The organism is Haloarcula sp. HT12 (assembly GCF_055271655.1).
Genome location: NZ_JBUXKW010000004.1, coordinates 228476 through 285621, shown reverse-complemented (window position 1 = coordinate 285621; position 57146 = coordinate 228476). Strand labels below are relative to the sequence as shown.

51 protein-coding genes (1 of these 51 cut by a window edge) are annotated in these 57146 nt (G+C 61.1%); 30 read left to right on the top strand and 21 right to left on the bottom strand.

Annotated features, from left to right (window positions below; all coding sequences use genetic code 11):
- The 4 genes in view from ptsP to ACY9XZ_RS14445 are tightly spaced (at most 14 nt apart) and all read right to left on the bottom strand, a layout consistent with a single transcriptional unit that may run on beyond the window.
- Positions 1-213: the beginning of a phosphoenolpyruvate--protein phosphotransferase gene (gene ptsP / locus ACY9XZ_RS14460; protein ID WP_463457725.1), read on the bottom strand. The gene continues 1473 nt to the left of window position 1, outside the view; 213 of the gene's 1686 nt are visible here — the first part of the coding sequence; it begins with the start codon at positions 211-213; its stop codon lies beyond the left edge, outside the window.
- Positions 206-493, bottom strand: coding sequence for an HPr family phosphocarrier protein (locus tag ACY9XZ_RS14455; RefSeq protein WP_463457724.1), 288 nt, complete (start codon positions 491-493; stop codon positions 206-208). The genes ptsP and ACY9XZ_RS14455 overlap by 8 nt, the downstream gene beginning before the upstream one ends.
- Complete coding sequence (locus tag ACY9XZ_RS14450) at positions 490-966, bottom strand: PTS sugar transporter subunit IIA (RefSeq protein WP_463457723.1); 477 nt, start codon at positions 964-966, stop codon at positions 490-492. Before ACY9XZ_RS14450 ends, ACY9XZ_RS14455 begins: the two co-directional genes overlap by 4 nt.
- 14 nt (positions 967-980) lie before the next feature.
- Entirely contained in the window at positions 981-2120 is a 1140-nt protein-coding gene (locus ACY9XZ_RS14445; protein ID WP_463457722.1) for a PTS fructose transporter subunit IIC, read from the bottom strand.
- Between the two features lie 244 nt (positions 2121-2364).
- On the opposite strand from ACY9XZ_RS14445, the gene ACY9XZ_RS14440 reads away from it, so the two are divergent.
- On the top strand, positions 2365-4323 hold the full coding sequence (locus tag ACY9XZ_RS14440; protein WP_463457721.1) for an archaea-specific SMC-related protein: 1959 nt from the start codon (positions 2365-2367) through the stop codon (positions 4321-4323).
- Positions 4324-4372: 49 nt separating this feature from the next.
- On the opposite strand, the gene rdfA is transcribed toward ACY9XZ_RS14440, so the two are convergent.
- Positions 4373-4969, bottom strand: coding sequence for a rod-determining factor RdfA (gene rdfA / locus ACY9XZ_RS14435; protein ID WP_463457720.1), 597 nt, complete (start codon positions 4967-4969; stop codon positions 4373-4375).
- 308 nt (positions 4970-5277) lie between these two features.
- Between rdfA and ACY9XZ_RS14430 the strand changes: the two genes are divergently transcribed.
- The 6 genes from ACY9XZ_RS14430 (at position 5278) to ACY9XZ_RS14405 (ending at position 13074) form a co-directional block, all read left to right on the top strand.
- The gene (locus tag ACY9XZ_RS14430) at positions 5278-5970 is read left to right on the top strand and encodes a hypothetical protein (RefSeq protein WP_463457719.1); all 693 of its coding nucleotides are present in this window, start codon (positions 5278-5280) and stop codon (positions 5968-5970) included.
- The gene (locus ACY9XZ_RS14425) at positions 5967-7277 is read left to right on the top strand and encodes a hypothetical protein (RefSeq protein ID WP_463457718.1); all 1311 of its coding nucleotides are present in this window, start codon (positions 5967-5969) and stop codon (positions 7275-7277) included. Before ACY9XZ_RS14430 ends, ACY9XZ_RS14425 begins: the two co-directional genes overlap by 4 nt.
- Positions 7278-7734: 457 nt before the next feature.
- The gene (gene folE, locus ACY9XZ_RS14420; RefSeq protein WP_463457717.1) at positions 7735-8367 is read left to right on the top strand and encodes a GTP cyclohydrolase I; all 633 of its coding nucleotides are present in this window, start codon (positions 7735-7737) and stop codon (positions 8365-8367) included.
- Between the two features lie 384 nt (positions 8368-8751).
- Positions 8752-11286 (top strand): GcvT family protein, encoded by a 2535-nt coding sequence (locus tag ACY9XZ_RS14415; RefSeq protein WP_463457716.1) that lies wholly within the window; start codon positions 8752-8754, stop codon positions 11284-11286.
- Positions 11287-11329: 43 nt separating this feature from the next.
- A complete protein-coding gene (locus ACY9XZ_RS14410) occupies positions 11330-12103 on the top strand; it encodes an electron transfer flavoprotein subunit beta/FixA family protein (RefSeq protein WP_463457715.1) in 774 nt (257 codons plus the stop codon).
- Positions 12104-12105: 2 nt separating this feature from the next.
- Entirely contained in the window at positions 12106-13074 is a 969-nt protein-coding gene (locus tag ACY9XZ_RS14405; RefSeq protein ID WP_463457714.1) for an electron transfer flavoprotein subunit alpha/FixB family protein, read from the top strand.
- 52 nt (positions 13075-13126) lie between these two features.
- Here ACY9XZ_RS14405 and ACY9XZ_RS14400 read toward each other — a convergent pair whose 3' ends face one another.
- Complete coding sequence (locus ACY9XZ_RS14400; protein ID WP_463457713.1) at positions 13127-13507, bottom strand: cupin domain-containing protein; 381 nt, start codon at positions 13505-13507, stop codon at positions 13127-13129.
- Between the two features lie 150 nt (positions 13508-13657).
- On the opposite strand from ACY9XZ_RS14400, the gene ACY9XZ_RS14395 reads away from it, so the two are divergent.
- On the top strand, positions 13658-14242 hold the full coding sequence (locus tag ACY9XZ_RS14395) for a cyclodeaminase/cyclohydrolase family protein (RefSeq protein WP_463457712.1): 585 nt from the start codon (positions 13658-13660) through the stop codon (positions 14240-14242).
- An 85-nt stretch (positions 14243-14327) separates the two neighbouring features.
- Here ACY9XZ_RS14395 and ACY9XZ_RS14390 read toward each other — a convergent pair whose 3' ends face one another.
- A complete protein-coding gene (locus ACY9XZ_RS14390) occupies positions 14328-16073 on the bottom strand; it encodes a formate--tetrahydrofolate ligase (protein WP_463457711.1) in 1746 nt (581 codons plus the stop codon).
- Between the two features lie 273 nt (positions 16074-16346).
- On the opposite strand from ACY9XZ_RS14390, the gene folP reads away from it, so the two are divergent.
- The gene (gene folP / locus ACY9XZ_RS14385; RefSeq protein ID WP_463457710.1) at positions 16347-18746 is read left to right on the top strand and encodes a dihydropteroate synthase; all 2400 of its coding nucleotides are present in this window, start codon (positions 16347-16349) and stop codon (positions 18744-18746) included.
- A gap of 25 nt (positions 18747-18771) precedes the next feature.
- A complete protein-coding gene (locus tag ACY9XZ_RS14380; RefSeq protein WP_463457709.1) occupies positions 18772-19005 on the top strand; it encodes a hypothetical protein in 234 nt (77 codons plus the stop codon).
- A 10-nt stretch (positions 19006-19015) separates the two neighbouring features.
- Here ACY9XZ_RS14380 and ACY9XZ_RS14375 read toward each other — a convergent pair whose 3' ends face one another.
- Complete coding sequence (locus tag ACY9XZ_RS14375; protein ID WP_463457708.1) at positions 19016-19447, bottom strand: hypothetical protein; 432 nt, start codon at positions 19445-19447, stop codon at positions 19016-19018.
- A 106-nt stretch (positions 19448-19553) separates the two neighbouring features.
- On the opposite strand from ACY9XZ_RS14375, the gene ACY9XZ_RS14370 reads away from it, so the two are divergent.
- Entirely contained in the window at positions 19554-20162 is a 609-nt protein-coding gene (locus ACY9XZ_RS14370; protein ID WP_463457707.1) for a hypothetical protein, read from the top strand.
- Positions 20163-20230: 68 nt separating this feature from the next.
- Here the strand turns inward: ACY9XZ_RS14370 and ACY9XZ_RS14365 are convergent, their stop codons facing one another.
- Positions 20231-21991, bottom strand: coding sequence for a BCCT family transporter (locus tag ACY9XZ_RS14365; protein WP_463457706.1), 1761 nt, complete (start codon positions 21989-21991; stop codon positions 20231-20233).
- A gap of 413 nt (positions 21992-22404) precedes the next feature.
- Here ACY9XZ_RS14365 and ACY9XZ_RS14360 point away from each other — a divergent pair, with 413 nt between their 5' ends.
- Positions 22405-22566: a hypothetical protein gene (locus tag ACY9XZ_RS14360; protein WP_463457705.1), complete on the top strand. Its 162-nt coding sequence runs from the start codon at positions 22405-22407 to the stop codon at positions 22564-22566.
- Positions 22567-22570: 4 nt separating this feature from the next.
- Here ACY9XZ_RS14360 and ACY9XZ_RS14355 read toward each other — a convergent pair whose 3' ends face one another.
- The 4 genes from ACY9XZ_RS14355 to ACY9XZ_RS14340 form a co-directional block, all read right to left on the bottom strand.
- Entirely contained in the window at positions 22571-23014 is a 444-nt protein-coding gene (locus tag ACY9XZ_RS14355; RefSeq protein ID WP_463457704.1) for a universal stress protein, read from the bottom strand.
- A 107-nt stretch (positions 23015-23121) separates the two neighbouring features.
- Positions 23122-24369, bottom strand: a complete 1248-nt coding sequence (ilvA, locus tag ACY9XZ_RS14350; RefSeq protein ID WP_463457703.1) for a threonine ammonia-lyase — start codon at positions 24367-24369, stop codon at positions 23122-23124.
- Between the two features lie 56 nt (positions 24370-24425).
- Entirely contained in the window at positions 24426-26978 is a 2553-nt protein-coding gene (locus ACY9XZ_RS14345) for a GcvT family protein (RefSeq protein WP_463457702.1), read from the bottom strand.
- A 216-nt stretch (positions 26979-27194) separates the two neighbouring features.
- On the bottom strand, positions 27195-29765 hold the full coding sequence (locus tag ACY9XZ_RS14340) for a GcvT family protein (RefSeq protein ID WP_463457701.1): 2571 nt from the start codon (positions 29763-29765) through the stop codon (positions 27195-27197).
- Between the two features lie 369 nt (positions 29766-30134).
- Here ACY9XZ_RS14340 and ACY9XZ_RS14335 point away from each other — a divergent pair, with 369 nt between their 5' ends.
- From ACY9XZ_RS14335 to ACY9XZ_RS14325, 3 genes are all read left to right on the top strand, one after another.
- Complete coding sequence (locus ACY9XZ_RS14335; RefSeq protein WP_463457700.1) at positions 30135-31091, top strand: succinylglutamate desuccinylase/aspartoacylase family protein; 957 nt, start codon at positions 30135-30137, stop codon at positions 31089-31091.
- A gap of 137 nt (positions 31092-31228) precedes the next feature.
- Positions 31229-32383 (top strand): hypothetical protein, encoded by a 1155-nt coding sequence (locus tag ACY9XZ_RS14330; RefSeq protein ID WP_463457699.1) that lies wholly within the window; start codon positions 31229-31231, stop codon positions 32381-32383.
- A gap of 77 nt (positions 32384-32460) precedes the next feature.
- Complete coding sequence (locus ACY9XZ_RS14325) at positions 32461-33321, top strand: methylenetetrahydrofolate reductase (RefSeq protein ID WP_463457698.1); 861 nt, start codon at positions 32461-32463, stop codon at positions 33319-33321.
- A 306-nt stretch (positions 33322-33627) separates the two neighbouring features.
- Here ACY9XZ_RS14325 and ACY9XZ_RS14320 read toward each other — a convergent pair whose 3' ends face one another.
- Positions 33628-35004 carry an aminomethyltransferase family protein gene (locus tag ACY9XZ_RS14320; protein WP_463457697.1) on the bottom strand — a complete coding sequence of 459 codons (1377 nt, stop codon included), beginning with the start codon at positions 35002-35004 and terminating at the stop codon, positions 33628-33630.
- A 237-nt stretch (positions 35005-35241) separates the two neighbouring features.
- Entirely contained in the window at positions 35242-35739 is a 498-nt protein-coding gene (locus ACY9XZ_RS14315; protein ID WP_463457696.1) for a dihydrofolate reductase, read from the bottom strand.
- 222 nt (positions 35740-35961) lie between these two features.
- Here ACY9XZ_RS14315 and ACY9XZ_RS14310 point away from each other — a divergent pair, with 222 nt between their 5' ends.
- Positions 35962-36237, top strand: coding sequence for a hypothetical protein (locus ACY9XZ_RS14310; RefSeq protein ID WP_463457695.1), 276 nt, complete (start codon positions 35962-35964; stop codon positions 36235-36237).
- A gap of 170 nt (positions 36238-36407) precedes the next feature.
- Here ACY9XZ_RS14310 and ACY9XZ_RS14305 read toward each other — a convergent pair whose 3' ends face one another.
- A complete protein-coding gene (locus tag ACY9XZ_RS14305) occupies positions 36408-37061 on the bottom strand; it encodes a helix-turn-helix domain-containing protein (protein ID WP_463457694.1) in 654 nt (217 codons plus the stop codon).
- Positions 37062-37467: 406 nt separating this feature from the next.
- Here ACY9XZ_RS14305 and ACY9XZ_RS14300 point away from each other — a divergent pair, with 406 nt between their 5' ends.
- Positions 37468-37635: a hypothetical protein gene (locus ACY9XZ_RS14300; protein ID WP_463457693.1), complete on the top strand. Its 168-nt coding sequence runs from the start codon at positions 37468-37470 to the stop codon at positions 37633-37635.
- Positions 37636-37685: 50 nt separating this feature from the next.
- Here ACY9XZ_RS14300 and ACY9XZ_RS14295 read toward each other — a convergent pair whose 3' ends face one another.
- From ACY9XZ_RS14295 to ACY9XZ_RS14285, 3 genes are all read right to left on the bottom strand, one after another.
- Entirely contained in the window at positions 37686-38786 is a 1101-nt protein-coding gene (locus ACY9XZ_RS14295; protein ID WP_463457692.1) for a carbon-nitrogen hydrolase family protein, read from the bottom strand.
- Positions 38787-38888: 102 nt separating this feature from the next.
- A complete protein-coding gene (locus tag ACY9XZ_RS14290; RefSeq protein ID WP_463457691.1) occupies positions 38889-40127 on the bottom strand; it encodes an MFS transporter in 1239 nt (412 codons plus the stop codon).
- Between the two features lie 591 nt (positions 40128-40718).
- A complete protein-coding gene (locus ACY9XZ_RS14285; RefSeq protein ID WP_463457690.1) occupies positions 40719-41501 on the bottom strand; it encodes an IclR family transcriptional regulator in 783 nt (260 codons plus the stop codon).
- Positions 41502-42029: 528 nt separating this feature from the next.
- On the opposite strand from ACY9XZ_RS14285, the gene ACY9XZ_RS14280 reads away from it, so the two are divergent.
- The 12 genes from ACY9XZ_RS14280 (at position 42030) to ACY9XZ_RS14225 (ending at position 54424) form a co-directional block, all read left to right on the top strand.
- The gene (locus ACY9XZ_RS14280) at positions 42030-43127 is read left to right on the top strand and encodes an ABC transporter ATP-binding protein (protein WP_463457689.1); all 1098 of its coding nucleotides are present in this window, start codon (positions 42030-42032) and stop codon (positions 43125-43127) included.
- A gap of 1 nt (position 43128) precedes the next feature.
- Entirely contained in the window at positions 43129-43929 is an 801-nt protein-coding gene (locus ACY9XZ_RS14275) for a creatininase family protein (RefSeq protein WP_463457688.1), read from the top strand.
- A gap of 55 nt (positions 43930-43984) precedes the next feature.
- A complete protein-coding gene (locus ACY9XZ_RS14270; RefSeq protein ID WP_463457687.1) occupies positions 43985-45343 on the top strand; it encodes an ABC transporter substrate-binding protein in 1359 nt (452 codons plus the stop codon).
- Between the two features lie 9 nt (positions 45344-45352).
- Entirely contained in the window at positions 45353-46291 is a 939-nt protein-coding gene (locus ACY9XZ_RS14265) for a carbohydrate ABC transporter permease (RefSeq protein WP_463457686.1), read from the top strand.
- Positions 46288-47133: a carbohydrate ABC transporter permease gene (locus ACY9XZ_RS14260; protein WP_463457685.1), complete on the top strand. Its 846-nt coding sequence runs from the start codon at positions 46288-46290 to the stop codon at positions 47131-47133. The genes ACY9XZ_RS14265 and ACY9XZ_RS14260 overlap by 4 nt, the downstream gene beginning before the upstream one ends.
- Before the next feature lie 40 nt (positions 47134-47173).
- Complete coding sequence (locus tag ACY9XZ_RS14255) at positions 47174-48322, top strand: hypothetical protein (protein ID WP_463457684.1); 1149 nt, start codon at positions 47174-47176, stop codon at positions 48320-48322.
- Positions 48323-48369: 47 nt separating this feature from the next.
- On the top strand, positions 48370-49539 hold the full coding sequence (locus tag ACY9XZ_RS14250; protein ID WP_463457683.1) for a mandelate racemase/muconate lactonizing enzyme family protein: 1170 nt from the start codon (positions 48370-48372) through the stop codon (positions 49537-49539).
- 49 nt (positions 49540-49588) lie between these two features.
- Entirely contained in the window at positions 49589-50431 is an 843-nt protein-coding gene (locus ACY9XZ_RS14245) for an SDR family NAD(P)-dependent oxidoreductase (protein WP_463457682.1), read from the top strand.
- Positions 50432-50441: 10 nt separating this feature from the next.
- A complete protein-coding gene (locus ACY9XZ_RS14240; RefSeq protein ID WP_463457681.1) occupies positions 50442-50816 on the top strand; it encodes a Rid family detoxifying hydrolase in 375 nt (124 codons plus the stop codon).
- A gap of 1 nt (position 50817) precedes the next feature.
- Positions 50818-51456 (top strand): HAD family hydrolase, encoded by a 639-nt coding sequence (locus tag ACY9XZ_RS14235; RefSeq protein WP_463457680.1) that lies wholly within the window; start codon positions 50818-50820, stop codon positions 51454-51456.
- Positions 51457-51881: 425 nt separating this feature from the next.
- Positions 51882-52814, top strand: coding sequence for a DMT family transporter (locus ACY9XZ_RS14230; protein WP_463457679.1), 933 nt, complete (start codon positions 51882-51884; stop codon positions 52812-52814).
- A 305-nt stretch (positions 52815-53119) separates the two neighbouring features.
- Positions 53120-54424 carry a dicarboxylate/amino acid:cation symporter gene (locus ACY9XZ_RS14225; protein ID WP_463457678.1) on the top strand — a complete coding sequence of 435 codons (1305 nt, stop codon included), beginning with the start codon at positions 53120-53122 and terminating at the stop codon, positions 54422-54424.
- Between the two features lie 319 nt (positions 54425-54743).
- Here ACY9XZ_RS14225 and epsC read toward each other — a convergent pair whose 3' ends face one another.
- The gene (gene epsC / locus ACY9XZ_RS14220) at positions 54744-55607 is read right to left on the bottom strand and encodes a serine O-acetyltransferase EpsC (protein WP_463457677.1); all 864 of its coding nucleotides are present in this window, start codon (positions 55605-55607) and stop codon (positions 54744-54746) included.
- A 151-nt stretch (positions 55608-55758) separates the two neighbouring features.
- Between epsC and ACY9XZ_RS14215 the strand changes: the two genes are divergently transcribed.
- Positions 55759-55959, top strand: a complete 201-nt coding sequence (locus tag ACY9XZ_RS14215) for a hypothetical protein (protein WP_463457676.1) — start codon at positions 55759-55761, stop codon at positions 55957-55959.
- 39 nt (positions 55960-55998) lie between these two features.
- Here the strand turns inward: ACY9XZ_RS14215 and ACY9XZ_RS14210 are convergent, their stop codons facing one another.
- Complete coding sequence (locus tag ACY9XZ_RS14210) at positions 55999-56892, bottom strand: bifunctional methylenetetrahydrofolate dehydrogenase/methenyltetrahydrofolate cyclohydrolase (protein ID WP_463457675.1); 894 nt, start codon at positions 56890-56892, stop codon at positions 55999-56001.
- Positions 56893-57146: the final 254 nt, after the last annotated feature.

Genomic DNA, 57146 nt, shown 5'->3' with positions numbered 1-57146 from the left:
GTCCTCCCCGACGCGTTTGGCGGTCGCCTCGCGTTCGGACTCCAATTCGGCGCGGGCGGTGTCGACGGCGTCGGCGAACCGCTCAACCTCCGTCTCCGGATCGACGTCCGTATCCTCCGGATCCGGGAGCGCGATATCCTGACCGTACCAGACGATCGAGCCGACACCGGAACGGGGCGTCGCGCCGGTCCCGTGGAGCGTGCGTTCAGCCATCGTCGCTGTCTAGTTCGTCTTCCGGTGTTGTCAGTATTCGCTCCAGTTGGTCGAGCACTGCCTCCGCATCCGGGCCATCGGCGACCAGTTTGATGTCGTCACCCTGGCCGACACCGAGGCTGGTGACGGCGATCATACTCGCCGCCTGTACGAGATCACCGTCCGGTCGACCGGCCGAGACCTCGGCGTCGTGGTCGTTGACGGCCTGGACGAACGCCGACGCCGGCCGGGCGTGCAGGCCCGCTTCCGGGACAATCGTCACCGTGCGTTCGACCGTCATGCGATAGCCTCCCGGAGCGCCTCCTGGACGGTCGCTTCGTCCTCCGCTTCGTGGAGGCGGTCCCGAACGTCATCATGCATCAGGGCCCGAGAGAGGGAGCTGAGGATGTTGAGATGTTCCTCCCCGCCTGCTTCCGGGACGAGGATCATGAATATCAGCGTCGCCGGCTCGCCGTCCATCGAGCCGAAGTCGACGCCCTCATCGGAACGCACGAAGGCGAGCGACGGGCCGTTCACGGCGGCAGTCTTCGCGTGTGGGATGCCGATCCCCATGCCGACGCCGGTCGTGGTCTCCGATTCGCGTTCAAGCAGCGCTTCGAGCGCTTTCTCGCGGTCCTCGACCCTGTCGCCCTCGACCAGCAAGTCGAGCAGATACTCGATACACGCTTCCTTCTCGGCGGGTGGTTCGGACAGCGAGATGTGGCTGGCCGGAATGAGCTCGTCGATGTCGTCCACTGGGATTGCGTCTGTCATTGTAGTCACCGTGGTTAATCGTCCGTCGGTTGCGCACTGTTCGTCTCCGCCCCGGCATCGACACGGTCTTCGAAGTCCGGCTTGATAACCGTCGCGACGACGGCCGTCACAAGCGAGCCAAGCAGGATGCTACCGAGGAACGCGAGCGGCTGGTTCGACAGCAGGACAACGAAGATGCCACCGTGGGGAGCAGGCATCGTGACGCCCAGAGCCATCGAGGTCGCACCGCCGACGGCGCTGCCGGCCACGATAGCCGGGATGACGCGGAGCGGGTCCGCGGCCGCGTACGGAATCGCCCCCTCGGTGATGAACGACAGGCCGAGCACGATGCCGCTTTTCCCGTTCTCGTACATCTCCGCCGCGTACTTGTGCGGGGCGATGAAGTTCGAGAGGGCGAGGCCGATCGGCGGGATCATCCCGCCGATCATCACCGCGGCCATCGGCGCGTAGATCTCTTCAGTGATGAGCCCTGTCGCGAACACGTAGGCGACCTTGTTGACCGGACCACCCATGTCGAAGGCCATCATCCCGCCGAGGATGAGCCCGACGACGATAGCCTGGCCGCCCTGCATCGACTGCAGGAAGGCAGTCAGGCCCTCGTTGGCGAGTGCAACGGGGACGCCCAGAACGAACAGCATGATGGGCGTCAGGACGGCCATCGTCGCGACGGGGATGAGCAACACCGGCATCATCGGCTGGATGAAATCGGGGACGTCGAGGTTCTTGAAGAAGCGGGCGACGTACCCGGCCAGCAGGCCAGCGACGATGGCTCCGAGGTAGCCGGCACCGGCCTCACCGCCAGAGATGCCGATTACTGTCGCCGCTTCGGCGACGACGTTCCCTTGCTGGAGAATGTATGCCAACAGGAACCCCGGAGCCAGCCCCGGGCGGTCGGCGATGGCGTACGCGATGTATCCGCCCAGGATCGGCACCATGATCGTCAGCCCGGCCACGCCGATCTGTGCGAGGAACCAGCCGGCCGATCCGGTGTTCTCGAACACTGCCTGTGTGTCCCCTATCGCGTACGCGACGGCGAGGAAGATACCCCCGATGGTCACGAAGGGGATCATGAACGATACGCCCGTCATCAGGTCCTCCTTGACGGAGGTTACGTGAGAGCGAAGGACGCTCTCGGCCCGGTTTTGATCTGTCATGGTCAACGACGTCCACAGCTACGCCTATTGGGTGATATAAAGGTACACGTTTGAGCGTGTTATTTATCGATATTGACCGATATATGGATTTGGACGATTGTTTCTGCATGGAACTAGAACCACAAGCTCAGTTGAATAACAGACATATGGCTGTTAGCCGGTTGCAACTATTGGGGTGAAAATCCGTCTGTTCGATGCCACGCGCGCCATAGTGTTTATACTCGTGACTCGCCCACGTCGAGACATGGGTTCACTCTCGGTGTCCGGGGAGGTGGCTACAGTCACCGTCGAGAAGATCGGGGGGATCGACGAGACGACAGTCGAGGTCCCGCCAGGGGTGACTGTGCTGCAGGGCCGGAACGCGACCAATCGGACGTCGTTTCTCCAGGCGGTGATGGCCGCCCACGGGAGCGAGTGGGCGAGCGTGAAAGGCGACGCCGACCAGGGACACGTCGAACTCTCGCTTGGGGGAGAGACGTACACCAGAACACTGACCAGAACCGCCGAAGGGGTCACCGGGTCGGGCCTCGGCCTTCTCACTGACCCCACAGTTGCGGACCTCTTCGCCTTCTTGCTGGAAGACAACGAGGCCAGGCGAGCCGTCGAGCGGGGTGGCGACCTCCGGGAGGTCATCATGCGGCCAGTCGACGTGGCGTCTATCCACCGACAGATACGTACAGCCGAGCGGCGCAAGGAAGAGATCGATGCTGAACTCGACCACATTGCGTCGCTCAAACGTGACCTCCCCGACCTCGAACGGCAACAGGCAGACCTCCGCGAGGAGATTACCGAGACCAGAGATGACCTACAACGCGTCGAGGAACGGATCGACGAACGGAACGTAGATTTCCAGACGACCCAGGAAAACAGGGACGAACTCGAGACCGCGCTCGATGAACTCCAGGCGACTCGGTCCGAACTGAAACGCGTCCGCGACGATATTCAGTCGGAACAGGAGAGTATCGCGGCGTTGCGCGACGAACGTGGTCGCCTGGCGGTCGAACGATCTAGCCTTCCGGAATCACCTGACGAACGACTCGAAGCGCTCGAATCGGACATCGAACGGCTCCGGGAGCGAAAGCGAGAGCTTTCAGAGTACACGACTCGGCTGCAGAACGTCATCGGATTCAACGAGGAACTACTGTCCGGCGAACACCGGGAGATAACTGATGCTATCGATGCGAAGCCCGAGAGTGTGGGCGACATCACGGACCAGCTCTATCAGGGGTCAAAGACGACCTGCTGGACCTGTGGCTCGCGAGTGAAACCGGCGCGTATCGAGTCGACGCTCCAGAGTATGCGTGACCACCTGGAGGAGTCGGTTTCGGAGATCGATGATATCGAAGCCGAACTCGATGAACTGACCGATCAACGTGACGATATTGCGGAGACACGCACGCGAGCGCAGGACCTCACAGCGACAATTGAGGAGGTCGACGCCGAAATCGAGCGCCGACAGACGGCTGTTAACGACCTCCGGGAACGACGCAACAACCTCTCCGCCCGCGTCGAAGACCTTGAGGAGCGGGTCACGGCGCTTCGGACGGAGGAATTCGACGAAGTGCTCGACCTCCATACGAAAGCGAACGAACTAGAGCTGAAGCTGGATCGCCTCGAATCAGAGCGAGACGAGGTAAGCGAGGAGATCGCCGAGATAGAGTCGGAGATCCGCCGGAACGACGAACTGGCCGCCCAGCGGGAAGACGTGGTTGAGGAACTGATCGATCTCCGGTCACGTATCGACCGCCTCGAAGCCGATGCGACCGACCAGTTCAACGAGAAGATGGACGACCTGCTCGGTATTCTCGGCTACGGCAACGTCGAACGGATCTGGCTCGAACGGACCGACACGCCCGATGACCCGGTCCGCGACAGCGACGACAGCGTCACGGGATCGACGTTCACGCTCCACGTCGTCAGGAGCACCGAGGGCGGCACTGTCTACGAGGACACGGTCGGCCATCTAAGCGAGAGCGAACGCGAAGTGACCGGGCTCGTGTTCGCACTCGCCGGCTACCTCGTCCACGAGGTGTATGAAGAAGTCCCGTTCATGCTGCTTGACTCGCTGGAAGCGATCGACTCCGAGCGCATCGCCTCGCTCGTCGACTACTTTGCGGAGTATCCCGCCTATCTCGTCGTTGCATTGCTCCCCGAGGACGCGCAGGCGCTCCCGGATAGCTACAACCGGATTACCGACATCTGACGGGGTTCGGCCTCCGCGCAGGAACCGGATGTCTCAATTCGAGACACTCTCATTGACAGTTACAGCCGCCGCGGTCGAGCAGGTCGCTGATGCTGAACCGCGCCCCGCAGTCCTGGCAGCGAATATCGATGCTCACGAACACTCGGTACTCCCCGACGCTGAGTTTGTCAGCGGTGTGCAGTCGGTCGACCGTATCCCGGACGATCGTCTCGACGCGACTGCGGAGGCGGTCGATAGTCCCCCGTTCGCGTTCGACCTGCTCGGCCCCCGTGTCAGGGTCGTAGCTCACGTCGCGCACGTTCCTCAGATAGTAGCGAATCGCCTGGTACGTGACGAACTCGCGTTCCAGCCTGTCGACGTCGATGCCGGCCCGTTCGAGCCGGTTCCGCGCTTCGATCCGTTTCCCCGCACTGACATCGTCGGCGGTCAAGAGTCGATAGAAGTTCGCCGGTTCCCCATCGATGACGTCCATCCCCGCGTCGCGGATCGCAGCCACGAGCAGGGCCTGATTGAATCGGTCGGCGAGGTCACGGAGACTCTGTCGCTCCTGGTTGTCCCCGAGCCACGCCTGTTCCAGCTCCGCGCCCATCGACTCCAGTCCGTACGTGTCGATCAGCTGTGCGACTTTCGACTGCTCTGACCCCATTATCGCCGGAACGTGTTGGCCCGGTTTAGCCGTTATGTTGCTGTGTCTCGGCTGCGATCCGCAGTCAGCAGCTAAATCAGTTCGTTGAACCAGGTGCCGCTATTGAAGTCCGATTTGTTTCTAGATATCCCTTTACTCAACTATTTTAACCGTATTTGTCTATACACAAACACCATACACAGAGATACTTGATCTGATTACGATTTAAACAGCATAGAAACCGTGTTTCGGGACAGAGAAGACGCTCCGAACATCGCTCATCTACCACGAGGATTTTATACCTAACAATACAAGCGGGAACCTGCACGATGGTCCCCTCCACCCGACGTGCCCTCCTCCACAGCGCTTGCGGGCTAGCGACGATGCTGGCCGGCTGTAGCGGGATGTTCGAGGGCAGCGACGTATCGACACGTACTGTATCCGAAAACGACGATTCAGCCGCGCCAGGGGCTGGTACGGTTTCCGACCCAGAAGCGGTCGTATCCCGCGTGGACACCGACCGACGACCGGTCTGGCTCGACGATGGTGACGGGCGGCCAACCGAGAGCCGACATTCCCGTCGATTGGTGTCCGAGATTATCGATACAGCATCTAAAGCCGACCAGATTACTCTCGCCGAAGAAATGGACCGCTCGACAATCGACTCCTTTCTGGATGAGACTGACTTCGAAACGGAGACCGTCTATCTCCAGAGTGCGATTGTCGAAGAGTGTTTTCGGCTGACGCTCTGCCAGATTAGCTGGACGACGGATAAAATCTCGACCGACTACGGCCGAGTGAGCCGTCCCTACGACGAACCCTGCACAGCAGGCAACGAGGTGTACTCGGTGTGGTTCATCCGGATCCCCGACACACTCAACGCCGACGATGTCTCCAGTTACTCCTCTTCTATCGGCGGCAGCGGCTGCGAGGGCCAGCGGGCGAGTGCCGAAGGCGAAGGTGGTGGCGGCTCAGCACCGAATAGTGACCGCCGGACCTGGACTGGTGGTGAGCAGGCATGATCGACCACACGTCCGAGACAGACGAGGAATGGACCCGGATGACCCGTCGTGGTGTGCTTGCGGTAGCTGGGGCCAGTGCCATCGCCGGCTGTAGCAGTATCGACAGCGTGGGCGGTGGGAGCGAAGCAACGATCGATGCTCACAATCTGCCCGATATCCAGCGCGACGAAGAGCAAGAGGTCCCAGTACCCCCGTCGGTCCCCGTCAACATCGCAAGGAGCCATTTCGACACCGCCCGAGAGCGGGTTCGCTCGCTTCTGGCGACGCTTCCGACCCCGCTCGGTTCCGACGAGATACCGAACGGCCACATCCGCAAACACCTGACGGATGCCGCCAGCGATGCCTCGGACGGACTCGACGATGCCCGGACGGCCCGAACCGGGTTGATGGCGCTCCGGTCGCTGCGGTCGGCCCGCGAACACGCCCGCTACGCCGCTACGGGATGGAGCGTGGCCGAGAGCGGCCGTACCGCTGCTCCGCTCCGAGAGGAACACAGCCAGACCGTATCAGCGGCCCGCAAAACCCGACAGGAACACGAATACGTCGGCACGGACCCAGTGCGGGCGGCGCTGGTCCACGCCCGCATCGAAGCGGGACTGGAGCGGGCCAGTGAAACGGATGTCATGCCAAGAGCGGAGTCGGAGTTGCTGTCGGTCGCCGAATGGGGCGAGACGGCCGAGTCTGCACAGGCGTATCTCAGTGACGCTCGCCACATGCAAGCGCAGTTCACTGCCTCGCTCCCGTCCGACGCCGGGACGGTCAGGCCGACGCTGACCGACGCGGCGGAGACATTGCTGGCGGACGTCCGCGACAGGCAGGCGGACCTGCCGCCGGAAACGGCCGCCGACGACCGCTCTCCGGGGCAGATGGTTCTGGACGAACTCCGCTGGAGGGCCGAAAGCGGTATCAGCCGCCTCACGGATGGCGTCGGGCCCGCCAGCGCCGTCGTGGATGCAAACGGCCGCCTCGCCCGGTTCCGAGCGCTCGAACGCATTCAGGACCGTCGGGAAGCTGAAGAACTCGCTCGGCCGTCGGACGGGACAGCGGTTCGCGACATCAGGGAAACCGCCTACGATGCACTCACCGCGGCCCTCGAAACGAGTTCACAGCCGGAACTGGTCCGGACGGTTCTCGTCGACGCCGGCCACAAGGTCATGGCCGCTGACCGTGGATTGACCCATTATCAGGGCGAGATCACGGCGTCCACGCTCGACAGAAGCGTCGCGGACTACTGGCACGCGACGGCGCTCGCCCGTTCGGCGTCAGCAGCGACCCAACAGACCGTTTCGGCGCTGCAGCCAGACTGAAACGACATTGGGGCAATAACGCCACAGTTGGTTCGGCGGTCAGCGGCTACATGCCGCCCCGACTGTTATTTGGCTCCTTCTGCAAATTAGGTCGTTAATACTGGCAAGAACTGCGGAGCTAATGTTGGTACGATTGTTATTCTTGGGGCTATGAACGCCTGCCCGACATCGAATGGTTTGTCGCTATTCCTGAGGGACACCGCCCTACAGAGATCAGGGCCCCAGCAGCATTCACCACTCTCATCGTCAGTGGTATCGGTAGACTGGTGATAGAGCGGACCTACTGGATTCAGTCAATACCTACGACCTACGCTCAGGGTTTTGCCAAGCGGCACCAGTACACGACAGTCATAGTAATCAACATGTTGTGGTGGAAATCACACTGTCACCGTTGTCATTCGAGTCTGAAGTAATGGGGACAGAGGCTTTGTACGTCGAGTCCTCGTTTTTAGCTGTAATGGATTCCCGGGAACAGGAGCCAACACACCAGCACGATACTGCGACCCAACCGACGGATGGCTTCGACGAAGAGAAGGCGCGACGCGGCGCTCGCCTCCTGCTCGAAGCCGCTGGCCGCGATCCCGATTCGGCGGGGCTATCGGACACGTGGAGCCGGCGTGTCCCGGAAATGTTCGAGACGCTGACGGAGGGCTCCCGGTCGGAGTCCGGACCGGTGATGCGGACGTTCGATGCGGAGACCGACGGTCTCGTCGTCAAGAACGGAATCCCGCTCCACAGCATGTGCGAACATCATATGCTCCCCTTTCATGGTGTTGCCCACGTGGCGTACAGGCCCGGGGAGGAGATGGTTGGGCTGTCGAAGCTCATCCGGTACGTCCGGTGGCAGTCGCGCCAGTTGACGACACAGGAGACGCTCACGCGAGACATCGCGGTCGGGCTGGCCGAGGAACTCGACGCGCACGGTGTCGTCGTCGAGGTTACTGCAACGCACATGTGCGAAGTGATGCGAGGTATCGAGACCGAGACCGAGACGACAACCAGAGAGCACGTCGGAACTATCAGCGATGCCGACCGCACGCAGTTCAGGGAGTCGATTCGTCGACACGCCGCCGGGCATGGCGGCCGCTGATAGTCAGCGACAGCGTCCCGGTTGACGGGATTCCGGCTTCTGGGGGTCCAGTCGGGACAGTCGTTCGTCGTCAGCGGGAGTACGAAGCTTATCGTGTTATGATATTGAACGGATGAGTTCCCAATCTGTCTTCACCGGTCCCGGAACACAATCGCGAGCCCGTCACCGGGTACATCGAGCAAAACAGGATGCTTGCAGATGGTAACAGCCTGAATATGTGCCACTTTCCGGAAGTCAGCACCCCGGTAGTATTTAAATCGCCACAGAACTGTGGTTCTTTCTTCATTCCCGAAAGGGGCCACCCTCAAAACGGACGATGTTGAGACCTGTCACCACGAGAGGCGAGCGTACAGTTCGGTCCGCCAGCATGCGGGTGAGACCGCGATGAGTTCGAACTCGCTGCCGTCAGCGGCGAAGACAGTAATCATCGGTGGCGGTATCGTCGGGAACAGTCTGGCGTATCACCTCGCCCGGATGGGGCGAGAGGACATCGCGATCCTGGACAAAGGGCCGTTGCCCGACCCCGGTGGGTCGACCGGTCACGCCTCGAACTTCCTGATGCCGGTGGAACACTCGAAGGAGATGACCCACCTCACCCGCCGGAGCATCGAGCAGTACAAGGACATGGACACGTTCACCAACAGCGGCGGCATCGAGGTGGCACGCACCGAGGAGCGGGTCGAGGAACTGAAACGACGCATGCAGTCGGCGAAGGCGTGGGGAGAACCGGCGGAGCTGTTGACCCCCGAGGAAGTCGAAGAACTCGTGCCGTACGTCAACACTGACCTGATCGAGGCAGGGTTCTACAGCACCGGCGCGGGCACCTGTGACCCGCTCCGGGCCGGCGAAGTGATGCGAGCGCGAGCAGAGGAGTACACCGAGGGCGGTCTGCACGTCTCGCCCAACACCGAAGTGCTCGACCTCCACGTCGAAGGCGGATCGATACAAGCTGTCGAGACCGACCGCGGGACCATCACGGCCGACGAGGTGGTCATCGCGGCCGGGCTCTGGAGCCCGAAGTTGGCCGAGATGGCAGGCGTCGAGATTCCGCTGACACCGGCGGTCCACCAGATGGTCAGCGTCGGCCCGATCTCCTTCTTCGAGGACTACGAGGGCGAGATCTCGTTCCCGGTCGTCCGCGACATGGACACGCAGATGTACGAGCGCCAGCACGGGAACGACCTCGAAGTCGGGTCGTATCAGCACCGGCCGATACTCTGGGACGTCGAGGACATCCCGTCTATCGACGAAGCGCCGCTGTCGCCGACACAGCCACCGCTGACCGAGGACGCCTTTGAGCAATCGATGGCCGACGCACTGGAGATCGTCCCGGAACTGCTTGACGGCCCAGCAGCCGGCATCCGCCACGAAATCGACGGCCTGCTCTCGCAGACGCCCGACGGTGCGCCGCTGCTGGGCCCGCTGCAGGACGTCGACGGACTCTGGTCGTGTGCCGCGATCTGGATCAAGGAGGCTCCGGCCATCGGCGAGGCGGTCGCCCAGTGGATGACGCGTGGCTGGTCTGGCATCGACCTCCACGGGGCCGACGTGAACCGCTTTTACGAGTACGGGAACTCCCGTTCGTTCGTCAAAGACCGGGCCAGCGAGGGGTTCCAGAAGATCTACGACATCGTCCACCCGGCCGAACAGTACCAGTCGGCGCGGGAGCTCCGGACGAGCCCGTTCTACGAGAAACAGGCCGACCTCGACGCGGAGTTCTTCGAGGCGGCGGGCTGGGAACGGCCGCAGTGGTACGAGTCGAACAGCGACCTGCTGGACCGGTACGAGGACGAACTCGCCGAGTTCCAGCGACCGAACGAGTGGGACTCGCGGTGGTGGTCGCCGATCATCCTCGCTGAGCATCTCCACACCCGCGAGCACGTGTCGATGATCGGCGATATGTGCTTCAGCATCTTCGACTTCCGCGGGTCGGACGTCGTCGACTACCTCGAACGGATGGCCGTGGGCCGCGTCGACGTCGACGTCGGCAAGACCGTGTACACGCCGATTCTCGCCGAGAACGGCGGCTTCGTCTCGGACCTGACTATCGCCCGCCTCGGCCCCGAACACTACCGGGTCGTCACCGGCGGTGCGGCGGGCGGGAGCGACCGGGCCTGGTTCGGCGAGCACATCCCGGACGACGCCGACGTGACGATGATCGACCGGTCCGAGTCGCTGTGCACCCTGGGCGTCTGGGGACCGAACGCCCGCGACATGGTCGACAGCGTCACCGAGGAGGACATGTCCCACGACGCGTTCGAGCCGTACACGGCACGGGAAATCACGGTCGGCGAGGTCGATGCCTGGGCGATGCGGCTCTCCTACATCGGCGAACAGGGCTGGGAGATCTACGCCCCGATGGGCCAGGGCCGCCGGCTCTGGGACGTGCTCTGGGAGGCCGGCCAGGACCACGACGTCCGACCGGCCGGCATGGGCGTCTACGGGACGACCGGCCGCCTGGAGAAGGGGTACCGGTTGTTCGGTCACGAACTCGAACTGGAGTACAACCCGGCGGAAGCGGGGCTCACCTTCCACGGCGTCAAGGACGCCGATTTCATCGGGAAGGAAGCCTACGCGGAGGCTATCAACGAGGAGAACACCGCCACGCTGTGTACGCTGTCCGTGGACGACCACGCCCCAGAGGGCGGCGAGCGCCGCTTCATGCTCGGGAACGAACCGGTTCTCGACGAGAACGGGGACGTCCTGGTCGACGACGAGGGTCGTCGGTCCTACGTCACCAGCGCCGGGACCGGTCCGAGCGTCGGCAAGCACCTCCTCATGGCGTACCTCCCGCAGTCTCACGCCGAAGAAGGGCGGAGCCTCCAGGTCGAATACATGGGCCAGCAGTACCCGGTGACGGTCGAAGTCGTCGGGAGCCGCCCGCTGTTCGACCTGGAGAACGAGCGCATCAGGAGCTAGCACAGCCAGTGAACCGACACCAATCGAACGACGGAGACACGACATGGACACCGTAGCCTGCATCAAGCGCGTGCCGGACACCGGCGCGAAACTCACACTGACCGACGACGAACAGGAGATAGATACGAGCCATCTGGGGTTCACGATATCGCCCCACGAGGAGTGCGCTGTCGAGGAAGCGATCCAGGTGGCCGACAACCACGACGGGACGGCCACCGTACTGTCGCTCGGGCCAGCGGACGCCGACGAGCAGCTCCGGACCGGGCTCGCGATGACGGCCGACGAGGCGGCGTTGCTGGAAACCGACGGTGAGGAGTGGCAGCCCCGCGAAACGGCGACGGCCCTCGCAAACGCCTTGAGCGACGACGCCGGCACCGACCCGGCTTTCGACCTCCTCCTGTTCGGCAACGAATCCGCCGACGTAGCGAACCACCAGGTCGGGGTTCGCGTCGCCGAGCGATTGGACGTCCCCTTTGTCGCGGGCGTGACGGACCTGACGGTCGAGGAGGGGACGGCCGTCGCCGAGCGCGACGTGACCGGCGGGACCGAGGTGTACGAACTCGAACTCCCAGCCATCGTTGGCGTAAAGGAGGGACTCAACACGCCCCGCTACGCCTCGATGCGCGCCAAGATGCAGGCGCGCAAGCAGTCTATCGAACGGCGGGACCCGGTCATCGGTGAGTTCGACGGGGCTATCGAGAAAGTCCGGCTGGAAGCGCCTGAGAGCACGGACGGCGCAGCCGAGGTGCTCGGCGAGGGGACGGACGCCGTGCCCGCAGTCGTCGACCTGCTCCGGGACGACCTGGAGGTGGTTTAACAGTGATACTGAGCCTCGTCGAACACGCGGGCGGAAGTCCCGAAGAGTCCTCGCTGGAGGCGCTCACGCTGGCTCGGGAGCTAGCGACGGCGACCGACACAGCACTCGAAACCGTCGCCTTCGGCGATGAAGCGGCAGCACTCGGGGACCATCTCGGCGAGTATGGCGTCGAGACGATCCACCGCGTCGCTGACGACCGGCTGGACACGTACGCGCCTGAGGCGTGGGCGGAGAGCATCGCCCAGTTGCTCGACGCCGCGGACCCGGACGCGGTCGTCGCTCCGGGGACCGACCGCGGACAGGAGGTGCTGGCCCACGTCGGCGCGAAGCGTGACCTGCCGATGGCGGCCAACTGTCTCGACGTCGAGGCCGGCGACGTGTACGAACTGTCGCGCCAGCGGTGGGGCGGCAGCCTCGTCGAGCACGCCCGCCTGGACAGCGAAACGAAACTGTTGACGGTGGCTGCACACGAATTCTCGACGGAGACGGCGGCAGCGACAGCTGAGACGACAGTCCAGACCTTCAAACCGACGCTCGGCGAGAGCGCGTTCCGGGTCAGCGTCGACCGCGTCGAGGAGTCCGACGAGACCGGTGTGTCCCTCGGCGAGGCCCGGGTCGTGATCGGCGGCGGGCGCGGCGTCGGCGGCCCGGAGGACTACGACAAGCTGGAGACGCTGGCCGACAGCCTCGGCGGAACCGTCGGGGCGTCGCGAGCCGCCGTCAACGAGGGCTGGCGGCCACACGACGACCAGATCGGACAGACAGGAACGAAGATCAGCCCGGACCTCTACGTCGCCTGTGGCATCAGCGGCGCAGTACAGCACATGGTGGGCTGTAAGGGTGCGGACAACATCCTGGCGATCAACACCGACCCGGAAGCGGCCATCATGCAGAAGGCCGACTACGCCGTCGTCGGCGACCTCCACGAGGTCGTGCCGGAATTGAACGACGCGCTGGGAGACGGGGGCTGAGACGGTCGGTCGTTCCATGTGCGGACTTGACTAATGGGCTGGCCGCCTCAGCTCATTCTTTGACGACGTAGTCCCCGAAGTTCTCGACAGTCCCCACGGGCGGCGCACCGAAGGCGAGCCAGACGTGTGTTTCATTGGTGTGGTTACAGAGGTTCCGGACCGTATCCGGGTGGACGCGGACGATCCCGCCCTCGGGGACATCGTGGACGTCACCCTCGATAGCTATCTGTCCGCCGGTCGTCGCGACGAACACCTCTTCCTGCCCGTCGTGCGTGTGCGGTGTCGTCACCGAGCCCGGCTCGACGATGACCTGATTCACCCGCATCTCTGTACAGCCGAGCGGGTCCGTGAGCTTCCGGACATCGGTATCACAGGTGTTGAACTGTTCCGTCGGTACCGTCGCTGGCTGGACAATTTCGTACGAAGACGCCATACACCGACTTGACACAGTTCGGACATAGCCTTTGTGTCAGGATGGCCCACGCGGACCGAATACCGTCGGGGAAATCATTAGGCGAGTGGGCCGAGAGTGCCGTGGTATGGACAGGCGATCACAAATAGCGGTCAGTGCTGTTCCCGACAGATGACGTTCGCGGACCAGCCTATCGGCGAGTTCCTCGACGGTGTCGCGTCGGGCCAGGTGACTCCGAGCGGCGGTGCAGTCGCAGCCATCGGCGGCGCGATGGGCGCGGCGCTCTGTGAGATGGTCTGTATCCACACCGCCAGCACAGTGGAAGCGGCTACTGAACTGAGCGGGGTTGGTGACACTCTGGCCGACCACCGTGAGCGGTTGCTCGCCCTCGCCGACGAGGACGCGACAGCGGTCGACGCGGTCGGGGCCGCGTTCGAGTCCGGAGACGACGACAGGGTTCAAGCGGCCTCGAAACGCTCGACGGAGGTGCCACTGGAGACGGCCGAGGTCTGTCTCGACGTCGTCGAGCATGCCGGCACGGTGACTGCGAAGGGAACGCCGGTCGCCGTCCCGGACGCGGCTGTCGGGGCGCTGCTCGCGGCGGCGGCGTTACAGGCGTCCGTCTCGACTGTCAGGGCCAATCTCGATATGATAGACGACAAATCATTCGTGGCGGAGATGAAACAGCGGGCAGACGAGGCAGAGGCGGCCGGTGAGGCGGCGCTCGAAGAAGCGGTCGCAAACGCGGAGAACTGAGCGTCGTCAGCCCGTCGAACGCCGAGCGGCGTCCACTAAGAACCGAGAGGACGGATCGCAGGAGCTGGGACGCGAGGCCGGTTCGTCAGAACAGCCCCGAAATGTTACCGTCTTCGTCGATGTCCATGTCGGCGGCAGCCGGTCGGGCCGGCAGGCCAGGCATCGTGAGCGCGTCGGCCGTGAGAGCGACCAGGAAGCCCGCACCGGCGGACGGGTACACTTCGCTGATTTCGAGTTCCCAGCCCTCCGGCGCGCCCTTCTTGCTGGCGTCGTCGCTCAGCGAGTGGAACGTCTTGGACATGACGACCGGGTAGTCGTCGAAGTCGAGTTCGTTCATCTGCTCGATGTCGTCGAGCGCGCCGCCGGTGTATTTCACGTCGTCAGCGCCGTAGATTTCGGTCGCGACCGTCTGGATCTTCTCCTTGATGCTGTCCTCGTCTTCGTACAGCATCCGGAAGTCCTCCTCGTCGCTCTCCTCGGTCGCCTCGATGACGTTCTCCGCGAGGTCGACGCCACCCTCGCTGCCGTCTGAGAACACGTTCGATTCCGCGGCACGGACGCCGAGATCGTCGCGGCAGTGGTCCAGTACGGCCTGTATCTCCTCGTCGGTGTCGTCCGGGAAGCGGTTGACCGAGACGACGACCGGGACACCGAACTTCTGGAGGTTCGTCGCGTGCTTATCGAGGTTCGAGAAGCCGGCCTCGACGGCTTCGACGCCCGCCTCGTCGATTTCGTCGTAGTCGACCGGCCACTGATCGAGACCGTGGTACTTGAGCGCGCGGACCGAGGCCACGAGGACGACGGCGTTCGGCGTCATATCGCCTTTACGACAGACCACGTCCATGAACTTCTCGGCCCCGAGATCGGAGCCGAAACCGGCCTCGGTGACGAGGTAGTCGCCCATGCCGAAGGCGGTCTTGTCGGCGACCAGCGAGTTCGTCCCGTGGGCGATGTTCGCGAACGGGCCGCCGTGGACCAGCGCTGGCGTCCCCTCGATAGTCTGGACGACGTTCGGCTTGATTGCGTCACGGAGCAGCATCGTCGCTGGCCCCGTCGCCTCGATATCTTCGACCGTGACCGGATCCCCGTCCTCGTCGTAGGCGACGATGATACGACTGACTCGTTCTTTGAGGTCGCCAAGGTCACTTGCCAGACACAGCACGGCCATCAGTTCTGAAGCGGCGGTAAGGAGGAAGCTGTCCTCCCGCGGCGTCCCGCCGGTTTCCCCGCCGAGGCCGACAACCATCTCTCGGAGCGCGCGGTCGTTCATGTCGATGGCCCGCGGCCAGGCGACGTTGTTGATGTCGATATCTAGGTCGTCACCCTGTGATATTTTCGCGTCGAGCATCGCGGCGATGAGGTTGTGTGCGGAAGTGAGCGCGTGGAGGTCGCCGGTGAAGTGGAGGTTGATGTCCTCCATCGGCAGTACCTGCGACCGGCCGCCGCCTGCTGCGCCGCCTTTGACGCCGAACACCGGGCCGAGCGACGGTTCCCGGATGGCGATCATCGCCTCCTCCCCGACGTGATTGAGGGTCTGTCCGAGGCCGACGGTCGTTACCGTCTTGCCTTCGCCTTTCGGCGTCGGCGTCATTCCGGTTACCAGAACGAGGTTCTGCTCCTTGTTCTGGGACTGATCGCGGAGGCGCTCGATGGCGTGCTGTTTGACTTTCGCGGTGTATTCCCCGAAGTACTGGAGGTCGTCGAGGCCGAGTCCCCACGGCTCGACCAGTTCCCAGATCGGTTCCATGTCGGTCGACTGGGCGATATCGTAGTCCGTAGGAATCGGCTCCTGGGCCTCTTCGGTCGGGGATTGCTCATCCTGTGAAGACATCTCGGCTAGCCCTTCCCTGCACCGTCGTAATAATGTTAGTGAACCTGACACTACCGGGATAGGATGTGTTCGAGCCGGCGCTCCAGGCCACACAACCCTCATCATGTACTTCCGCTTACGAGATTGGTTCCGGAGGTGTCTGCGGAAAGAGCGACGGCGACCGCGAATCCGGGAGGTTCAGTGCTACTCGACCGAAGACTTCGGGCAGGAATCCGGACCGCCACAGAGCACTGCGGCGATACATTAATCATGCCGCCGGCGACCAGATATGGTATGGAGTACCACGAGTCGGCGGACTACCTGCAGTCGCTACAGCGTCGTCGGCCCAAGCTGGGGACCGATACGACGGCGCGAATGCTCTCACATCTCGGGGACCCGGAGGACAGTTTCGACAGCGTGCAGATCGCCGGATCGAACGGAAAAGGCAGCACGGCTCGCATGACTGAAAGCGTACTCAGGGCCGCCGGGCTGGACGTCGGGCTGTTTACCTCACCGGGGTTGAACGGGTTCCGGGAGCAGATCACGGTCAACGGTGGTCGGGTACCGAAAGAACGGGTCAGGGAGTTCGTCGAACGGATCGCGCCCTGTATCGACCAGTTGGTTGCCGAGGACGACAAGCCGACGCATTTCGAGGTACTCACCGCCCTGGCGCTCTATCATTTCGATATCGAGAACGTCGACGTGGCAGTGCTGGAAGTCGGCATCGGCGGCCGGTACGACGCTACAAGCGCGGTCGACCCCGTCGCCAGCGCCGTCACCAGCATCAGTTTAGAACACACCGACCTGCTTGGCGACACAGTCGAGGAGATCGCTCGGGACAAAGCACAGGTCGCACCCGGAAACGCCCCGCTCGTGACCGGAACGACCGGCGCAGCCCTCGATGCGATCCAGGGAATTACCGACACCATCACTGTTGGTGGTGAAGGGGCTGATGTCACGGCCGTCGAAAACGGCATGCGCTCGGCCGTCGAGAACCGCATCTCCCTCACGGGGCCGGATTGGGCCCTCGAATCGAACCTCAAACTGCTCGGACAGCACCAGGCCGAAAACGCCGGCGTCGCCGCGACGCTGGCCCGACAACTCACCGACGTAGACACAGAAACGATAACCGAGGGGCTGCGGGCCGCGACGCTGCCGGGGCGGTTCGAGGTCCGGTCGACCGATCCGATGGTCGTCCTCGATGGCTCCCACAACCCCGGCGCGATGGCGACGCTGGCGACACTCATCGAGCGATACGACTACGACGACCTCCATGTGGTCTTCGCCGCAATGGAAGACAAGGAGTACGAGCGGATGATCGCGACGCTTCCAGCCGTCGAGACGGCCTTCGCGGCGCGACCGAAGGTGGACCGAGCCGCGAGTACGGAGTCGCTCGCTGCGGCGTTCGAGGGCCAGGCAGCCCATGTCAAGCAAGTCGAGTCCGTCCCCGAGGCGACCGAGCGGGCGATAGCGGCGGCCGGAGCGGACGACTTCGTGCTCGTGGCCGGCTCACTCTACGCAGTCGCCGAAGCACGGGACCGCTGGAGCCGGCTGGTCGTTCCCAAAGAGACGCTGCAGCAGGCGTCGGCGGGCGGGACCGCTGGATCAGGAGGTGAAGCCGATATCCGCCGACACGTCCTTTCGGTCACGGTACGGCGCGACCAGGCAGGCGTCGTCAAACAGCAGTTCGAGGACTGCGGCGGCACCTGTACCTGTTCGACTGTCGGGACGCCGGAGAAGCTCGTCGACGCGACGCTGTCGGGAACGCCACGACAGTTTCGACAGCTCATCAGTCGACTAAGTTCGGCGGGGCTGGGGCTCGGTCGGCTCGCCACGCAACTCGAAGGCACGCTGTCTGACAGGTCGTTCGAGCCACCGTTCGATAGTGACCAAGCGGCCGTGATGGGTATTCTCAACGTTACGCCGGACAGTTTCTACGACGGCGGCGAGTACAACCGCCGCGATCTCGCAATCAGTCACGCGGAACAGATGATCGAGTCCGGGGCGGATATCGTCGACATCGGCGGCGAGAGTACCCGGCCCGGGGCCGACCCGGTAGCCGTCGAAACGGAGATAGACCGCGTGGTGCCCGTTATCGAGGCCGTTTCGTCGCTCGATACGACTGTCTCCGTCGATACCCGAAAAGCCGCCGTCGCTGACGCGGCGCTGGAGGCCGGGGCCGACATCGTCAACGACGTGTCGGGACTGTCGGACCCCGAGATGCGGTTCGTGGTTGCCGACCACGACGCGTCCATCGTCCTGATGCACAGCCTCTCAGCACCAGTGGATCCCGGCCGGGCGGTGACCTACGACGATGTCGTCGACGACGTGCTACGGGATCTCACAGAGCAGATACTGCTCGCCGAGCAGGCCGGCATCGACCGCGAGCAGGTTATCGTCGACCCCGGCTGTGGGTTCGGGAAAAACGCCGCCGAATCGTTCGAACTCGTCGACCGGCTCCAGGAGTTCCACGCGCTCGGCTGTCCAGTGCTGGTCGGGCACTCCCGGAAGTCGATGTTCGCCGACATGAGCGACGCAAGTACCGACAGGCTGCCACCCACCCTGGCCACGACGGCATTAGCCGCTGAGCGAGGGGCCGACGCTGTCAGAGTCCACGATGTCTCAGAGAACAACGCCGTTCTCAAGACGGTCTCAGCGACGGCGTCGGGACCGTCCCGGCTTCGACAACAGTGATACCTGTGCAGCCCGAAGGGTGTGTATGGTACAGTTTCCGGTTCAGCTCGGTTCGGGGCTGCTCGAATCCGTCGGGCAGCTGGCGGCAGTCGCTGGAACCGTCGTTCTCCTGCTGATACTCGTCGGTCTGGGTGCCTTCGCGTACAAGAGCGTCGTCGGCGAGGGTGTCCGTTGGCCCGAAGAAAGAGAAGAGGCGGACAGCGAGAACGAGGACGGCGTCGTGCAGGGTAGCCGTGAGGACGACTGGAAGTACTACTGAGGACGACGTTTCAGTCGGTACTGCGGTCGTAGGAGTGCTCGAACTCCCAGTGGTACCGACAGTCCGTACAGGTCGCCCACTCGGGGATATCGAACCGCTCGGGGTGGCGTTGCCCGTGTTCCATCCGGCTCCGACAGACCGGGCAGGTGAGATACAGAAGCTCCAACTCGGCGAACTCGTCGTGGCTGTACTCGCCGACACACCGCGGACAGTCGATGCTGTCACGCGCGTTGTGCTGGAAGATTTCCGACTCGCATCGCGGACACTCGACCGTCGCCGGCGGCCGTCTCGCCCACCCGATGTCACCGTCGTACGTCGTCGTTGCCGTGTCCATGCTCGACAGCCTGAACTTGTTCGGCCCGTCACTCCGCTGAAGTGGCGCGGCGACCCGCTTGCCGACCCAGACAAGCTTTGAGAGCAGAACTGCGAGCCATCCAGACACTGTCACATGGTATGTATTCTGACGGCTTAAATTTCCGGGCAGTACCGACGCTGGCCCGGTACCAGGCGGTCGATAGGTTTTCACGGCGACCCACGGTATGTGGCGTATGAGTGTTGAGGCAGTTGTCAGCGCTGCGCCGACCGTCACGGGACTGACGGCAGCTACTTGGACGCCCGTCGTGGGACAACTGGAGCCCGCCGTTGCCGCGGAACTATCCAGGCCGCTTCGGGCACTCGTGTCGTTCGTTCTCGTTCTCGTGTCCGGCGCGGTGATACTCCAGTTGCGGCGGGGCGCAGTCGACGACGCTATCGATGCGATTTCGGACAGCCCGGCGACTGCCGTCGTCTATGGCATCGCCGGGTATGTGATAATCGCGGTTGTCGGTCTCTACGGGGCGACAACGCTTGCCAGTTTCAGTGTCGCTGGCGGGATACTGGTCCGTATCGTGATCCTCATCGGGAGCGCGTTCGCCCTGATACTCACGAGCTTCGGGTTCCTCGTCGTCGGCACGCTGCTTAATGATGTCTTCGGCAACCGTCGACCGTCACGGGGGCTGCTCATCGGAGCAACTCTCAGTGCTGTCACGTGGCTCCTGTTTTCACCCGCCGGCAGTATCGCGTCCAGTCTCGCCATCGCCGCCTTCGGGATCGGCGGCTCTGTCCGGGTCTGGATACACTCCGAGCGGACGGTCGAGACAGAGGTAGACGCCCGCTAGCGCGAACTGCCTGTCTGTCCAGGAGCTGTCACTGCTGGTCGCGTCGAAAACGTCAAAACGAGAGCGCTTCAGTCGGTACCCGTCGCCGTGTCGTCACCTGGGTCGGAGATATCTGTCACCATCTCGTCGCCAGCGGTCACGACGTCCACGTCCTCCCGTTCAGAGAGATCCTGAATGGTCTCTGCGAACTCTTCGGATTCCAGTATCTGGTACTCGTTGTCGAGCCCCAGATACACCGTATAGCACATCAGACACAGGATAAGCGCGAACGGCAGTCCCGTGGTGATTGCGGCCGTCTGGAGCGCCGTCAGACCGCCGCCGATGAGCAGGATGGACGCGACGAGCCCCTCGGTAAGGGCCCAGAAGATCCGCTGGGTCCGCGGCACGTCGTGTTTTCCGCCCGAGGTCAGGTGGTCGATGACCAGTGACCCCGAGTCCGACGACGTGACGAAGAACGTGATGACCAGCAGCGTCGCGATCAGTCCACTGACCACGCCGAGCGGGAACTGCTCCAGCAGGGCGAACATCGCGACGGTCTGGCCGACTTCGTTGTAGGTCGCTAGCGCCTGTCCGTTCCCCATCAGTGAGTTGAACATCGCGCTGCCACCGAACACCGACAGCCAGAGCGTCGAGAACATCGACGGGAGGAACAGCACGCCCAGGACGAACTCCCGGACGGACCGGCCCTTCGAAATGCGCGCGATGAACATTCCGACGAACGGCGACCACGCGATCCACCAGCCCCAGTAGAACACGGTCCAGGCGGTGGGGGTCCCATTCGCCGCTTCGTTGAGCGTCCCGGTGAAGAATCCGAGCGCGAGGATGTTCCCGAAGTACGCGCCGAGCCCCTCGGTCCACGTCCCGAAGATGTACACCGTCGGGCCCACGATGACGAGGAACCCGAGCAGTGCGAACATCAGGTAGAGATTGAGCGTACTCAGCCGCTTGACTCCGCCGTCGAGCCCCGCCGCGACTGAGAGGGTCGCGATGAGCGTGATCCCGGCGATGAGGGCGACCTGCGGCCAGGTTCCTGTCGGGATACTTACCGCACCGAGCATGTCGCCGCCCACGTAGGAGAGCCCCGTGTTGACCTGTGCAACACCGAGTCCCAGTGAGGTTGACAGCCCGAACAGCGTCGCGAACACCGTCACGAGGTCGATGATGTGGCCCGGCCAGCCGTAAATCCGCTCGCCCAGCAGGGGCCAGAATATCGACCGGAAGGTAAGCGGGAGCCCGCGGTTAAACGAGAAGAACGCGAGGCCGAGTCCAACCAAGCCATACACCGCCCACGGGTGAAAGCCCCAGTGGAAGAACGTCTGTGCCATCGCGGCGGACGCCGCCGCACCGGTTCCAGCCTCGGCCCCGAAGAAGCTCGGAGGATTCTGGAAGTAGTACAGCGGTTCCGAGACGCTGAAGAACATGAGACCGATACCCATGCCGGCGCTAAACAGCATCGCCATCCAGGAGAAGTCGCTAAACTCCTTCTCGGCCTCGACGCCGCCGATTTTGATATTACCGTACTTGCTGAATGCGAAGTACAGCAAGGTGATGATGAACACGTTCACCGCCAACAGGTAGAACCAGCCGAAGGTGTCCCCGATGGTGTTGAACAGCCACGTGTACGCCGAGGCTGCTGTGTCACCCAGCAGTATTGTCATTGCGATAAACAGCGCAATTATCACCAGCGCAACCGGGAAGACCACTGGGTGGATGTCGAAACCGGCCGCCTGGATGTTCGTATCACCGGGCTCGCGGTCGGACTCCGGGTGGAACAACTCGACCTGAAGCCCGTCCGACATTTCGCCGGTCGGGTCGTCACTGTCTGCCATACGTTACCCCTCTCGAACGCGGTACTAGTCTGTGTTGTCTCATTGTCGTTGTCGCGGTCGTGCTCTGTCGTGGTCCGTCGCCACCGTCATGCCAGCGACATCCCGGCATAGCGCGTCTATGGCGTTTGCATCCTGTTTGGCTCATTGTACTCGCTCGGACGGGCACGGTGGCCCGCAGGGCTATTGTCGACGTGTTTTATGTGCTACACAGTCTCATACTTATGCAGTAATGCGACTCTAATAAAACTTCACCTTAGACTCCAATATATCACGGATTGAAGCGCTGTACTGGTATGACTCGGCGGACACTTATGTTATCTATCAAATTGAGGTTTGCTGGTCACAGGTGAGCGGTTCACTACCCGTATGGTTGGTACGTGTCTATTTATTTCGAACCCCCGTCTACGGCCAGCATGGCACGACTACTGGCGACAGGGGCAGCCGCACTGGCGGCACTGCTGATGGGCGTCGGTCTCGTCGGCATGACAATCGGTGACTTCCGGCTCGCAGGATTCAGTTTCCTCAGCGCGAGTCTGGTGTTCTACATACGCGAGACCCGGCTGATAGACGCCTGATGGGTCAGATATCGTTGACACTCATCCGCTGACTGATGACCGGGACGCTCGACGTCCGGACCACTTTGTCCGTTGTCCCACCGAGTAAGTTCCCGAGTTTCCCGCGGAACGCCGACCCCAGGACGATCACGTCCATCCCGTTGTCCTCGGCAAACTCGACGATCTCCTCGCTGGGCGCGCCGGTTTTGAAATGCGTCTCGTAGTCGACGCCGTTGTCTTTGGCGACGCTGCCGAGGTTCGCCAGCACCTCTTCCCCGTATTCCCGGTACTCCTGTCGCATCTCCTCCTCGTCGTCTCTGAGCGCGAGCGCACGCGGCGTGCCCGGCAGGTCGATTACGTACAATGCATGGACTGTCGCGTCGAGAGCGGCGGCGAGTTCGATGCCGTGTTCTGCCCCTCTCCTGGCCTCGTCGCTGCCGTCATAGGGGACGAGTATGTGGTCGTACATGGTGCCTGACTCATGTACACTTCCCCCACGTACCTGTTATAGGTTTCCCCCGCTCAGGATGGTCAGCGCGTCGGTCTGAACGCTGACTGGGGACAAGGTAGTCGCGTTCAGGACTTCCGTGCGACGTTGTCGACGGGATAGCCCGCATCGCGTATCGCCGTTATTATCGTCTGTGCGTGCTCGGCACCGCTCGTTTCGACGTTGAACACGAGGTAGGCTTCCCCGATTTCGAGATTCTCGACGGACCGTTCGTGCCGGACATCGTGGATGTTGGCACCTTGCTTCGCGATGACACCCGAGATTTCCTCCATCACACCCGGCTGGTCGTCGATGCGAACCCGGAGCTGGAGGAGCTGCTGGCGCTCCGTGAGCGCGTGGATGAGAACCTCACGCATCTGTGTCATGTCGAGGTTGCCGCCACAGAGCAGCGGCATCACCGTTTCGCCCGAGACGTCGAGGCCGTCACTCAGCACGGCGGCCACGGAGGCGGCCCCGGCACCTTCCACGACCTGCTTGGCCCGTTCCATCAACAGGAGAATCGCCTGTGCGATGTCGGTGTCCGAGACCGTCACGACCTCGTCGACGTTCGCCTCGATGATATCGAGTGTCGTCTCCGAGATCCCGCCGGTGGCGATGCCGTCGGCGATGGTGTCGACTTCGTCGAGCACGACCGGAATCCCCTTGTCGAGGCTTTCGTGGACCGTCTCCGCACCGGTCGCCTGCACACCCACGACGCGCGTCTCCGGCGAGAGGTGTTTGATCGCCGTCGAGACGCCGCTGATGAGCCCGCCGCCCCCGATAGGGACGACGACCGTATCTACGTCGGGGCAGTCATGGTACATCTCCGTGCCGAGGGTCCCCTGTCCGGCGATGATATCCAGGTCGTCGTAGGCGTGGACGAACTCCGCGTCGGTCTCCTCGACAACGGCTTTGGCGTGTGCCATCGTCTCCTGGAAGTCGTTGCCGACCAGTTCGACGCTCCCGCCGTAGGCTCTCGTGGCGTCGATCTTGGCCTGTGGCGCGTTCTCCGGCATGAAAATCGTCGACTCCGCCCCGCATTTGGTCGCGGCGAGGGCGACGCCCTGCGCGTGGTTGCCGGCGCTGGCGGCGACGAACGACTCGACGCCCTCAGCGACGTCCTGCGAGATTTTGTTGTACGCGCCCCTGGTCTTGAACGACCCCGTCCACTGGAGGTGTTCCATCTTCAGGTGTACCTCGGCGTCGACGAACCCGCCGAGGGACGTGCTCCGTTCGACCGGCGTTTTCTTGACGACCGTGTCGTCGTCCAGGCGTTCGCGGGCTCGTTCGATGTCCGCGTATGTGACCGGTAGCGTCTCCGATTCGGTTTGTGTCATGTGTTCCTGTTGTGTCGGGTCTTATGCCGACCTTGTCAAGTCATTGGTCTGTCGCATCACTTAGTGATTCGCTCCCGAGCAGGGTCGAACAGCGGCTCATCACGCACAGTCGCGTCGTACGTCTCGCCCTCGCACTGTATCTGGACTGACGTGCCGGCCTCGGCGTGCTCTACCGGGACGTACGTGTACGCAACCGATTCGCCGATACTGTAGCCGTAGTTCCCGGCCTGCACGTAGCCGATTGCCTCGCCATCTTTCATCACTGGTCGCCCACTCAGCATGATATCCGTCGAGTCATCGAGGGTAAGCGGCGTGATTTTGCTGTCGATTCCCTCGTCGCGGGCGGTTTCCAGCGCGTCCTTACCGATGAACTCGGTGTCCATGTCGACGGCGAATGGGAGGCCGGCCTCGAAGGGATTCGAGTCCGTGTCGATGTCAGTTCCCCAGAGGCGATACCCCTTCTCGAGTCGCATGGAACTCAGCGCGCCGCCGCCCATCGGTCGAACGCCGAGATCCTGGCCTTCCTCCCACAGCGTCTCCCAGAGGCGCTGACCGTACTCCGTCGGGGCCCACAGCTCCCAACCGAGTTCACCAACGTACGAGACACGCAACGCGATGACCGGGACGTCGCCGACGTACATCTGCTTGGCCCGGAAGTACGGGAAGCCGCTGTTAGTCACGTCTTCGTCCGTACACCGCTGAAGGAGCAGTCGTGCGTTCGGCCCCCAGAGGCCGATCGTCGATTTCGCCCCTTCCTCGACGTGGACCGACACCGTCTCGGGAGCCTCGTCTGCTAGGTGGCCGCCGTGGATACCGGGAGAGTTCCCGCCGCCGGTCGTCACCATGAACGCCTCGTCGTCGAGTTTGACGACGGTGATATCCGCGAGGATGCCGCCACCCTCGTTCAACAGCAGCGAGTAGCGGACCTGCCCGGTTTCGAGGTCCATGTCGTTGCTACAGACCCGCTGGAGGAACGCCTGGCTCCCCTCCCCTTCGACCATGATCGAACTGAACGTCGTCATGTCGAACATCGACACCTTGTCGCGGGTATGGAGATGTTCAGCAGCCTCGATCTTCGAACGGTTGATGCCCTGCCAACCGTCCTGGTCGGGAATCCGGTCCTCGTACTTCTCGACCAGGTCGGCGTTTGACTCGTACCATTGCGGCGTTTCCCAGCCCCCGCTCTGGTAGAACTCCGCGCCGAGTTCTTTTTGCTGGTGGTAGAACGGGCTCGTCCGGAGTTTCCGGTGATCGTCCGGCTGCCATCGCGGCTCGACGATGCTGTACACCTGCTCGTATCGCTTGGCTCCGCGGTCGACGAAGTAGTCCTTCTCGCCCGCGTGGGGCTCGAACCGGCGGACGTGAATCCCACCGGTATCGACCGGACCGGACGGGAGCCGCGGAACGCCGTTCTCCATCCACTCGGCGAGAATGCGGCCGTAGCCCCCGGAGTGGGTCCACCAGATGGCCAGGCCCGTCCAGAGCCCGTCGACCTGCGCCGTCTCGCCGACGGCCGGCATCCCGTCGGGCGTGAAGACGAAGATGCCGTTCTCGGTGGCCTCGTACTCCACGTCCTGTGTCGCCGGCAGCAGTTCGTCGAAGGCCTGCTTCGCAGACTTGTCCCGCCCGCGGTGGGTGGGCGTCTCCCAGTGCTCCTTCGTGAACCCCCTGACTGAGGCCTGGTGTTCCTCCGAGTTCTTCCCCATCGCCTCGGGGTCGACGGAGAGAGTCTCGTGGTTGTACGACCCCATTCCGAGGGCGTCGCCGTGTGTCCGGAAGTACAGCGAGTGGTCCTGGTCGCGGCCGACCGGCTGGTGTGGGCCTTCGCTCATGTACTCCGCGATAGAGCGGTCACCCGGCACCTCGAGGCCCGTCGTGTTGTCGCCCACGGAGGATTCGGCGTCGGCGAGTTCGTCCATCGGTTCCGTGACGACGTACTGGTGCTCGACCGGGGCAATCGGGAGGTCGAGCCCGGCCAGTTGGCCGGTCTGGTAGCCCCAGTTGTTCGTCGCGATGACCGCTCGCTCGCAGTCGATCCGTCCCTGATCGGTTTCGACCGCGTTGATTTGCCCGCCCTCGACATCCAGGTCCGTGACCTCCGTGTCCCCGTAGAACGACGCCGAGGAGTTCTCAATGTACCACTGGAGCGCGCCGATACCGTCGACGCGGCCGTCTGTCGGGGAGTAGTAGCCACCGAGGATCTCGTCTTCGTCGACCATCGGGAGGTGCTCGGTGACTTCCTGCGGCGAGAGCAGTTCTGGCTCCGGCAGGCCGTACGAAGTCGCCCACTCGACGCGCCGCCGGAGGAAGTCCATACGGTCCTCGCTCCGGGCCACCTCGATGCCACCGACCTCGTCGTAGACACCGGCATCAGAAAGAAGCCGACTGGTGTAGTAGGCCGTCTTCGTCTGTATCTTCGACGGCGACGTCTGGAACATGATGCCGGGTGCGTGGACTGAGGACCCGCCAGTAACGGGCAGCGGTCCCTGATCGATGACCGCGACATCTTCCGCGCCGAGTTCGGTCAGATGATAGGCGACGCTACACCCGACGGCCCCGGCACCGATAATGACTGTATCCGCCCGAGACGGGGGAGTCTCTGTGCTCATGGTTCTCGTCCGGGACTGTTTCTGTCACAATCATAAATACACCGGTGGCGTGAGACTGCCTGACTTGAGAGCTGTGGGTAGCGTGCTCAGATACCGGTTTTTCAGCCAGTACGCCAACGTTCGGTATCCGGCGGTCGGTGGCACGAAACGACGATGCGTGGCCGAACCACAGCGTGTTACAATTTCGATAGAACCAGTGGGAGTCCGATCTCGCCCTCAGACGAGCGGTTCCTCACGCACAGTCGCGTCGTACCGCTCTCCCTCGTAGAGGATTTCGACGCTGGTTCCGGGTTCGGCGTACTCGGGCGGCAGGTACGTGTAGGCGACGCAGGCCCCTTCGGTGTAGCCGTACTCGGCGCTGTGGAGGTAGCCTATGGTCTCGTCGCCGTCGAGCACGGGCTTGTTGTCCAGCACGACGGCGTCCTCGTCGTCCAGCGTCAGGCACGCGACTTTGTGGTCGATGTTGTCGCCGTCGGCGGCCGCCGCGACCGCCTCCTTGCCGATGAAGTCGGTTTCGAGGTCGACCGCCCAGCCGAGGCCGGCCTCGTAGGGGTTGTGCTCCGTGTGGAGGTCCTTCCCCCAGAGGCGGAACCCCTTCTCGATGCGGAGGGAGTTCAGTGCGCCGTTGCCATAGGGCCTGATACCGTACTCCTCACCGGCCTCCATGATGTGCTCCCAGAGGCGTTCGCCGTACTCCGAGGGCGTGTAGAACTCCCAGCCGAGTTCGCCCGCATAGGAGACTCGCAGCGCGATGACGGGGATGTTCTTCACGAAGAACTGCTGGCTCGTGAAAAACGGGAAGGCGTCGTCCGAGAGGTCGACGTCGGTGACCTTCGAGAGGACCTTCCGGGCGTTCGGGCCGGTACAGACCATCGCCGCCAGGCTGGAGGTCACGTCGTTGACGACCACGTCGTCGGGGGACTGCTCGCGCACCCACGCGACGTGGTTGTTGCCCACCTCGCGACCCGTAGTCAACAGGAGGTAGCGGTCCTCGTCGGTTCGCGTGACCGTAATATCCGCCCGGACGCCGCCGCCCTCGTTGCACATCAGCGTGTACTTCACGTCGCCCACGTCGATGTCCATGTCGTTCGTACAGAGGTACTGGACGAACTCGCCGGCGTCGCTCCCGACGACTTCCATCTTGTTGAAGGAGGTCATGTCGTGGAGCCCGACGTTGTTGCGGACGTTCAGTGCCTCAGCACCCTCGATGGGCGACCAGTACTTCGCCTCCCAGCCTTCGCGGTCAGGAATCCGGTCGCCGTACTCCGCCAGCAGGTCGGCGTTAGACTCGAACCAGTGTGGTTCCTCCCAGCCCGCCTCGGCCCACAGTTCGGCGTCGTACTTCTTGTGGGTGTGGTACATCGGGGTTCGACGGATGTCCCGCTGTTTGTCGGTCCAGACCCACTTGGGGTGCATGATGTTGTAGACGATGCGGTACTCCTCGCCACCGATGTCCCGGGCGAAGTCCCAGCTTCCCTCGTGCTCGTCGAAACGGTTCACGTCGCAGTGCGCGAGGTCGATCGGGCCGTCCGGCAGGCGCGGGACGCCGTGTTCCATCCACTCGGCCAGAGCCTTCCCGGCACCGCCGGCGTGGGTGACCCAGATCGCCGCCGCCGTCCAGAGGCCGTCGTACTCCTGAACGGGCCCCATCACGGGGAGGCCGTTGGGCGACTCCGCGAACATCCCGTTGTACTTGTGTTCGAGTTCCTTGCCGGCCGTCGCGGGCAACAGCTCGTCGCTGGCCTGTCGCGGGGCCTTGTCCGGGCGATCCGGATGGGTGGCGTTGTCCATGTGGTAATCGGTGAACTCGTGGACCGATCCCTGCTCGCCGTCCGGGTCGTTCCCGCCCAGTTCCAGCGGGTCGGGCACGATGGGCTCGTGGTTGTACGAGCCGATACCGTAGGAATCCCCGTGGTTCCGGTAGTACATCGCGTTGTCCTGATCGCGCAGAATCGGGCGGTCCGGCCCCACGAGGAGTCGCTTTGCCTTCTCGCCGGAGACGTTCTCGTAGTTCTCGAACAGCGGGTGATCGGTGATGTCGACCGCACTGTCTGCCAGTTCTTCAAGCGACTCCGTCATCGTGTACTGGTGCTCGACGGGCGTCACCGGCAGGTGTACGTCGAGTTTCTCGCCGAGCTGGCGAGCCCAGATGTTCGTCGCGACGACGACCTCGTTGCACTCGATAGTACCGTTCTCCGTGACGACAGCCGCTACCGAGCCGTTCTCGGTCTCGACGTCCTCGGTACGGGTGTGGGGGACGAACTTCGCGCCCCTGTCCATCGCTTCCCGGGCCAGTGCGTCACACGCGACGACACCGGAGACCTGTCCGTCCGTCGGGGAGTAGTAGCCGCCCTTGATCTGGTCAGCATCGACAAGCGGGAGGTGCTCGGTCACTTCCTCGGGCGAGAGCAACTGGGGGTCCTCGATGCCCCAGGCCTTGGCGTACTCGACGCGTCGCTGGAGGAAGTCCATCCGCTCATCGCTGCGCGCGACTTCGATGCCGCCCGTTTCGTTGTACGCCTGGTGGCCGTCTGCCCCTTCGAGGTCCGAGTACAGCCGCCGGCTGTAGTCCGCGAACTGGCTGAGGACCTTCGGTTCCGCAGTCTGGAACATAATCCCGGGAGCGTGCGTCGACGATCCACCCGTCGTCGGCATCGGCCCCTGGTCGACGACGACCACGTCCTCACGGCCGAGCTCTGTCAGCTGGTAGGCGATGTTGCAGCCGACGATTCCGGCACCGACGATGACGGTGTCGGCCTGGGTCGGCAGGCTGTCGGTAGGCTTCATAACTCTGTGTAAAACGTGCTATGGCGGTCCAATATAGTTACCGCATGCTCCGATTCTTTTTCAAAGTGATAGTGGGACATCACGTAGTGTTTCAGAATAACAGGAGTACCATTGTTAATAGATTTGGGTCCCCTGTGGTGGTTATCGCTTTCGTTCAGAGCAGACTGGTCGCGACCAACTGGCCGATTGTATTGGCGAGTTATGTGTTAACGGTACCCTACCCGTTGTCGGTACGGTACTCTCACACCGTCGGCGACCGCTGTGGTTCGGCTCTTGATGGGTATCGACGCGCGTGCGCTAGTAACAGCGATTGCTCCGACAGTGGCCCTGCTCCCGGTGTTTTTTGTCTGCGCGCCACCGGGCATCGGTATGGACTACGCGTCAGTCACGCACACGACGACTGATCGACGGCTCGGACGACTGCCGTCGGGACGGGACGTGTCCGTGACTGTTCACCGATACGTCGGTGGCCCCGGACCGACAGTGTACATCCAGGCGGCGCAACACGGCATCGAACTCAACGGCCCGGCCGCGTTGCGGCGACTCCACGACCACCTGATCGACGCGAGCATCGCCGGGACAGTCGTCGTCGTTCCAGTGGTGAATCAACTCGCGTTCGACCATCGGTCGTACATGACCCCCGGCGAGTACGACGTGATGAATCCGAACCTGAACCGCGTGTGGCCGGGCGACAGCTCGGGAAGCCTCCAGGAACAGTTCGCCGCCCGACTGTGGGAACTCGTGAAAGACGCCGACGCAGCGGTCGATCTCCACACCGGCACGGCAGACATGCTAGAACACGTCCGGTGCCAGTCGGGCGATCCGGGCGCCGAACGACTCGCCGAAGCCTTCGGCACTTCCTATAGGCTCACCGACAGCCCCAAAGACGGAAACGACGACGGCTCAGGCGGGACGTTCCGTGCTGCGGCTGCGGCGTCCGGGATTCCGGTTATCACTGCGGAGCTGTCGAACAGTCGCCGGATCGCACAGAGCGCAGTCGCGGCAGGTGTCGACGGGCTACGGAATCTCTTGCGCGAGCGGGCTGTGCTCCCGGCGGAGCCGGAACCTCGGGCTGAGCAGACGGTGCTCCGCAACGACGCGGAGCCGGTCACCGCGTCGGAATCGGGACTGTTCGAATGCCGGCCGGACGTCGCCGTCGGCGACACCGTCGATGCCGGGACGCGTCTGGGGACCGTCTACGAACCCGCCTCGTTCGAACAACAACAGGTCGTCTCAGCGACAGAACGGGGAGTGATCTTCTCGCTTGCCAGGGGGTCTGTCGTCGTGAAAGGGGAACGCCTCGCAGGCATCGCCACGCCGCGATAGCCGTCGCGCATCCAGTGATCCGTCCGCGAGCACTGTTCAACCCTGAGTTGGTAGCCACAGTTTTGCGGAGGTATATAAATGGGTTGGGTATTCCACACCTATCTCTACACCATAACGTGTCATAGTTACTCAATGACATGGGACTTCACACCGCCTTCACGGCGCTCGCGGAGGTCATCGATGCATACGAATCTCGTGGTCGCGCCATCCAGACCGTCGAAGCATCGCCGGCCGACACCGGTACCGCAGTCCTCGACGTGACGCTGGCGATGCCGGTCTCACTGCGTTCTGGCGGCGGCGCCGGGGAAGGTCTCACGCCGGAGACGGCGAGACTAACTGACAGCGGTGACCTCGAAGTGACGTTCACGCCGTCCGCAACTGAACTCCCGTCACCTGCCGGTGTCTCACTGTCGATAGGTGACGCTTCAGCCACCGTCACCGACGACGGCTTGCTCCTGACGGTACAGTTGACAATCGACGCCACAGCCACACCGGACGGGGAGCCCAGCGTCGATTGCGGGGTCGGCACCGACGAGTCAGCAACAGTCAGCGCAGTGACTTCAGCCGATACCGGGGGCAGTGCGCCCATCGATGGTTCGAACGGCTCGGATTCGGCGGCACCCCCTGCTGGAGGCGATGATTCGCAAACATCCTCGCAGTCAGACGGCGAACTGACGGCAGAAACCCGGTCTAATCGCGAGGCCGATACGGAGTCGGATCCCTTCGCCGCTGTTCGCGATGATTCCGTGCCGCCGTACGAAGACACGGACTACCTACAAGCGCTGTACGACGACTGCGACAACTTCAGGGAGATCGCCGAGCAGATACAGATGGACGTCTCCTCCGAGACTGTCCGCCGGTACATGATAGAGGCGGACATCCACGTCCCGAACACGTACAACACGTCCAGTGACGACGCGGAAGAAGCGTCGCCCAAATCAGGGGAGTCCGACGAGGCCACGCAGACTGAGGCTGAGGACGAACAGGTCAGCGTGGTCGAACCCGTTTCGGCCGAGCGGTCGGAACTCCCCGACGAACAACTGGTGACTGACGGGCTTGGACTCCCGGCTGATGTCCAACTCTGCGACATCGCGGATGCGGTCGTCGATTCGGACACCGTGTACGAGGTCCAGCGGTGCCTGAGTCTCGATCGGAGCCAGACCCGGGACCTCCTGGAGGAACTCAATCTGCTGGATCTCGTCCTGTGTCGGCTCGCGGACGAACCCGACCACAGCGTCTCCTACGGGACCGTAGCTAGTCGGATCCGGCAGTGTACGCCCGGTACCGCGTGATAGAGGGGGTTATTATAAAGGGGTTCGATGACCCACCCACAGAGAAAAGTACGGGTACGCCTAATCTCCGGCAGATCATGGCCCTCGGAACACGCGCTGTCGCAGACAGTCAGGGTGTCAGGACGCTGCTGACGAGCGCACGGTTCGAACTGATGCCGTTCGAGAGCTTCGACGAGGAGATCACCCATCTCCCCGACGACGCCACTGTCGCGATCACCACCTCGCCACAGCTCGGCATCGAGAAGACCGTCGAGAAAACGGAGGAAGCCGCGGAAATGGGGTACGAAGTCGTGCCACACATCGCGGCCCGCTACGTAGAAGGCCGAGAGCAACTCGAAGCGATTGCCGAGCGACTGGAACAGGCGGGCATCACAGACATCTTCGTCCCGGGCGGCGACCGCGAGGAACCGGCCGGTGAGTACGAATCTGCGCTCGATCTGCTCGAAGCGCTCACAGAAACCGAGTACTCCTTCGAGGAGGTCGGCATCACGGGCTACCCCGAGGGCCACGACTTCATCGACGACGAGACGCTAGCGGAGTCGATGGCACAGAAAGCACCGTACGCGACGTACATCGTCACCCAGCTCTGTTACGATCCAGAGACAGTGCTGGAGTGGGTCGAGGACATCCGCGCTCGCGGTGTCGAACTCCCGGTCGAGGTCGGCATCCCGGGCGTGATGAACTACCAGCGTCTGATGCAGATCTCGCAAAAGGTCGGCGTGGGTGACTCGATCAAATTCCTCAGGAAGACGACAGGCATTCTCGGGTTCGTCAAGCAACTGGTCGGCTCCCGCGGGACCTACGAACCCGATGAACTCATCGACGGTCTCGCGCCATACGTCGGGGACGACGAGTACAATATCCGCGGCGTCCACATCTACACGTTCAATCAGACGCCCGACACGGAGAAGTGGCGGCACAAGCGTCTCGACTCCTGACATCGGTTGTACTTCCGAGTATCCTGATTCTACCAGCTATACCGGACCTGTACTCGACCTGCCACGGCATCTGTGGCTGTCAATAAACTCGCTGCGGGCCAGAGTTGTTCGGGACGTAGCCCGGAAAAGTACCTGCTCGAATACTTGCCAGCCAAAGCGGTCCGCAGAACTTAGTCTGGGCCACGCTGAAAGAGAGTGACGTTCCTTCTCCGTAGTTATAAGTCGGCCCCGAAAGTCTCAACCGTCGCCCGAAGCAGAACGGCTGAGTGACAGATGTGTGGATTACCTGGATAGACCGAATGAGGATTAGTCGTCGCTTTCGGCCTCTTTCCGGGCGTTGAGTTTGGCCTGTTCTCGGGCGCTCGGATTGACGGACTCCTTGAACGGCACCTTGGCGGCGGTCGCGAACACCGGTTCGCCAGGTTCCTCGGCGTACTCGTCGGGGAGGTGAACCCGGAACTCCAGATCAAATTCCTCGTCGTAGATTTCGTCGTTGAGCGGCGTGTCGGTGACTTCCTGAATCTTCTCAGCCGGGACAAAGCCCATGCCGATGTTGGTCTCCAGGTCCGGATTCCACCACGGGGAGGTGAGGTAGCCGCATTCCTCGCCCGTGTCCGGGTCGGAGATGAGCCAGAAGTCGGGAGCGTAGTCGCGGATCGGCTCGCCGGCGATCTTCAGGCCGATAAGCTTGTGCTGGAACGGGTAGTTGCCGTTCTCGATCTGTTCTTTCTGTTCTTCGAGCGTCTCTTTCCCGATGTAGTCGGCCTCCTTGTCGTCGGGGACGTGGTAGCCGAGGTTGACCTGGAACGGGGAGGTTTCGTGGTCGAGGTCCTGTCCCCAGGACATGATGCCTGCGGCGATCCGGCGGTGGTGGCCGGGAGCGATCTGACGCCCGCCGTGGTCTTTGACCGACGCCATGACAGGGTCCCAAACTCGTTCGGCGTACTTGCTCGCGTCTTTGACGTAGATCTCGAAGCCCTTCTCGCCGGAGAAGCCCGTTTGGCTGATGAGCACGTCGACGCCGTCGATTTCGGCGTCCATCAGGCCGTAGTACGGGACGTCTTTGACCTTGTCACCGACGACGTCGACCATTACGTCGAGCGCTCTCGGGCCCTGGATCTGCATCGGTGCGACGTCAATCTCGTCGATTTCGACGTCGAAGTCGTTGTCGACGTTGACGCCCTGTAGCCACTGCATCAGCGTCGAGTCAGAAATGGAGAACCAGAACTCGTCTTCCTCGGGGCGCAGCAGGACGGGGTCGTTGAGGACGCCACCGTCCTCGTTACAGAGGATCACGTACTTCCCGTCCATGGCGTCCATACCCGTCACGTCGCGGGTGACGACGTAGTTCGTCAGCGCCTCGGCGTCCGGCCCTTTGACACGAATCTGGCGCTCTACGGCGACGTCCCAGAGGGTGACGGTGTTAGTCAGTGCGTCGTATTCCTTCATCACGCCGCCGTCTTCGGGTTCGATGAGGCCGCGTGGGTGATAGAGGCGGTTGTAGACGGTCGCTCGCCAGGCACCCTCCTCGTTGAAAGACTTGTGGAAGAACGGGGATTTTCGAACGCGCGTTGACACCAACATCTCGATGTTGGGGTCACCAGTCTGGCGGAGGTTACGGGGGACTGTCCGATCTGACTGGTCGACACTGGGATAGTTAGGGTGTTCCTCGTTACCGCTCATGCCTGTGTGAAAAGACGAGAAATGCTAATAAAAGATACTGTTACTTGCTTCTGGGGTTTAAATACGGGATGGTTTTTTGCGGGCAGTGATAGTGACTGGAACTGTAATTTTATGGCCTGTGAGGGTATATACGTCGAAAATTCGAAGTCGCGTTCCCAGTGGTGGTAAGGCTGGGATCCCGCGGAACAGACCGCACGGAACATAGCCGAGCAACGGCTGTGATTTCTCGGAAATACGTCATGCCGGGCCGCTGTCAGTGCGAGTGTATTTCACGATGTCGAAATCGCTGTGAGTCGTTCGCTCCGTTTCAGTCCAGCAGGACCAGTCGACGGTCGGAAAAACGGTGTCGCCGTCGAAAGCCGCGGTGAGTTCGGTCAAGAGCAGTTCGTCGGCTCGTGGGAGAAACTGCTCGTATACAGTACCGCCCCCGATAACGTACGTCGTCGAGGCTCCACTTTCGTTTGCTTTGGCTAACGCAGCCGTGATCGACGTAACGGCCGTGACACTGTCAGGAAGCCGTTGCGGCGTCGAGGTCAAAACGATGTTCAGGCGCTCCGGCAGGGGACCGTCGAGATCGCGTTGAATACTCTCGAAAGTCCGCCGCCCCATAACTACTGGATGGCCGGTAGTCGTCCGTTTGAAATGTGTCAGATCTTCGGGATACTGCCACGGTACGTCGCCGCCGGCACCGATCACTCCGTTTGCCGCGACGGCGGCGATCAGTGAGAGTTTCATACATTTCCCTTGTCGGGCTGCTGGTAATAAGTTCGACCCAGCGGATGATCGGCCACCGCCACTCCCGGAATTGGAAATTTGCTGTCAGAAATCGGAACGACCCCAGCTACCATCTCCCTAAGCAAGGCCGATCTGTCACGGTGGCACAGTGCCATTGCTAACTCGGACCGCGATAACGCGTCTCGCGCGCGACTTATGGGGGTCAGCCATATAAAATATCGTATGGACACGATTCACCTGTCGCCCGGTCCCGCCGCTGCCCAGGCGTTTCGTCTGGGCATCGTCGCGAGCGCCGTCGGTGGACTCGCCGGAATTGCAACGTTGTACTGGTTTGACATTTTGACACCGCTGCTTGCTGGATACGCGCTTGTCCTCCTGTTTCCCGTGTATCTGGTCTTCGCCGCGACGGTGTTGAGCGTTTGGCTGGGATACAACAAGGATGCGACGGCATTACGGCCAGTTTACCGCGAAAAGGGTTCGAACGGTCGGTCGAAGTAGCTTGTTACGGTGAAGTAGCTCGTATTATGACTCGAGAGAATTATTTTCCAGCATTTACGTCCAAACAATACTATTTGCATTCATATGAGGTAGTGGTATTTTGATTTGAGTCTAAAATAGGATTCGGTCTGTGAAGTAGTTATCCGATACCCCGGTGTCGGTTTTCGAGATCACTCCTCTTTGTCGATTATCGTTGCCGCGATGAGGTTCCGCATTCCCCGTCGGAGCCGGCCACTCATCGCCGTCGAGGACAGTCCGATCTCGGCTGCGACTTCGTTCAGGGAGATGTCTCTGGGTTCCCCGAAATAGCCGTTTTCGTACGCGGTTATCAGCGCGATCCGCTGCTCGTCTGTCAAGCCGTATGACGACTCACCGCCGGTGTCCGTGTTTCCGTATATTTCGATGATATCGAGCGAGATGTCGTTCTCGTTGGCGTATTCCCAGATCGTGTTGAGCGCCTCACGGTCGGGGAGCAGGAGTCTGACGAGCCACCCGTTCCCTTTGGTCTCTGTATGGACCAGAAACCCGTTGACATCGGTCACGACAGAGCTGATGAGTTTCGTTTCGGGAGTGTGCTCGATGTAGTATATGCCGGTCTGGTCGGTCCAGTCGACGAGTTCGTAGCTCTGGACTGTCGGATCGTTGTCGAGTGTCTCTTCGAGTCGCTCCCTGTCGTGGTAATCGATGAGGAACGGAAACACGGTCGATCCGGGGTCAGTATTTCCCTGCGTGATGACGCGGATCGCGATGTCTTCGAGGTTCTGTAACGTCGGAACCAGAGCGAGACGTTCGTGTTCGATGTGTATTTTCGTCGTTATTGACATTGTGTGGGAAAGAGACTGCTATCGAAGCATCAAAAACGGGCACCAGTTCGACCACTGAGCGCTATCATCTGTGAGTTGCCGTATATATGTCGGGGAACCAAGTCAATGTTTACATGCACAGGTACACACACGAGGGCAAAAATATAAAGCTGACTGCAGCTCCGGGTAGATCTATCGCTCTGGGCTGTGTGTTTTCACCACTGAGAACGCTTCGACCGGGATAGTAACGGCATCGAAGAGACAGGAACCAGCGTGGGGATCAGATTCCGTTAATCTACTCGATCCGGTAGGAAACAGACGTATCGGCGGTAATATGCATTAACAATTGTTTATAATTTGCCGTAATAAATACCCGGAATTATCCACCAATGAAGTTAGAACGCTGTACCCAGTATACAGAAGTGATATGAGCAAACCACAAACTCAGGCCACTGAGAAAAGCAAGATCTCAAACGACGATTTCTATCTGCCGGCAGTCGCGCTCCCGCCGAACTTCGGTCGTATCGAGTCGGTCGTTTCCGATCTCTTCGATTTCCACGGTGTCGTGTTGATTCCGGACAGTTACAACAAGTAACGCTCCGGACACTGTTTTGCGGTTCAATCGAGGGCGATTGCCCCGGTCGATTACTCAGTTAGTGCGTCTGCAACCGCTTCAACAGCCTCGACGGGCACGTCGTGTTCCTCAGCGACCGCTTGTGCGTGTGCTGCCGAGAGCGTATCATTCGCTGTAATCGCATCCGTCCTGGGTTCACGGGGCTGTGACGGCGCAAGCGTCTCGTCGCTGATAGACAGGTTCACCGCGTCCCATCGAGTGTAGTGGCCCATCGCGTCGAAGTACGCTTTTGTCGCCCGTCGTTCGTCGTCACGGAACTCGGCGGTCAGAAGGCCCTCCTCACCGACCAGCGGCCCGGCTTTGACGATCCCTGCCGGATTAATCAGCATGCTTCCGCCCGCGGCGACGTTGAATCCGAGTTCGTCCTCCGAGAAGCCGTCCGGGACAGCGTCGCTCATGTACGCCGAACACGCTGCGACGAACGACTGGGTTTCGAAGGCGTACTCGCGCATCGCGGGATAGATGTCACACGTATCGACGGCCTCGCTCGTCTCGGCGCGGGTCTTGTCACCCGGGTGACCGTGCTGTTCCCAGAAGCCGGGCCAGACCGCGGCGTGTATCTCTTCGCCCATCGTGGTCAGCGCTGCCTTCGAGAGCGTCATGTGATTCTCATAGCAGATGAGGCCACCGAGCCGCCCGACATCTGTCTCGTACGTGGCCAGACTCGATGGGTCGCCCCGCCCCCAGATGGCACGCTCCTCGTGGGTCGGCATCAGCTTACGGTGGCGACCGATCAGGTCCCCGCCGCTATCGAAATAAAACAGCGAGTTGTACAGTGTCTCACTCCCCTGTCGGTCGCTGACTTCGTTCGTACCCAGCACGAGCGTGAGGTCGGCTTCCGCGACTGTCTCACCGAGTATTTCGACGGCCTCGTCGTCGACATGGAGACTGTTTTTCTGGAGGTCCACCATCAAGTCAGTCCACCTCGAGATGGACACGCTGCCCCGCCAGTATGGATAGCCCGGGAAGTACGTCTCGGGGAAGACGACGATGTCTGCTCCCTCCCGGCCCGCCTGTTCGATGTATCGGCACGTCTTGTCTAGCGTTCCCTCCTTGTCGTGGTAGACGGGCTCGACCTGTGCGGCTGCGAGTGTGAACGATTCGGCTGGCATTCGGTCACAATATACAGGCCAGCATCAAATCAGTTGGTCCGAATACACCGGGACGGGGGCGTGGAACTGCGTCGTGGTAGAGAGAGGTGAGGCCGTATCTCCCTACCGGCGTCCTGGCTCTGGAGCCTGCCAAGCAACGAGGATACCGGCCACAGCTACCGCGCCAGCCAGCAGAAACGCCGGTTCAAATCCGGCCCTGTTCACTACGAACCCGCCCGCGATCGGTGCAACGAACGCCCCCGCGAGTCCGACGCTGGTCTGAAATGCGACCGCCGTTGCAGCCACGCGCAGGTCGACGACCTCTCGAACGTATGTAAACGAGAGGCCGAGCGTCAGTTGGACCGCAAACCCGATCAGCAAGAGGACGGCAACGAGCAGCGGCAGCGAGCGAAACTGCGTAAACCCGAAGAGAAGCGGGGCGGCGAGACCGAACGAGCACAGCACGACCGGTCGCCGTCTGCCGTCAAAAACCCGGTCGGAAATGAGCCCGCCGCTGATTCGGGAGAGTACACCCACGGCGGGGAATACAGCAACGACGAGCCCGCTCACGGCAAGGGAAAAGCCCAGTCCTTGTGTGAGGTACGACGAGCCCCAGCTATTCACGAACAGGTACAGTGCGTAGCCCAAAAAGCCCATGACGCCGATGAGCCAGACGTTCCAACTCCGGAGCACGGCACCGAATTCCTGCAGGGACGGGGCATCGCCACGGCTGCCGCCGTGCCCGTGGCTCGCCGGCCAGAAGACGACCAATCCCGCGAGGGCGGGGCCGATAAACGCCAGGAAGACAGCCGGCCAGCCGAACCGCTGGGCGATGAGCGGCCCCGTTCCCTGTCCGAGTGCGAAGCCGACCGGCCCGCTGGCGGTGAAGATACCGACTGCTGTCGCGCGGTGAGAGTCGTCGACGGCACGGCTCACCATATCGATACCGGCGTTCCAGACAACGACGTACGCAGCTCCCCCCAGTGCACGCGATGCGAGGATCGACTCGTACTGGCCACGCCGACCGGCTCGCCAGCCCCATACCCCGGCGATGACTAATAGGCCCACCGCGAGGGCCATCGCAGTTCTCGAATCGGTCCGGTCCAGCACAGCACCGGCGGGGAGGCTGGCGACGACAGCGGTGCCGAACATGACCCCGACCAAAAGGCCGGCCGCCGTCGGCCCGACCCCCAGTGATTCCCGAATGAGTGGCGTCACGCTCGCAGGGACGATCTCGTAGGCGGCCAATCCCATCGAGATGACGCTTGCGCTTACGACAAGCCACACCGTCGAACCGGCCGGTCGGACGACCGATGCAGCGGTCCCATCCGAGACATCCGGGTCGGTGGCCGAAGGTGTCATTCAGTGCGAGCAGACGGGTCGTGTGTCGGCCCTGATGCTTGGCACCTGCAAACGTGGGTCCTCGGTCTGGTCGGTCCGGGGCTCCAGCCGCCTTTGAACGGTCCTGTTTGAACGTGACAAGGGCTGTTGAGCGCGGCAGGTCGATGGCGGTGTCTCACTACTGGTGAGTGTAATAGCAGATCGTATTGAAACCATGGGACCTGAACCGGATGGTTGGGCCGGCGGTCGTGGACTGTGGAGTGGTGATCGGTTGAGTGGAACAACAATACGTCTCCATACTGCGCAGAGATAAATCAAATATATGGACTCTAATCATTAAATCGGCTATATTACTCTTCTATCTTTTATTTTACTTTCATTTGAGTGTTTTCAAGCCTATCTATCCATTAATCTAGTTCTTGGGATATTTATGTGTATTTCGATCCGTATCTCCGCAGTTATGTCAATACCAAGGGCTTAGTTTGGAGCTATTAAATCAGCAGTCGGGGACAGTATCGCTCGGGAGAAGTTGTATAAACAAAAGAGAACAGCCTGCGGAGTTTCTACACGTCCAGCACTCCCTCGGCGTATTTAGAGAGTTCAGCCTATATCTTAGCCGTCTATAGTACTGTATTCGTAATACTGACTCCGTACTTCGATTTCGTTTTTGGTATAGCGAAGCACCTCTAACAGGTTTGCCATATATTTTGAGCTGAATCTGTCTCTGGGTCCGGTGATGCCCAGTGACACCATGACCTCCTGTTCATCGTTAAATATCGGAACGGCGACGCCTCGAACGCCTCTGAGGTGCTCTTCATCGTCTATCGCATACCCCTGATCTCGGATGCGCGCGAGGGCTGATTCGAGATCGGACCGGGACGACAATGTGTTGTCCGTGCCTCTCGGAAGCCCGTGTTCGGCAACGATTTCGTTTCGTCTTTCGACTGGTAGGTTCGCCAGAATAACCTTACCGAGTGATGTCCAGTGCATCTCTGTATGATTTCCGATCGGGATTTCGTCGCCGGCGGCCTTTCCACCGGAGCTCCTGTAAAGGATAACTCTCTGTCCGTTCTCTTCGATACCGGCACCGGCGATCTCTCCGGTTTCTCTACTGAGCTCTTCCACTTTGTTGCGCAGTAGTCGGCCGATATCGAGTCCCTGCCGGACGCTGCCACCGAGTTCTAAAAACCGGAAAGACCGACGATACTCGCCCGATTCCTTGACAACGTAGTCTCGCTCTACCAGTGTGTTGAGGTGGATAAAAACAGTGCTCGTCGGGATGTCAAGATGAGTCGCCAGTTCAGAGAGGCCTACTGGTTCAAGTTTTCCGAGCGCAGCGAGAATATCGAGCGTCGTTTCCACTGCGCTGATCGTTTTTTTATTTTGCGAGGGCATAGCACAGCTTATTTTTGCAGGATAAAATAGCTTCCGCTGAGAGACAAAGTATTTTCAACTGTATTGGAAACCTTCGCTAGTTCGTCTGAAGGATTTTTCTAACAAGCGTACTCCTGTTATTTTGTAGGTTGCCCCGACACACGTATCGTGGCAACACACCACATGAAAGAGGGGGAAGCGAGATCGGATGCCGAATTTCGGGGCCTCAGACGCTCTGGGGGCGGTTCGTGCTCAGCCGGTTTCTAGTCCGTAACCAACAGGTGGCTTTCAACCTCATTGGAAACTAATATTTGGTTTTCCAATATCCTGTTTTCCCCGGGGTAGAGACCCGTCTATCCTGCATAACTGCATTACGGTATAGGACACCGCCACCATTTGAAACGTCGCGCTTTAGCTGCAGAAGCGCGGATCAAGTGCCATAACGAAGTTCGGTATGCACTCCGGGTATTTTTACGTGATTGGTCTGCCAGATCGGGCTGATACTACCAACATTTATTAGTGATGGTTGTGATTCTCCGCTTACTCCGTATGAGCGAGGTTACACTATCAAACGTCAGCAAGGTATACGACGACGATGTCCTTGCAGTTGAGGACCTGTCTTTGGCCGTCGAAGACGGGGAGTTTGTCGTCGTCGTCGGACCATCGGGATGTGGTAAATCAACCACGCTCCGGATGATTGCCGGACTCGAAACAGTCACCGACGGCGAGATTGCTATCGGTGGAGACGTAGTCAACGACGTTCGTCCACAGGACCGGAACATCGCGATGGTGTTCCAGAACTACGCACTGTATCCGCACATGACCGTGCGGGACAACATGTCCTTCGGGCTGCGTCTGTCAGGCGAGTATGATGACCAGATCGAACAGCGCGTCGACGAAGCCGCCGAGCTGTTGGAGATTTCGGACCTCATGGACGACCTGCCGAAGCAGCTCTCGGGTGGCCAGCAACAGCGTGTCGCACTCGGGCGAGCTATCGTTCGCGATCCGGAAGTGTTTCTGATGGACGAACCGCTGTCGAACCTGGACGCCAAGCTTCGGACCCAGATGCGAACGGAACTCCAGCGGATCCAGGAAGAGCTAGACGTGACGACGATCTACGTCACACACGACCAGACGGAAGCGATGACGATGGCGGACCGGATCGTGATTCTCAATCAGGGCGAACTCCAGCAGGTCGCCCCACCGGAGCGCTGTTACGACGAGCCCAACAACAAATTCGTTGCGGGGTTCATCGGGTCACCGTCGATGAACTTCTTCGAGGTGAGTGTGACAAACAGCGGCGGAAGTGCTACGTTCCACTCAGCAGACGTCGAGTTTACACTCAACGTCGACATCCCGGATGGGGAGTACACGCTGGGCATACGTCCCGAGGATTTCGTCGCCGAAAGCGCCGGTGCGTACATCGATACCGTTGTCGATGTGGTCGAACCCATGGGCTCGGACAACTTTCTCTATCTGGAGACTGCAGGGGGGTCGAAAGAAGTCGTAGCCCGGGTGGATAGCGAATACCGTCCGGAACGGGGCGATGAACTCTCGTTAGGGTTCCATACAGCTGATATGCATCTGTTCGGCCCTGACGGCGAACGACTGGCACTGACCCAGCTACGACAGACGGAATCAGCCTAACATGTTGTACGATACTATCGGTCGGAAAGAGAGCGAATGGGCCGGGATGACTGCGAGTCAGATCCGAGACGTCGGCGAACAGCCCGGCTCCGTCCTCGTTATTCCCGTCGGGAGCGTCGAACAACACGGCAATCACCTCCCGGTCGTCACCGACACGCTTCTCGTCGAGGCAATGGTTGACACCGCCATCGAGCGTCTGGATGACGTTCCCATCGTCGTCACGCCGCCGGTCTGGAGCGGCTTTTCCCCACATCACCTGTCGTTCGGCGGGACACTGTCGGTTGAGTTCGCCCATCTGCGTGCAATACTGGAAGACATCGCACACGCGGGCATCGAAAACGGGTTCGATGCGGTGTTGTTCGTCAACGGCCACGGCGGAAACAGTTCCCTCATCAACGCCGTCGTGAGTACCGTCGGCGTCGACACCGAAGCCGAGGTCCTCGGAACGACGTACTTCCGCTTAGCATCGGACAGAATCGAGGAGCTTCGAACGACCGAGACTGGTGGGATGGCCCACGGCGGGGAGTTCGAAACGTCCCTCATGCTCGCCCTCCGACCGGATCTCGTGGGCGACCCGGAGATCCGCGACGGTGAGCCGATGGACGAACACTACACATGGGGCGGACAAGACTTGCTCGACGGGGGCGACATCGCTGTCTACCGCCCGTTCGACGCGTATTCCACGTCCGGTGCCATCGGTGCGCCGAAACAGGCGACCGCCGAAACGGGCGAACGAATCCGATCGATCATCGGCGAAGAGCTCGCGGCCCTGATGGTCGCGGTTCACGAGAACAATGCCTAAGCAGTTAGCCACGAAATACAAAGAATTATGTACATGGAAATAGGTGACATTAATGATGCAGTCCGATAACAACCGCGAGTCTATCGAAGACAGTATCGACCGCCGACAGCTCCTTCAGGCACTCGGTGCGGGCGGTGCCATTGCCATCGCTGGATGTAGCGGCGACGGCGGGAGCGGAGAGGATGGCGGCGACGGGGATAGTGGGAGCGGGAGTGACGGGGACGACGGCAACACGCAGAGCATCCAGTTCCTCACGATGGGCGTCGGGGACAACATCAAGCAGTTTTTCGATGAGAACAACGCAGCCTTCGAGGACGAATACGGGGTCAACGTGGAGTTTACCAGCGTTACGTGGGACAACGCCCGGCAAACCGTGAACAACCGGGTCGACGGAGGTGAAGCCCCTGACGTCAGTCGGTGGCCTGCGCGCTGGATCCCCCAACTCGTTGGAAAGGACGCCCTCGAACCGCTCGACGACATGATGGACGGTGAGTTCGGCGACCAGTTCTACGACGGGGTCGCCGAGGGAACGATGTACAACGGCTCACACTACGGCGTGCCGTGGGCTGCCTCGAACAAGTGCTTGTACTACAACAAGGATGTCTTCGAGACGGCCGGTCTTGATCCCGAAAACCCAGCACTCGATTCGTGGGAGGACATGCTGGATGCCGCAACGGCAATCCGTGACAGTGATGCGAGCGTGCCTGCACTGGGGCTTGCGGGGGCCGACGCCATCGAAACTGGCTCACAGTACTACCACTACCACTGGTCCCACGGGGCAGATCTCGTGAACGACGAGGGGATGCCAGTCGTGAACACCAGCGGGGCTGTCGACGCCCTGTCCTTTTACACCGATCTCCATCTGGAACACGGCGTCACCCAGTCCTCACCGCTCTCCTCGACCCGGCAGGACATCCGACAGCTCTTCGAGAACGGTGACCTCGGGATGGTCATCGGACACGTGTACACGGGACTCAACATCACCGAAGCGAAAGAAAACGGTGAGGTGGACTTCGACTACGGTATCGTTCAGGTCCCTCGCGGACCCGAGGGCCGGTACAGCCTCTTCACTATCGACACGCTCGCCATCCTGAGTCAGAGCGAACACAAGGACCTCGCACGGGACCTGATCCGGTTCTACTTCGACGAGGATCGACGGTTCGAGTACTCGAAGCAGAAAGGGTTCCTCCCCGTCACCGAAGCCGTCGGTGAGCGATCACACTTCTCGGAGTCGAAAAACTGGGGGCCGTTCGTCGAAGCGGGACAGTACGCGCGTGCCCGGCCGAAACTCGGCAACTTCAGCGAATTCAACGACCGCATGGTCCAGGCGATTCAGGAAGCACTGGCGGACCAGAAATCACCGCAGAAAGCACTCAATGACGCTCAGAGTGATCTCGAAGATGCTATGGAGTGACAGACAGGGATGAGCCTGGCAGAGGAATACACCGAGTCATCCGAACGCTCGCGTTTCGGACGCGGGATGGCCTACATCCAGCAAAACAGCCGTGCGTATCTCCTTATCACTCCCGCGGCCCTGTTCTTACTGGCCGTCGTCGGGTACCCGATTATCGAGACGTTTCGGCTGTCACTGTACCAGTCTCCTGCCGATTCAAACATCGAGACCTTCGTCGGGCTACAGCATTACGTCGAAATATTCAACAGTGACATCTTCTATCGGTTGCTCTGGCAGACCGGTCGCTGGGTCGTCGCCGGTGTCGTCGGGAAGACGGTTCTGGGACTGCTCATAGCCGTTCACCTCAAGGGAGATATTCGCGGCCGGAAGTTCTTCCGGACGGCGTTTCTCATCCCGTGGGGGATTCCCTACGCCATCTCAGCGGTCGTGTTCCGGTGGATAGAGCATCCCCAGTTCGGCTATCTCAACGCCATCCTGCTGAAACTCGGTGTCATCGAACAGGGCATCGGTATTCTCGGAAACCCGAGTATCGCGTGGCTCGGTGTCGTCGTCGCCGATATCTGGATCGGAACGCCGTTCATGGCGATTATCTTCCTCGCGGGGCTCCAGTCGATACCACAGGAACTGTACGAAGCGGCCGCCATCGACGGGGCAGAGAAGTGGCATCAGTTCCGGTATATAACCTTGCCACAGCTGAAAAGCGTCGTCCTGATCGCCACGCTACTGTCGACGATCTGGACGTTCGTCAGTTTCGACGTCATCTGGACGATGACCGGCGGCGGGCCGATAAGCTCCACCGCGACGCTGGTCATCCACATCTATGAGGTCGGGCTCCAGAACGGGAACCTCGGACGCGGGGCCGCATACAGCGTCATCGGGTTCCTGTTCCTGCTCGTGTTCGCGATCATCTACCTGCGCATCTACACGCGCGGAGGTGACGAGCTATGACCATGGCCGGTCACGACCGGAGCAGCCTCCGCAAAGTCCGCCTCTATGGCGTACTGATAGCGCTGCTCGGGCTGATGATGTTGCCGTTCTACGCGATGTTCTCGAGCACGCTCAAACCCGAGTCGGAAATCTTCGCTGCACCGGCGACACTGGTCCCCAGCGACCCCAGCATCCAGGCCTACGTCGAGGTCTGGACGCAGACCGACGTGCTTCTCTGGGTCGGGAATAGTTTCATTATCTCGGTCGGAACAGTGGTCTTGACGCTTCTGCTGGCGATACCGGCCGCGTACTCGTGTGCCCGGAACGACTTCGTGGGGAAGCGGACGTTCCTCCTCTCAGTGCTTGTCGTTCAGATGTTCGCGCCCGTCGTATTGATCGTCGGGCTGTTCGACGTCATCACGCAGCTGGGGCTGTTTAACACCTATCTCGCCGTGATCGTTCCGGCAGCGGCGTTCACGCTGCCGTTCAACGTCTGGATGCTGTACGGGTATTTCAAGACCATACCCGTTGCGCTTGAGGAATCGGCACGCATCGACGGGGCGAGCCAACTGCAGATCCTCACGAAGATCGTGTTGCCCCTGACCAAGCCGGCGTTGGTGGCCAGCATCACCTACACGTTCCTCTACGCGTGGAACAGGCTCCTGTTCGTGCTCACCTTCCTCACCGACAGTGCGAAGTACAACATCCCACGCGGCGTGTTCTCGATGGTCGGCGCACTGCAGACCGACTGGCGGATGATGCTCACCGTCTCGGTTATCGGTATCATTCCGCTGTTGATCCTGTTTGCCTTCTTAGAGGAGTATATCGTCGCTGGGATGACGGCCGGGGCCGTCAAGGAGTAACCCCCTCTAGTTTTATTATCGCGGCGGGAGTTCTCGGCGTATGGAATTTGCGACGTGGGCGTATCCATGGGATATTCTGGACGAGGGCCCAGTGAGAGTAGAGGAGCGATTGCTGGATATCGGCGTCAGCGAAATTACCCTTGCAACGAATTATCACACCGTTCAGGCCTTCACGCCGCACAATCCGGAGCGGCGAACACTGTTTGCCCGCGCAAGCTCGTATTTCGACCCCGGCCCGGAATACGGAGAACTCGAACCGGTACCATACGAAGGGATGGAGGGGGACTGGGTAGCGGACGCCGCCGCCGGTCTATCGGATCTGACGCTCAATTCCTGGACGGTCGGCTGCCACAACTCCCGACTCGGGATGGACAACCCCGACTGGACGCTCGAATCCGCACACGGTGACGATCTCGTCTTCGGCTTGTGTCCCTCCCAGCCCGCAGTCCAGACGTATCTCACGGAGCTGGTCTCGGACCTGGCGTCCCGCGATGCGTTCGCCCGTATCGAACTGGAGACGTTCGACTACTTCTACGGGACGGGCTTCGGGTGGCATCACCAGAAGATTCACGCGCGGCTGGGGGCGCTCGGAGAGTTCCTGCTCGGGCTGTGTTTCTGTCCGGCGTGTCGGACGAATGCGGAGGCAGACGATATCGACGTCGAGCGGGCACGTAAGACAGTGGCAAACACACTGGACGGGATCATCGCGGGCGAGGTTCCGTACGACCGTTCGCCGGAAACCTGGCTCGCCGACCACAGTACCGTCGCCGCATACGTCGATGTCCGGGAACGGACACTGGCGTCACTGTACGCCGCGCTGGCTGACGCCGCTGGATCGACACCGCTTGGGTACTACGTCGGCGCACCGGAGCCCGGCCGTGAGTGGATGGCGGGGGCCGACCTACAGGCACTCTCAGAGCACGTCGATTACTACTGTCTCCCGGCGTACGAGTCAACCAGCGAGGAGGTCATAGAAGCGTACAACAGCGTTGTGTCGATAGTCGAAGACGTACCACTCCACGTCGGTCTCTTGCCGGGGCATCCGGTTATCCACGACGAGGCGACCGTTGTCGATATCGTCCAGACGCTCAAGTCGAACGGGGTACCGCGGCTCTCGTTTTATAACTACGGGCTGTTGCCGGAGCGGTCACTGGAGTGGGTCGGAACTGCAATCGATGCAGTGAACTGAGCGGGTGAAGCGGTAGTTTGATATCCGCTCCCGAACGACGGGGTAGCATGGAGATAACCGGCGTGTCAGCGGTAACTGTAGATGTGCCGTTGGCCGACCTCGATGAACACCTCGGAATCGGGCCGTATGTAACCAACCACGGGCAATTACACTCGATGGAACGCGTTCTCGTGCGTGTCGACACGGACGAGGGTATCAGTGGCTGGGGGGAGATGCGTGTCTTCCTCTCGCCGGCAGCCACGGAGTCGATTATCGAAGACGGCGTTGGACCGATGGTCCAGGGGCAGTCACCGTTCGAGATCGAGCGGCTCCGCCGACAGGTGTTCGTCGAGTACACCAACGTGGATATGTTCTTTGCCGCTGTCGAAACAGCCTGCTGGGACATCGTCGGCAAGGCCCTCGATAAGCCGGTGTACGAGCTTCTCGGCGGGTGGACAGCACCGACACAGGGGGCTCAGCAACACCGACAGAACGTCGAGGGCAACAGTACTGCACCGACTGATGTTCCCGTCGCGTTCTGCCTTGGTATTCTCTCGCCCGACGAGTCCCGTATCAAGGCCCGAGAAGCGTTCGAAGACGGCTTTAGCGTCCTCAAAACGAAGGCGGGGCGGGACTGGCGACAGGATGTCGAGCGAATCAAAGCTATGCACGACGAAGTCGACGGGCAGCTGGAGTTTCGACTGGACCCGAACCAGGGTTGGACGCTCGAGCAGGCAGTTCGTGTCGGTGCGATGCTCGAAGACGAGAACATCTACCTGCAGTACATGGAACAGCCGATCCGAGTGGATTCACACACGTCACTGGCTCGACTCCGACAACGGCTCCGACAGCCAATCGCTCCCAACGAGGATACGTATATCTCTCATAATCTGCAATCGCTTATCGAAGCTGGCGCGATGGATGTCGGCGTTATCGACCTGACCCCAGCCGGTGGTATCAGCGGTATTCGCCAGCAAGCCGCTATACTCGAAGACGCCGGAGTCCCCTTTACCCACCACTGTGCGTTCGACCTGGGGATTCGAACTGCGGCGATTCTCCACGCCTTCACCGGCATCCCGGGCTTTTCGTTGCCCCCGGATTCGACGTATTATGGCTGGGAAGCAGACATCATCGAAGCCCCGTTCGAAGTCAGCGATGGTTGCCTCCCAGCACCGGAGGGCCCCGGACTTGGCATCACTGTCGACGCGGACGCCGTCGAAGAGTATCGAATCACATGAGCGGGCAAGAGCAAGTTTCAATAGGGCAGCTTCCGATGGTGACCCTGTCATGGTAGAGCTATCGCTAGCGGACCGACCGGCCATCGTGACTGGGGCGTCGCGGGGTATCGGGCGCGAAATCGCAGCCCGGTTCGCCCAGGCGGGCGGCGACGTCGTCGTCTGCTCGCGCACCTACGAGGACGTTGAAGCGGTTGCGACGGAACTAACGGACGCACACGATGGCCGCGTCGTTCCGGTCGAATGCGATGTCACGGACCGAGCGGCGGTACAGGACCTCGTCGACACGACCATCGAGGAGTTCGGCGACATCCGCGTGCTTGTGAACAACGCCGGTGGCGCAGACGAGTCCGCCAACGTGTTACACCGCTGTGACGAGGAGACGTTCGAGTCGATGGTCGACCTGAACCTGAAGAGTCAGTTCCTCCTGAGCAAGGAGGTACTGCCGGCGATGGTCGCCGCTGGCGGCGGGTCGATAATCCATATGGGCTCGGTCAACGGCCTGTTCGGTATCGGCCTTTCGGGGTACTCTGAGGCGAAAAGTGGGCTCCTGGCTCTCTCCCGGAACATTGCTGCACACTACGGTCAGCACGGGGTCCGCTCGAACGTTATCTCGGCAGCGACCATCGAGACAGCGAACAGGCGAGCAGAGATGGAAAACACCGAGGAACGGACCGGAGGAACGAGCGCCAGAGAGCGGTGGCTCGACCAGTATCCGCTCGGTCGGTTCGGCACGCCGAGAGAGGTCGCCGATACGACCCTGTTCCTCGCCTCCGAAATGTCGAGTTTCGTCACCGGCGAGAACCTGGTACTTGATGGAGGATTGACGACGAGTCTGCCGACATCGTTCATCAACGAGATATACGACGCGGACGACCAGCCGTCTACCAACTAACAAACTACCCATGGAAGAACTAACAACCGACGACGCACCTGACAGCATCGGCCCGTACTCACAAGGTATCGCTAGCGGAGACCGGATCTATGTTTCCGGGCAAGGCCCAGTCGATCCGGACACCGGCGAGGTTGTCCCGGACACGCCCGAAGAGCAGACCCGACGGACGCTCCAGAATATAGCGGCGATTCTACAGGCCGGGGGCGCCTCGCTCGACGACGTCGTGAAAGCGACAGTGTTTGTGAGCGATATGCGGTACTACGATGAGGTGAATGCGGTTTACGGTGAACTCATGTCGCCTCCCTATCCCGCTCGAAGTGCTGTGGAAGTCGTCAAACTGCCGGTGGATATCGACGTCGAGATAGAGGTTATCGCAGAACGGTAACATGTCACAGCTAGTAGTCTTCGACCTCGACGGGACACTCACTCGACAACGCGGTGGTTTCGAGTTGTTACACACGCTCTACGGCACGACATCGGAGGGTGATGCGCTGATGGATCGATACGAATCGGATCAGATCACATTTGCGGAATGGTGTCGAGGGGCAGTCGACGTGTGGCGAGTCAACGGTGTCACCGAGTCGGACATCAACCGTGCGATTCAAGCTGTCAAACCTAAATCGGGAGCTATCGAACTACTCACCCAACTACAGCAAGCAGGGATTCGATTCGGAATACTCAGTGCCGGGGTCGCAAACCTCGCGACACCGTTCGAACGATTCGAGCCAGCGTTTGTTCGCGGGAACTGGCTTCAGTTCGAGGATGGACAGCTCTCGGGCATCGATGTCGGTGTTGGACCCGATCAGAAAGGACAGATACTGAGAACGATACGTTCCGCACAGAACCCTGAATCGATCACATATATCGGCGATTCCCACACTGATACGGAAGCGTTCATCGAGGCAGATACCGCGGTGTTGTTCGATCCAGATGAGCGGGTTCCCGAAACAGCAATTGACGCAGCGGATACAATCATTGAACAGGATAGTCTGGAGAGTATTCAAACACATATTTCGGGATCTTAGATCCATATATCAGAGATTCATATATAATTTCTCATCTACTTGTGCATATATTAGCATATCTAGCATAATATGGAGAGAGGTCGACTTTTTCCCATCTCAGAGAGAATATTTTGTCACTAAGCTACCGGCCTGGTTTGAACTTCGGCCAGAGATGCCAACACAATAACTGGAGAGTTGTTGATTGATGCTTTGGAAACGAGTTGTCAACCATCATCCGACCCAAACCCCACCAATCATCTTGGACGGAAATGGTGGAAGTCCCGGAAGGTTGCTCACCGCCGCAATATCACAATCCGAGAGATTCCCGATAGATCCGTGCTAACCGTCATCACTGCATCAAGTGCTATGAAACAGTGGCACGCCGTCCAGCAATTTGCGACGCGCTTCGACGGCTCTTTTACCGTCGGGTGGTGACCGGCAACTGAATGAGTCGCTACCGAACGACCGGTTGCTTTCTCCTGTTGTCTGCAATCTGGGGCACCGCATTCATGGCGACAGATGTCGGGCTCGCAGACCTGCCACCGGTACCGTTTGCCGCCGTCCGCTTTGACATCGCCACTGTTCTCCTGTTTGCCGCGTTGGCCGTCACTGATTCTCTGGAACGGCCACATACTCGTGACGACTACGCGTACGTCATCGTGGGCGGTGCGCTGATGATCGGAGCGCATCACGCGTTCCTGTTCGCCGGGCAACAGTACGTCACCGGGGCCGTCGCCGCCGTCCTGCTCGGTCTCGTCCCCGTTGTGACGCCCGCGCTGGCCAGGCTCGCGTCCAGCGACGATACGTTTACCACAAACACTGGCGTCGGCGTCATACTCGGCTTTGCCGGCGTCGTCGTCATTGCTGACCCTGATCCGGCGAACCTGCTGGCCAGTACCATCGGGATCGCGCTCGTGTTCGCGGCGGCGCTGTCGTTTGCTATCCCGGCCGTCATCACGCACGACACCAGCCCGTCGATGTCGTTTCTCGGCACACAGGCGTGGCTGATGGCAATCGGGGCCGTCGTCCTCCACATCGGCGTCCTCGCGCTCCCCGGACAGTCCTTTGCGGACGCATCGTGGACGCTGTCCGCATTTGCGGCGCTTCTCTATTTATCGGCTGTCGCCGGGATCGGTGGGTTCGTGCTGTACTTCCGGCTACTGGAGGAGCTTGGCCCCATCGAGATGAGTTTCGTCGAGTACGTCATCCCCCTGTTCGCCGCGCTTGCCGGCTGGCTCGTCCTCGGCCAGCCGGTCACGCTCGCCACCGTCGGTGGGTTCGCGTGTATCCTGATGGGGTTCATCGCGGCGAAGTGGACAGCGTTGCGAGCCGAACTGCGTCGGGTCGTCGAGCCGACAACCGGGCCACCGGCCGACTGACCGACCGTGGTGCGCAGGCCGTCACTGAAACTCGGGCCGCCCTGTTCGGTCCAAGAAAAGCGACAGTCAAGCGGAAAACAGCAAGAATGACCGACAGGCAGGAGTGACAGCGCCACCGCGCTTTTGAAAACGAGCGAATTACAACCGGTATTTCGCTATCTTTTCAGCGAATCAGCGCCGGCGCTTGCTGTTTGCCGATAAACTAGTCTGCAAACGGAACCTTCTAAGAGAAAGACGCATCATAGCCGCGTGCACATACTGGCGGAGCTGACGGGTTTTTATCACTCCACCCGTTGCCGTGTAGTATGATCCAACCCATTCGCACTCTCTGGAGCCGGTATCGGTCCGTCCCGCTCATTTGGCGTATCTTCGTCGCCTTCATACTGGGCTCAGGTGCCGGTCTGGCCTTTGGAGACCAGATGGCCGTCGTCAAACCGATAGGTGATCTCTTCCTGCGACTGCTCAACATGCTGGTCATCCCGATCATCGTCTTCACGCTGCTTACCGGTATTCGGCAGCTCTCGCCCGCGAAATTAGGGAAGATCGGGGGTGCGACAGTCGGTCTCTATGCGCTGACAACGACCCTCGCAGGCATCATCGGCCTCGCCGTCGCAAACGTGCTCCAGCCCGGCCGCGGGATCGAGTTCGGCGGCGGTGAGGCGCAATCGAAAGCGCCACCATCGTTACTGGACGTCGTTCTCGGTATCGTGCCGAACAATCCCGTCGCGGCGCTTGCGGAGGGGAACCTGCTGGCGACGGTTTTCTTCGTCATCGTGTTCGGAATCGCGCTGACGTACGTCCGCGCCCAGCAGGACGCGCTCGCGGACAGTGTCGATTCGGTGTTCGAGGCCTTCGAGGTGGGTGCCGAAGCGATGTTCGTCATCGTTCGGGGCGTCCTCGAATTCGGCGTGCTCGGCGTGTTCGCGTTGATGGCGTCCGGGATCGGTACCGAAGGCATCGGGCTGTTCTCCTCGCTCGGTGAGCTCGTGTTGGCAGTCGCTATCGCAATCGTCATTCACATCGGCTTCACCTATCTCGTTCTCCTGATGGGCGTGGTCGTCGACGTGTCGCCGATCGCGTTCCTCAGCGGGGCGAAGGACGCGATGGTGACCGCGTTCGCGACTCGGTCCTCAAGCGGGACGCTTCCCGTCACGATGCGCAATGCGGACGAAGACCTGCAGATCGCTGAGCGGGTGTATTCCTTTACCCTCCCGGTCGGTGCAACGGCGAACATGGATGGGGCCGCCATCCGACAGGCAGTCACCGTAATGTTCGCCGCGAACGTCGTCGGACAGCCCCTGGTGCTTACTGAACAGGTCTTCGTCTTGATCGTGGCTGTCCTCATCAGCATCGGAACCGCCGGCGTTCCGGGAGCAGGCATCGTCATGCTCACCGTGATTCTCACACAGGTCGGCCTCCCGCTGGAGGTCGTAGGGTTCGTCGCCGGCGTCGACCCCATACTCGGACGGATTGCGACGATGAACAACGTCACCGGCGACCTCGCTGTTTCGACCGTCGTCGGGAAGTGGAACGACGGTCTCGACCTCGATGCGGGTGTCTGGTCGCAAAACCTGCGCGGAGCCGCGGACTTCGTCCCTGGTGACGATTAGGGATTGTCAGCTGTAGCGATTGAAACGCCATAGTGTTCGCGAGAGCGCCGCAGCGTCGAGAAATCAACCGCACGAGTCGTAGAGACTAATGCTGGTACAGTTGTTATTTCACCCTATAACAGAGAGAGCACGTGACTGTACTTATTCCGGCTGTATCAGTGGACGTTCCGAGTACACCAGTCGGCATCTGTTGTCACCACTGAAATTCAATTTGCAGCTGCGGCACGGCTGCGTTATGGTCGGTGTGTAAACCGTTGGGATTGTAAATAGAGACCAGGCTTTGGGGTCTGCGGGGTCCGAGAGGTCGAGCGGTCCCGATTTACTTGGTTCGTTTCCGTTCCTGTGTCGGATGGTCTGTGACGTACACTTTCGTCTCGTCAGGAACATCCTCGGTGACCCAGGAGTTCGCGCCGATACTGACGTGGTCGCCGACGCTGATGGCACCCAGGACCTTCGTGCCCGCACCGATAACGACGTGGTCGCCGATATCCGGGTGTCGTTTGTACCCCTTTTTTAGTCTGTGTTCGTCGCTCTCGTCGGCCTCGAAGTGGAGCGCCCCGAGCGTCACGTCCTGATAGAGACGGACCCACTCACCGACGGTTGTCGTTTCACCGATGACGACACCGGTGCCGTGGTCGATGAAGAAGTAGTCGCCGATCTCAGCGCCGGGGTGGATATCGATGCCGGTCTCGGTCTTTGCGTATTCGGTGAGTTCACGAGCGTACTCGGAGGCACCGGCCTCATAGAGAGTGTGTGCGACTCGTTGGACCAGTATCGCCATGAACCCCGGATAGGACCGGATTATCTCCATGTGCGTTTTCGCCGCCGGATCGCCTTTGAACGCGGCTTCGACGTCTTTCTTGAGTCGCGTGCGAACCGCTGGGAACTGGTCGATGACGGCGTCGACTGTCTCAGCGGGATCAGATCCTGAGTACGGTCTGATACCGGCAAAGAAGAGGCCGCCAAGGGTGTCGAGACGGTCCAGCACGGCGAGTTCGTCCCGGACCAGTTCAGCGGCGTTCCAGCATGTCGGGAAGAACAGTCGCTTGAGGATGTCGACTTCCGGCCTTCTGTGTTCCCGCCGCGGAAACTCCATCTGAGTCTGTGTGGGGAACGGTTCTTCATCGGCCTGATACGCCTCGAACAGTTCCGTGTGCGTCTCGCCCGTGTAACAGTAGTCCATATCGGATGGTGGGCCTGAACCACCTTAGTTTTGAAACAACAACTGTCTGTTTCGGTACACGTTGTGTTCTCGCCGGTGTAGCAGCAGTGAAAACTGACAGAACCAAACCCCGAGAGATAGTTATTTGATACTGGCTTGTCAGCAACTCCGTATGAACGGCGAGTGCTACTTCTGCCACGGTATCGTTTCACCACCGGAAGAAGGCCACATCTGGCTACGCGGGCACAACAGCCACGAGGTGTACATGCACGAACAGTGTGCCAGCGGTCACAACGTCATCGAAGGGGGGCAGAACTCGGCGGGTGAACTCCTGATTACGTGTCCGGAATGCGGCGAAGTCGAAACCCTGTAGTAGCCCCACACAGCCCAGCGGACAGCCAGCGGTCCCAGCCTACGGGAGTGTGATATCCACACCGGACTGGAGGCTGGCCGCTTTCACGGTGTTGTACATCAGCATCGCTATGGTGAGCGGACCGACGCCGCCCGGGACCGGCGTGATGGCGTCCGCCTTCGCTTTCGCGCTCTCGAAGTCCACGTCCCCGACGAGCTCGTACCCTTTGTCGGTGTCCGCGTCGACGCGGTTGATACCCACGTCGATGACTGTCGTGCCGTCCGAGAGCATCGACCCGTCGATCATTTCCGGCACGCCGGCGGCGGCAATCACGATGTCAGCGTTACGGGTCTTCTCACCTAAGTCGTCGGTTCGGGAGTGACACACGGTCGTCGTCGCGTTCCCGCCCGGCCCGTACTGGATCAGCAGGTTCGCCATCGGTTTACCGACGATGTCCGAGCGGCCGACGACGACGGCGTCTTTCCCCGCCGTCTCGACACCGGTTTCGGCCAGTATTTTCTGGATTCCATGCGGTGTACATGGCTTGTATCGCGCGTTTCCCGCGACGAGCCGGCCGACGTTTTCCGGATGAAATCCGTCGACGTCTTTCATCGGGTCGATGCGATCCAATACGTCGCGTTTGGGCACGTGGTCAGGGACCGGCATCTGGACGAGGATTCCGTGGACGGCCGGGTCCGCGTTCAGGTCGTCGATGGTCGAAAACAGCGCCTCGGCCGGTTCGTCCGCGCTGATCTCGTGATGGAACCCCTCGATGCCGATCTCCTCACAGGCCCGCTGTTTCATCGAGACGTACGTTTCACTCGCGCCGTCGTCGCTCATCAACACTGTCGCCAATCCTGGTGTGACACCCTCACTGATGAGTGTGTCCGTACACGCTGTGACACCCTCTCTGATCCGGTCGCCGATCTCGTTACCGTCGATTATCGTGGTCATGGTTACTGTGTTCGCTATCGACCCGGGATTCCCCGACCAGGCGTTCGAGCGTCGAAACCACTGCCGGACTGTCGGGGTCGGGCAAGCGTTCGATATCCCTCTCAACCCCTGCCGGAATAGTAGGTGATGCGGAATAGTTCGACCCTTGAAATGATATCGGTTATTCGTCCAGTGGGCAACCACAAGCGGTCGACAATTCAACAGTATATTCCACAGATGGGCGAAGCACCGAAGGTTTTTGTCCGGACCCGTGG

Excerpts from the sequence above, each read along its gene's own strand:
- ilvA (WP_463457703.1), bottom strand. The coding sequence starts at position 24,369 with ATGACACAAACCGAATCGGAGACGCTACCGGTCACATACGCGGACATC.
- folP (WP_463457710.1), top strand. The coding sequence starts at position 16,347 with ATGGAGTACCACGAGTCGGCGGACTACCTGCAGTCGCTACAGCGTCGT.
- ACY9XZ_RS14235 (WP_463457680.1), top strand. The coding sequence starts at position 50,818 with ATGTCACAGCTAGTAGTCTTCGACCTCGACGGGACACTCACTCGACAA.
- ACY9XZ_RS14230 (WP_463457679.1), top strand. The coding sequence starts at position 51,882 with ATGAGTCGCTACCGAACGACCGGTTGCTTTCTCCTGTTGTCTGCAATC.
- ACY9XZ_RS14320 (WP_463457697.1), bottom strand. The coding sequence starts at position 35,004 with ATGAGCGGTAACGAGGAACACCCTAACTATCCCAGTGTCGACCAGTCA.
- ACY9XZ_RS14415 (WP_463457716.1), top strand. The coding sequence starts at position 8,752 with ATGAGTTCGAACTCGCTGCCGTCAGCGGCGAAGACAGTAATCATCGGT.
- ACY9XZ_RS14300 (WP_463457693.1), top strand. The coding sequence starts at position 37,468 with ATGAGCAAACCACAAACTCAGGCCACTGAGAAAAGCAAGATCTCAAAC.
- ACY9XZ_RS14440 (WP_463457721.1), top strand. The coding sequence starts at position 2,365 with ATGGGTTCACTCTCGGTGTCCGGGGAGGTGGCTACAGTCACCGTCGAG.
- ACY9XZ_RS14245 (WP_463457682.1), top strand. The coding sequence starts at position 49,589 with ATGGTAGAGCTATCGCTAGCGGACCGACCGGCCATCGTGACTGGGGCG.
- ACY9XZ_RS14265 (WP_463457686.1), top strand. The coding sequence starts at position 45,353 with ATGAGCCTGGCAGAGGAATACACCGAGTCATCCGAACGCTCGCGTTTC.
- rdfA (WP_463457720.1), bottom strand. The coding sequence starts at position 4,969 with ATGGGGTCAGAGCAGTCGAAAGTCGCACAGCTGATCGACACGTACGGA.
- ACY9XZ_RS14240 (WP_463457681.1), top strand. The coding sequence starts at position 50,442 with ATGGAAGAACTAACAACCGACGACGCACCTGACAGCATCGGCCCGTAC.
- ACY9XZ_RS14330 (WP_463457699.1), top strand. The coding sequence starts at position 31,229 with ATGGGACTTCACACCGCCTTCACGGCGCTCGCGGAGGTCATCGATGCA.
- ACY9XZ_RS14315 (WP_463457696.1), bottom strand. The coding sequence starts at position 35,739 with ATGAAACTCTCACTGATCGCCGCCGTCGCGGCAAACGGAGTGATCGGT.
- ACY9XZ_RS14285 (WP_463457690.1), bottom strand. The coding sequence starts at position 41,501 with ATGCCCTCGCAAAATAAAAAAACGATCAGCGCAGTGGAAACGACGCTC.
- folE (WP_463457717.1), top strand. The coding sequence starts at position 7,735 with ATGGATTCCCGGGAACAGGAGCCAACACACCAGCACGATACTGCGACC.
- ACY9XZ_RS14335 (WP_463457700.1), top strand. The coding sequence starts at position 30,135 with ATGGACTACGCGTCAGTCACGCACACGACGACTGATCGACGGCTCGGA.
- ACY9XZ_RS14340 (WP_463457701.1), bottom strand. The coding sequence starts at position 29,765 with ATGAAGCCTACCGACAGCCTGCCGACCCAGGCCGACACCGTCATCGTC.
- ACY9XZ_RS14225 (WP_463457678.1), top strand. The coding sequence starts at position 53,120 with ATGATCCAACCCATTCGCACTCTCTGGAGCCGGTATCGGTCCGTCCCG.
- epsC (WP_463457677.1), bottom strand. The coding sequence starts at position 55,607 with ATGGACTACTGTTACACGGGCGAGACGCACACGGAACTGTTCGAGGCG.
- ACY9XZ_RS14310 (WP_463457695.1), top strand. The coding sequence starts at position 35,962 with ATGGACACGATTCACCTGTCGCCCGGTCCCGCCGCTGCCCAGGCGTTT.
- ACY9XZ_RS14270 (WP_463457687.1), top strand. The coding sequence starts at position 43,985 with ATGCAGTCCGATAACAACCGCGAGTCTATCGAAGACAGTATCGACCGC.
- ACY9XZ_RS14250 (WP_463457683.1), top strand. The coding sequence starts at position 48,370 with ATGGAGATAACCGGCGTGTCAGCGGTAACTGTAGATGTGCCGTTGGCC.
- ACY9XZ_RS14365 (WP_463457706.1), bottom strand. The coding sequence starts at position 21,991 with ATGGCAGACAGTGACGACCCGACCGGCGAAATGTCGGACGGGCTTCAG.
- ACY9XZ_RS14445 (WP_463457722.1), bottom strand. The coding sequence starts at position 2,120 with ATGACAGATCAAAACCGGGCCGAGAGCGTCCTTCGCTCTCACGTAACC.
- ACY9XZ_RS14345 (WP_463457702.1), bottom strand. The coding sequence starts at position 26,978 with ATGAGCACAGAGACTCCCCCGTCTCGGGCGGATACAGTCATTATCGGT.
- ACY9XZ_RS14210 (WP_463457675.1), bottom strand. The coding sequence starts at position 56,892 with ATGACCACGATAATCGACGGTAACGAGATCGGCGACCGGATCAGAGAG.
- ACY9XZ_RS14305 (WP_463457694.1), bottom strand. The coding sequence starts at position 37,061 with ATGTCAATAACGACGAAAATACACATCGAACACGAACGTCTCGCTCTG.
- ACY9XZ_RS14425 (WP_463457718.1), top strand. The coding sequence starts at position 5,967 with ATGATCGACCACACGTCCGAGACAGACGAGGAATGGACCCGGATGACC.
- ACY9XZ_RS14410 (WP_463457715.1), top strand. The coding sequence starts at position 11,330 with ATGGACACCGTAGCCTGCATCAAGCGCGTGCCGGACACCGGCGCGAAA.
- ACY9XZ_RS14290 (WP_463457691.1), bottom strand. The coding sequence starts at position 40,127 with ATGACACCTTCGGCCACCGACCCGGATGTCTCGGATGGGACCGCTGCA.
- ACY9XZ_RS14295 (WP_463457692.1), bottom strand. The coding sequence starts at position 38,786 with ATGCCAGCCGAATCGTTCACACTCGCAGCCGCACAGGTCGAGCCCGTC.
- ACY9XZ_RS14380 (WP_463457709.1), top strand. The coding sequence starts at position 18,772 with ATGGTACAGTTTCCGGTTCAGCTCGGTTCGGGGCTGCTCGAATCCGTC.
- ACY9XZ_RS14355 (WP_463457704.1), bottom strand. The coding sequence starts at position 23,014 with ATGTACGACCACATACTCGTCCCCTATGACGGCAGCGACGAGGCCAGG.
- ACY9XZ_RS14255 (WP_463457684.1), top strand. The coding sequence starts at position 47,174 with ATGGAATTTGCGACGTGGGCGTATCCATGGGATATTCTGGACGAGGGC.
- ACY9XZ_RS14430 (WP_463457719.1), top strand. The coding sequence starts at position 5,278 with ATGGTCCCCTCCACCCGACGTGCCCTCCTCCACAGCGCTTGCGGGCTA.
- ACY9XZ_RS14395 (WP_463457712.1), top strand. The coding sequence starts at position 13,658 with ATGACGTTCGCGGACCAGCCTATCGGCGAGTTCCTCGACGGTGTCGCG.
- ACY9XZ_RS14450 (WP_463457723.1), bottom strand. The coding sequence starts at position 966 with ATGACAGACGCAATCCCAGTGGACGACATCGACGAGCTCATTCCGGCC.
- ACY9XZ_RS14390 (WP_463457711.1), bottom strand. The coding sequence starts at position 16,073 with ATGTCTTCACAGGATGAGCAATCCCCGACCGAAGAGGCCCAGGAGCCG.
- ACY9XZ_RS14400 (WP_463457713.1), bottom strand. The coding sequence starts at position 13,507 with ATGGCGTCTTCGTACGAAATTGTCCAGCCAGCGACGGTACCGACGGAA.
- ACY9XZ_RS14325 (WP_463457698.1), top strand. The coding sequence starts at position 32,461 with ATGGCCCTCGGAACACGCGCTGTCGCAGACAGTCAGGGTGTCAGGACG.
- ACY9XZ_RS14260 (WP_463457685.1), top strand. The coding sequence starts at position 46,288 with ATGACCATGGCCGGTCACGACCGGAGCAGCCTCCGCAAAGTCCGCCTC.
- ACY9XZ_RS14215 (WP_463457676.1), top strand. The coding sequence starts at position 55,759 with ATGAACGGCGAGTGCTACTTCTGCCACGGTATCGTTTCACCACCGGAA.
- ACY9XZ_RS14360 (WP_463457705.1), top strand. The coding sequence starts at position 22,405 with ATGGCACGACTACTGGCGACAGGGGCAGCCGCACTGGCGGCACTGCTG.
- ACY9XZ_RS14275 (WP_463457688.1), top strand. The coding sequence starts at position 43,129 with ATGTTGTACGATACTATCGGTCGGAAAGAGAGCGAATGGGCCGGGATG.
- ACY9XZ_RS14455 (WP_463457724.1), bottom strand. The coding sequence starts at position 493 with ATGACGGTCGAACGCACGGTGACGATTGTCCCGGAAGCGGGCCTGCAC.
- ACY9XZ_RS14280 (WP_463457689.1), top strand. The coding sequence starts at position 42,030 with ATGAGCGAGGTTACACTATCAAACGTCAGCAAGGTATACGACGACGAT.
- ACY9XZ_RS14370 (WP_463457707.1), top strand. The coding sequence starts at position 19,554 with ATGAGTGTTGAGGCAGTTGTCAGCGCTGCGCCGACCGTCACGGGACTG.